The organism is Streptomyces sp. NPDC003077 (genome assembly GCF_040611095.1).
Classification (GTDB): Bacteria; Actinomycetota; Actinomycetes; order Streptomycetales; family Streptomycetaceae; genus Streptomyces.
Map to the genome: position 1 here is coordinate 57,364 of NZ_JBEXNM010000007.1, position 57,671 is coordinate 115,034.

48 protein-coding genes, 1 pseudogene and 1 riboswitch (2 of these 50 only partly in view) are annotated in these 57,671 nt (G+C 73.0%); of the genes and pseudogenes, 18 read left to right on the top strand and 31 right to left on the bottom strand.

The features are described 5' to 3' along the window. The 6 genes and pseudogenes from mraY to rsmH all read right to left on the bottom strand — a co-directional run. On the bottom strand, positions 1–1,013 hold the 5' portion of the coding sequence (gene mraY / locus ABZX96_RS07285) for a phospho-N-acetylmuramoyl-pentapeptide-transferase (RefSeq protein WP_355539282.1). Its footprint begins 52 nt before the window's first position; the window shows 1,013 of its 1,065 coding nt (coding positions 1–1,013); its start codon is at positions 1,011–1,013; the stop codon falls past the left edge of the window. A gap of 5 nt (positions 1,014–1,018) precedes the next feature. Continuing rightward, positions 1,019–2,461, bottom strand: coding sequence for a UDP-N-acetylmuramoyl-tripeptide--D-alanyl-D-alanine ligase (gene murF, locus ABZX96_RS07290; protein ID WP_355539285.1), 1,443 nt, complete (start codon positions 2,459–2,461; stop codon positions 1,019–1,021). Between the two features lie 62 nt (positions 2,462–2,523). Beyond that, entirely contained in the window at positions 2,524–4,227 is a 1,704-nt protein-coding gene (locus ABZX96_RS07295; protein ID WP_355539288.1) for a UDP-N-acetylmuramoyl-L-alanyl-D-glutamate--2,6-diaminopimelate ligase, read from the bottom strand. A gap of 18 nt (positions 4,228–4,245) precedes the next feature. Further along, a pseudogene (locus ABZX96_RS07300) lies at positions 4,246–6,180 on the bottom strand (penicillin-binding protein 2); the annotation flags it as partial. 914 nt (positions 6,181–7,094) lie between these two features. Continuing rightward, a complete protein-coding gene (locus tag ABZX96_RS07305; protein ID WP_355539291.1) occupies positions 7,095–7,565 on the bottom strand; it encodes a septum formation initiator family protein in 471 nt (156 codons plus the stop codon). Further along, positions 7,562–8,521, bottom strand: coding sequence for a 16S rRNA (cytosine(1402)-N(4))-methyltransferase RsmH (gene rsmH / locus ABZX96_RS07310; RefSeq protein WP_355539294.1), 960 nt, complete (start codon positions 8,519–8,521; stop codon positions 7,562–7,564). The genes ABZX96_RS07305 and rsmH overlap by 4 nt, the downstream gene beginning before the upstream one ends. A 500-nt stretch (positions 8,522–9,021) precedes the next feature. Here rsmH and ABZX96_RS07315 point away from each other — a divergent pair, with 500 nt between their 5' ends. The 4 genes from ABZX96_RS07315 to ABZX96_RS07330 all read left to right on the top strand — a co-directional run bounded on the left by ABZX96_RS07315 (position 9,022) and on the right by ABZX96_RS07330 (position 15,142). Continuing rightward, on the top strand, positions 9,022–9,576 hold the full coding sequence (locus tag ABZX96_RS07315) for a carbonic anhydrase (protein ID WP_355539297.1): 555 nt from the start codon (positions 9,022–9,024) through the stop codon (positions 9,574–9,576). Positions 9,577–9,919: 343 nt separating this feature from the next. After that, on the top strand, positions 9,920–10,942 hold the full coding sequence (locus ABZX96_RS07320; protein ID WP_355539300.1) for a MoxR family ATPase: 1,023 nt from the start codon (positions 9,920–9,922) through the stop codon (positions 10,940–10,942). Further along, positions 10,942–12,594, top strand: a complete 1,653-nt coding sequence (locus ABZX96_RS07325) for a DUF58 domain-containing protein (RefSeq protein ID WP_355539303.1) — start codon at positions 10,942–10,944, stop codon at positions 12,592–12,594. Before ABZX96_RS07320 ends, ABZX96_RS07325 begins: the two co-directional genes overlap by 1 nt. 103 nt (positions 12,595–12,697) lie before the next feature. Continuing rightward, positions 12,698–15,142 (top strand): DUF3488 and transglutaminase-like domain-containing protein, encoded by a 2,445-nt coding sequence (locus ABZX96_RS07330; RefSeq protein ID WP_355539571.1) that lies wholly within the window; start codon positions 12,698–12,700, stop codon positions 15,140–15,142. Between the two features lie 444 nt (positions 15,143–15,586). On the opposite strand, the gene ABZX96_RS07335 is transcribed toward ABZX96_RS07330, so the two are convergent. From ABZX96_RS07335 to ABZX96_RS07345, 3 genes are all read right to left on the bottom strand, one after another. Next, on the bottom strand, positions 15,587–16,009 hold the full coding sequence (locus ABZX96_RS07335) for a DUF3040 domain-containing protein (protein ID WP_355539306.1): 423 nt from the start codon (positions 16,007–16,009) through the stop codon (positions 15,587–15,589). A gap of 257 nt (positions 16,010–16,266) precedes the next feature. Then, positions 16,267–17,022, bottom strand: a complete 756-nt coding sequence (locus tag ABZX96_RS07340; protein WP_355539309.1) for a methyltransferase — start codon at positions 17,020–17,022, stop codon at positions 16,267–16,269. Between the two features lie 562 nt (positions 17,023–17,584). After that, complete coding sequence (locus ABZX96_RS07345) at positions 17,585–18,070, bottom strand: SAV_6107 family HEPN domain-containing protein (RefSeq protein ID WP_355539312.1); 486 nt, start codon at positions 18,068–18,070, stop codon at positions 17,585–17,587. A 394-nt stretch (positions 18,071–18,464) separates the two neighbouring features. On the opposite strand from ABZX96_RS07345, the gene ABZX96_RS07350 reads away from it, so the two are divergent. Together ABZX96_RS07350 and ABZX96_RS07355 are read left to right on the top strand one after the other, a co-directional pair. After that, on the top strand, positions 18,465–19,079 hold the full coding sequence (locus ABZX96_RS07350) for a TetR/AcrR family transcriptional regulator (protein WP_355539315.1): 615 nt from the start codon (positions 18,465–18,467) through the stop codon (positions 19,077–19,079). An 849-nt stretch (positions 19,080–19,928) separates the two neighbouring features. Beyond that, positions 19,929–21,461, top strand: coding sequence for an NAD(P)/FAD-dependent oxidoreductase (locus tag ABZX96_RS07355; protein WP_355539318.1), 1,533 nt, complete (start codon positions 19,929–19,931; stop codon positions 21,459–21,461). A gap of 84 nt (positions 21,462–21,545) precedes the next feature. Here ABZX96_RS07355 and ABZX96_RS07360 read toward each other — a convergent pair whose 3' ends face one another. The 6 genes from ABZX96_RS07360 to ABZX96_RS07385 all read right to left on the bottom strand — a co-directional run bounded on the left by ABZX96_RS07360 (position 21,546) and on the right by ABZX96_RS07385 (position 28,235). Next, positions 21,546–22,697 (bottom strand): hypothetical protein, encoded by a 1,152-nt coding sequence (locus tag ABZX96_RS07360; RefSeq protein WP_355539321.1) that lies wholly within the window; start codon positions 22,695–22,697, stop codon positions 21,546–21,548. Between the two features lie 422 nt (positions 22,698–23,119). Beyond that, complete coding sequence (locus ABZX96_RS07365; RefSeq protein WP_355539324.1) at positions 23,120–24,112, bottom strand: hypothetical protein; 993 nt, start codon at positions 24,110–24,112, stop codon at positions 23,120–23,122. A gap of 60 nt (positions 24,113–24,172) precedes the next feature. Continuing rightward, a complete protein-coding gene (gene metF / locus ABZX96_RS07370; RefSeq protein ID WP_355539326.1) occupies positions 24,173–25,090 on the bottom strand; it encodes a methylenetetrahydrofolate reductase [NAD(P)H] in 918 nt (305 codons plus the stop codon). 284 nt (positions 25,091–25,374) lie between these two features. Continuing rightward, positions 25,375–26,025 (bottom strand): thiamine phosphate synthase, encoded by a 651-nt coding sequence (thiE, locus tag ABZX96_RS07375; protein WP_355539329.1) that lies wholly within the window; start codon positions 26,023–26,025, stop codon positions 25,375–25,377. Between the two features lie 448 nt (positions 26,026–26,473). After that, positions 26,474–26,839, bottom strand: coding sequence for an Rv2175c family DNA-binding protein (locus ABZX96_RS07380; protein WP_355539332.1), 366 nt, complete (start codon positions 26,837–26,839; stop codon positions 26,474–26,476). Positions 26,840–27,062: 223 nt separating this feature from the next. Next, positions 27,063–28,235 (bottom strand): FAD-dependent oxidoreductase, encoded by a 1,173-nt coding sequence (locus tag ABZX96_RS07385; RefSeq protein WP_355539574.1) that lies wholly within the window; start codon positions 28,233–28,235, stop codon positions 27,063–27,065. A gap of 295 nt (positions 28,236–28,530) precedes the next feature. Then, positions 28,531–28,644, top strand: a riboswitch (TPP riboswitch). Between ABZX96_RS07385 and thiO the strand changes: the two genes are divergently transcribed. The 3 genes from thiO (at position 28,642) to ABZX96_RS07400 (ending at position 31,128) form a co-directional block, all read left to right on the top strand. Continuing rightward, on the top strand, positions 28,642–29,922 hold the full coding sequence (thiO, locus tag ABZX96_RS07390; RefSeq protein WP_355539334.1) for a glycine oxidase ThiO: 1,281 nt from the start codon (positions 28,642–28,644) through the stop codon (positions 29,920–29,922). It overlaps the preceding riboswitch by 3 nt. A 188-nt stretch (positions 29,923–30,110) precedes the next feature. After that, positions 30,111–30,326: a sulfur carrier protein ThiS gene (thiS, locus tag ABZX96_RS07395; protein WP_355539337.1), complete on the top strand. Its 216-nt coding sequence runs from the start codon at positions 30,111–30,113 to the stop codon at positions 30,324–30,326. Positions 30,327–30,333: 7 nt separating this feature from the next. After that, on the top strand, positions 30,334–31,128 hold the full coding sequence (locus ABZX96_RS07400) for a thiazole synthase (protein WP_355539339.1): 795 nt from the start codon (positions 30,334–30,336) through the stop codon (positions 31,126–31,128). A 249-nt stretch (positions 31,129–31,377) separates the two neighbouring features. Here ABZX96_RS07400 and ABZX96_RS07405 read toward each other — a convergent pair whose 3' ends face one another. Next, the gene (locus tag ABZX96_RS07405) at positions 31,378–31,755 is read right to left on the bottom strand and encodes a MerR family transcriptional regulator (RefSeq protein WP_355539577.1); all 378 of its coding nucleotides are present in this window, start codon (positions 31,753–31,755) and stop codon (positions 31,378–31,380) included. Positions 31,756–32,185: 430 nt separating this feature from the next. Here ABZX96_RS07405 and pknB point away from each other — a divergent pair, with 430 nt between their 5' ends. The 3 genes from pknB to ABZX96_RS07420 all read left to right on the top strand — a co-directional run bounded on the left by pknB (position 32,186) and on the right by ABZX96_RS07420 (position 36,030). After that, on the top strand, positions 32,186–34,201 hold the full coding sequence (pknB, locus tag ABZX96_RS07410) for a Stk1 family PASTA domain-containing Ser/Thr kinase (RefSeq protein WP_355539341.1): 2,016 nt from the start codon (positions 32,186–32,188) through the stop codon (positions 34,199–34,201). 106 nt (positions 34,202–34,307) lie between these two features. Further along, complete coding sequence (locus tag ABZX96_RS07415; protein WP_355539343.1) at positions 34,308–35,198, top strand: deoxyribonuclease IV; 891 nt, start codon at positions 34,308–34,310, stop codon at positions 35,196–35,198. Between the two features lie 226 nt (positions 35,199–35,424). After that, on the top strand, positions 35,425–36,030 hold the full coding sequence (locus tag ABZX96_RS07420; RefSeq protein WP_355539345.1) for a DUF4396 domain-containing protein: 606 nt from the start codon (positions 35,425–35,427) through the stop codon (positions 36,028–36,030). 146 nt (positions 36,031–36,176) lie between these two features. Here ABZX96_RS07420 and ABZX96_RS07425 read toward each other — a convergent pair whose 3' ends face one another. Next, positions 36,177–36,800: a sulfite oxidase-like oxidoreductase gene (locus ABZX96_RS07425; RefSeq protein ID WP_355539347.1), complete on the bottom strand. Its 624-nt coding sequence runs from the start codon at positions 36,798–36,800 to the stop codon at positions 36,177–36,179. A gap of 154 nt (positions 36,801–36,954) precedes the next feature. Between ABZX96_RS07425 and bfr the strand changes: the two genes are divergently transcribed. After that, a complete protein-coding gene (bfr, locus tag ABZX96_RS07430; protein ID WP_355539350.1) occupies positions 36,955–37,470 on the top strand; it encodes a bacterioferritin in 516 nt (171 codons plus the stop codon). A 71-nt stretch (positions 37,471–37,541) separates the two neighbouring features. Here the strand turns inward: bfr and ABZX96_RS07435 are convergent, their stop codons facing one another. From ABZX96_RS07435 to ABZX96_RS07445, 3 genes are all read right to left on the bottom strand, one after another. Beyond that, positions 37,542–37,889 (bottom strand): (2Fe-2S)-binding protein, encoded by a 348-nt coding sequence (locus ABZX96_RS07435; protein ID WP_355539353.1) that lies wholly within the window; start codon positions 37,887–37,889, stop codon positions 37,542–37,544. Positions 37,890–38,044: 155 nt separating this feature from the next. Beyond that, complete coding sequence (locus ABZX96_RS07440) at positions 38,045–39,388, bottom strand: class II 3-deoxy-7-phosphoheptulonate synthase (RefSeq protein ID WP_355539580.1); 1,344 nt, start codon at positions 39,386–39,388, stop codon at positions 38,045–38,047. A gap of 124 nt (positions 39,389–39,512) precedes the next feature. Continuing rightward, on the bottom strand, positions 39,513–41,045 hold the full coding sequence (locus tag ABZX96_RS07445; protein WP_355539356.1) for a PLP-dependent aminotransferase family protein: 1,533 nt from the start codon (positions 41,043–41,045) through the stop codon (positions 39,513–39,515). Between the two features lie 224 nt (positions 41,046–41,269). Between ABZX96_RS07445 and ABZX96_RS07450 the strand changes: the two genes are divergently transcribed. The 3 genes from ABZX96_RS07450 (at position 41,270) to ABZX96_RS07460 (ending at position 44,576) form a co-directional block, all read left to right on the top strand. Further along, positions 41,270–42,271, top strand: a complete 1,002-nt coding sequence (locus ABZX96_RS07450; protein WP_355539583.1) for an alpha/beta fold hydrolase — start codon at positions 41,270–41,272, stop codon at positions 42,269–42,271. Positions 42,272–42,314: 43 nt separating this feature from the next. Continuing rightward, positions 42,315–42,371 (top strand): trp operon leader peptide, encoded by a 57-nt coding sequence (locus ABZX96_RS07455; RefSeq protein WP_355539586.1) that lies wholly within the window; start codon positions 42,315–42,317, stop codon positions 42,369–42,371. Positions 42,372–42,473: 102 nt separating this feature from the next. Next, positions 42,474–44,576, top strand: a complete 2,103-nt coding sequence (locus ABZX96_RS07460) for an anthranilate synthase family protein (protein ID WP_355539359.1) — start codon at positions 42,474–42,476, stop codon at positions 44,574–44,576. A 160-nt stretch (positions 44,577–44,736) separates the two neighbouring features. Here ABZX96_RS07460 and ABZX96_RS07465 read toward each other — a convergent pair whose 3' ends face one another. From ABZX96_RS07465 to ABZX96_RS07485, 5 genes are all read right to left on the bottom strand, one after another. Beyond that, on the bottom strand, positions 44,737–45,753 hold the full coding sequence (locus ABZX96_RS07465; RefSeq protein WP_355539362.1) for a 2-hydroxyacid dehydrogenase: 1,017 nt from the start codon (positions 45,751–45,753) through the stop codon (positions 44,737–44,739). Between the two features lie 114 nt (positions 45,754–45,867). Then, positions 45,868–46,896, bottom strand: coding sequence for a 6-phosphofructokinase (locus ABZX96_RS07470; RefSeq protein ID WP_355539365.1), 1,029 nt, complete (start codon positions 46,894–46,896; stop codon positions 45,868–45,870). A gap of 243 nt (positions 46,897–47,139) precedes the next feature. Next, a complete protein-coding gene (locus tag ABZX96_RS07475) occupies positions 47,140–47,811 on the bottom strand; it encodes a response regulator transcription factor (protein ID WP_355539368.1) in 672 nt (223 codons plus the stop codon). Then, complete coding sequence (locus tag ABZX96_RS07480) at positions 47,808–49,058, bottom strand: DUF5931 domain-containing protein (protein WP_355539589.1); 1,251 nt, start codon at positions 49,056–49,058, stop codon at positions 47,808–47,810. The genes ABZX96_RS07475 and ABZX96_RS07480 overlap by 4 nt, the downstream gene beginning before the upstream one ends. Positions 49,059–49,221: 163 nt before the next feature. After that, entirely contained in the window at positions 49,222–50,028 is an 807-nt protein-coding gene (locus tag ABZX96_RS07485; RefSeq protein ID WP_355539371.1) for a lysophospholipid acyltransferase family protein, read from the bottom strand. A gap of 412 nt (positions 50,029–50,440) precedes the next feature. On the opposite strand from ABZX96_RS07485, the gene ABZX96_RS07490 reads away from it, so the two are divergent. Both ABZX96_RS07490 and ABZX96_RS07495 read left to right on the top strand, forming a co-directional pair. Next, complete coding sequence (locus ABZX96_RS07490) at positions 50,441–51,238, top strand: alpha/beta fold hydrolase (RefSeq protein WP_355539374.1); 798 nt, start codon at positions 50,441–50,443, stop codon at positions 51,236–51,238. Beyond that, positions 51,225–51,866 carry a hypothetical protein gene (locus tag ABZX96_RS07495; RefSeq protein WP_355539377.1) on the top strand — a complete coding sequence of 214 codons (642 nt, stop codon included), beginning with the start codon at positions 51,225–51,227 and terminating at the stop codon, positions 51,864–51,866. Before ABZX96_RS07490 ends, ABZX96_RS07495 begins: the two co-directional genes overlap by 14 nt. Positions 51,867–52,351: 485 nt before the next feature. Here the strand turns inward: ABZX96_RS07495 and ABZX96_RS07500 are convergent, their stop codons facing one another. From ABZX96_RS07500 to ABZX96_RS07525, 6 genes are all read right to left on the bottom strand, one after another. Beyond that, positions 52,352–53,128: an endonuclease/exonuclease/phosphatase family protein gene (locus ABZX96_RS07500; protein ID WP_355539380.1), complete on the bottom strand. Its 777-nt coding sequence runs from the start codon at positions 53,126–53,128 to the stop codon at positions 52,352–52,354. A 6-nt stretch (positions 53,129–53,134) separates the two neighbouring features. Beyond that, positions 53,135–54,076: an ROK family glucokinase gene (locus ABZX96_RS07505; protein ID WP_355539383.1), complete on the bottom strand. Its 942-nt coding sequence runs from the start codon at positions 54,074–54,076 to the stop codon at positions 53,135–53,137. A 189-nt stretch (positions 54,077–54,265) separates the two neighbouring features. Continuing rightward, complete coding sequence (locus tag ABZX96_RS07510; RefSeq protein WP_355539386.1) at positions 54,266–54,817, bottom strand: DUF5304 domain-containing protein; 552 nt, start codon at positions 54,815–54,817, stop codon at positions 54,266–54,268. A gap of 593 nt (positions 54,818–55,410) precedes the next feature. Further along, positions 55,411–56,697 (bottom strand): ArsA-related P-loop ATPase, encoded by a 1,287-nt coding sequence (locus tag ABZX96_RS07515; RefSeq protein WP_355539389.1) that lies wholly within the window; start codon positions 56,695–56,697, stop codon positions 55,411–55,413. 2 nt (positions 56,698–56,699) lie between these two features. Then, positions 56,700–57,173 carry an SRPBCC family protein gene (locus tag ABZX96_RS07520; protein ID WP_355539392.1) on the bottom strand — a complete coding sequence of 158 codons (474 nt, stop codon included), beginning with the start codon at positions 57,171–57,173 and terminating at the stop codon, positions 56,700–56,702. A gap of 341 nt (positions 57,174–57,514) precedes the next feature. Next, positions 57,515–57,671, bottom strand: partial view of a metallophosphoesterase gene (locus tag ABZX96_RS07525; protein WP_355539592.1) — the 3' end only. 608 nt of this gene lie beyond the right edge of the window; the window shows 157 of its 765 coding nt (coding positions 609–765); its start codon lies off the right edge, out of view; its stop codon occupies positions 57,515–57,517.

Genomic DNA, 57,671 nt, shown 5'->3' on the forward strand with positions numbered 1-57,671 from the left:
CACATGCCCTGGATGATCCAGAATCTGACCACCACCAGGACTTCGCTCCAGCCTTTCAGTTCGAAGTGATGCTGGAGTGGCGCCATCCGGAAGACCCGCTTGCCGGTGAGCCGGAACGATCCGACCTGGATCACCACGGACATGGTGATGAGGACGAACAGACCGCCCAGGACGGCCAGCAGGAGCTCGGTGCGGGAGCAGATCGCCAGGCCGGCGAGCGCGCCGCCCAGGGCCAGCGAGCCGGTGTCGCCCATGAAGATCTTGGCGGGCGAGGTGTTCCACCACAGGAAGCCGAAGCAGGCGCCCATCAGGGCGGAGGCCACCACCGCGAGGTCGAGCGGGTCGCGGACCTCGTAGCAGCCGGGCCCGGCGGTGAGCGCGTTGCCGCAGGACTCCTGGTGCTGCCAGATGCCGATGAAGGTGTACGCGCCGAAGACCATCACCGAGGCGCCGGTGGCCAGGCCGTCGAGGCCGTCGGTGAGGTTCACGCCGTTGGACATCGCCAGGATCATGAACAGCGCCCAGATCACGAAGATCACGGGGCCGATCTGCCAGCCGAAGTCCTGGGTGAAGGACAGCCGGTCGGAGGCCGGGGTCTGCCCACGCTGGTCGGCGAACTGGAGCGAGAGCACCGCGAAGGCGATGCCGACGATGAGCTGGCCGGCCATCTTCGCCTTGGCCCGCAGACCGAGCGAACGCTGCTTGACGATCTTGATGTAGTCGTCGAGGAAGCCCACCAGGCCCATGCCCGCCATCAGGAACAGCACCAGCACACCCGAGAAGGTGGGGTCGCTGCTCGTGATGACCTTGGTCAGCGCGTACGCGATGATCGTGGCCAGGATGAAGGCGATGCCACCCATGGTGGGCGTACCGCGCTTGCTGTGGTGGTCGCGCGGGCCGTCGTCACGGATGTACTGGCCGTAGCCCTTGCGGGCCAGCAGCTTGATCAGCACCGGGGTACCGATCAGGGTCAGGAAGAGCCCGATCATTCCGGAGAAGAGGATCTGCTTCATCGAGTTCATCGGGTGGCGGCCCCGCCCTCGGCACTCATGGCACCCTCGCCGTCCAGCAATGCCGCGGCGACCCGTTCCAGGCCGGCCGACCTGGACGCCTTGACCAGCACGACGTCACCCGGCCGCAATTCGTTGCGCAGCAGGTCGATCGCCGCCCGCGTGTCGGACACGTGCACCGACTCCTCACCCCACGAACCCTCGTTCTTGGCACCCATGTCGAGCCACGCCGCTTCCGCGCCGCCGACCGCCACGAGCTTGCTGACGTTGAGCCGGACGACCAGGCGTCCGACCGCGTCGTGTTCGGCGAGTGACTCCCCGCCCAGCTCGGCCATCTCGCCGAGCACCGCCCACGTACGACCCCCGCGTGCCTGGGAGGCCCGGCCCATGGCGGCCAGCGCGCGCAGCGCGGCTCGCATGGATTCGGGGTTCGCGTTGTAGGCGTCGTTGACGACCGTCACGCCGTCCGCGCGCTCGGTGACCTCCATCCGCCACCGCGAGAGCGTGCCGGCTTCGGAGAGCGCGGTGGCGATCTCGTCTGCGGGCATGCCGAGCACATGGGCGACGGCGGACGCGGCGAGCGCGTTCGACACGTGGTGCTCACCGTACAGCCGCATGGTCACCTCGCCGCACCCGGAGGGTGTGTGCAGCGTGAACGCCGGCTGTCCCTGGTCGGTGAGGCGGACGTTCTCGGCGCGCACCTCGGCGTCCGGGGACTCGCCGAAGAAGATCGTACGGGCCCGCGTGCGGGGCGCCATCGCGCGGACGTACGGGTCGTCGGCGTTGAGGATCGCCACGCCACCCTGATCGGCCGCGGGCAGCGCCTCGACCAGCTCGCCCTTGGCCTGGGCGATCTGCTCCCGGCCGCCGAACTCGCCGATGTGCGCGCTGCCGACGTTCAGGACCAGGCCGATGCGCGGCGGCGTCAGTTCGGCGAGGTAGCGGATGTGGCCGACGCCGCGGGCACCCATCTCCAGGACGAGGTGCTCGGTCGTGCTGTCGGCGCGCAGCGCGGTGACGGGCAGGCCGATCTCGTTGTTGAGGTTCCCGGCCGGGCACACGGTGGGGCCCAGGCGGGACAGGAGCTGGCCGATCAGGTCCTTGGTGCTGGTCTTTCCGGCCGAGCCGGTGAGCCCGACGACGGTGGTGCCCAGCCGCTCGACGACGGCGCGGGCCAGCGCGCCGAGCGCGGCCACGACGTCGTCCACGACGATCGCGGGCACGCCGACGGGGCGGGTGGCCAGGACGGCCGCGGCGCCGCTCTCCACGGCGCGGCGGGCGAAGTCGTGGCCGTCCACGCGCTCGCCGGCGAAGGCGGCGAAGAGGCTGCCGGGGGTCACCTCACGGGAGTCGATGACGACCGGGCCGGTGACCCGGGCGTCGGGGTCCGGTATGTCGTGCTGCTGCCCGCCGACGATGCCCGCGATCTCGGAGAGGGACAGGGAGATCACAGGTCACCCCCGGCCGTGGGCGTCAGGAACCGGTGGAAGGGTTGTGCGCGCATGGCGGTGTGTCATCCCTGGTGGTTCGGCTGTTTCTGCGGCGCCACCGAAGCCTCGACGGCCTCGCGCAGCACCTGACGGTCGTCGAAGGGGCGGACCACTCCGGCGATGTCCTGGCCCTGCTCGTGGCCCTTTCCGGCGACGAGCACGGTGTCACCGGGCTCGGCGCGGGCGACGGCGGCGGCGATCGCGGCGGCCCGGTCCTCCAGGACCAGGACGGTGCCGCGTTCGTGGGCGGGCACCTCCGCGGCGCCCGCGAGCATGGTGGCGAGGATCGCGAGGGGGTCCTCGGAACGGGGGTTGTCGGAGGTCAGGACGGCCGTGTCGGCGAGGCGGGCCACCGCGGCCCCCATGGGGGCGCGCTTTTGCGCGTCGCGGTCGCCACCGCAGCCGAGCACGGCGTGCAGCCGTCCCTCGGTGACCTTGCGCAGGGCGCGCAGGACCGATTCGACGGCGTCGGTCTTGTGGGCGTAGTCCACCACGGCCAGGTACGGCTGGCCGGCGTCCACCCGCTCCAGGCGGCCGGGCACGCCCGGGACGGCCGCGACGCCGTCGGCGGCGGTCTGCGGGTCGATCCCGGCGACGACCAGCGCCGTGATGGCGGCGAGCGCGTTCGCGACGTTGAACGGCCCGGGGATGGGCGCGGCGGCCCGCACGGACCGCCCCTGGGGCCCCAGGACGGTGAACGTCGAGCCGAGCGCGCCCACCTGGACGTCCACGGCGCGCCAGTCGGCGTCCGGGTGGCCCTCGGCGGAGAACGTGGTGACCGGCACCTCGGACTCCCCCGCGGCCAGCCGCCTGCCGTACTCGTCGTCGAGGTTGACCACGCCGGCGCGGCTGCGGGCCTTGGTGAACAGCTGGGCCTTGGCCTGGAAGTAGTCCTCCATCCCGGAGTGGAACTCCATGTGCTCCGGGCTGAGGTTGTTGAAGACGGCGACATCGAAGACGCAGCCGTCCACCCGGCCCAGGACCAGCGCGTGGCTGGAGACCTCCATGGCCAGCGAGGTGACGCCGCGCTCGCGCATGACGGCGAACAGCGCCTGCAGGTCCGTGGCTTCGGGGGTGGTGCGCTCCGACTTCAGGCGCTCGTCGCCGATCCGGGTCTCGACGGTGCCGATGAGGCCCGTGAGGCCGCCGGTGGCACCGGCCGCCGCGCGCAGCCCGCCCTCCATCAGGTAGGCGGTGGTGGTCTTGCCGGACGTGCCGGTGATCCCGATCCGCAGCAGGCCCTCGCCGGGCTCTCCGTAGATGCCCGCCGCGAGCGCGCCCATCCTGGCGCGCGGGTCGTCCACGACCAGGACGGGCAGCCCGGTCGCCGCCGCCCGGTCGTGCCCGGCGGCGTCGGTCAGGACCGCGGCGGCGCCCAGGCGGGCGGCCTGGGCTGCGAAGTCGGCGCCGTGGAAGCGGGCGCCGGGCAGCGCCGCGTACAGGTCGCCCGGACGCACCGCCCGCGAGTCGTGGGTGATGCCGGTGACCGGGACGTCGGCGTCCGCCGGGGCCGGGGTGCCCAGCCGCCGCGCGAGGTCCGCCAGGGGGGTGGCGGTGACCTGCTCGGGGCGGGGCGCTCCCGGGTACGTACCGGGGGCGTCCTTCTGGGCGTGGGGAGAGGGATCAGCTTGTGACACGGCCGTGAGCGTACCGGGCGGAACGGGCCCGGGGCGAAGCGAGGCCCGCCCTCGGGCGCGGTCGCCGGTGCCGGAAGTGATCGTGGTCACGGGGAAACTGCCTCGTCCTCAGGTGCCCGGCCGGAAGGTGACCGGCAGCCGCGGGGGCTGGGTGCCGCTCGGCGGAACCTGGAGGGTCTTCAGCGCGAACTCCATGACCCGCTTGTAGATCGGGCCGCACACCTGGCCGCCGAAGTAGCTGCCCCGGGTGGGGTTCTGCACGGCGCAGTAGACGGTGACGCGCGGCTGGTCGGCGGGCGCGAAGCCGGCGAAGGAGGCGGTGTAGCCCCGGTAGCGGCCCGTTTTGGGGTCCACCCGGTTGGACGTGCCGGTCTTGCCGCCGACCCGGTAGCCCTCGATCTTCGCCTTCTCGCCGGTGCCCTCCTCGTCGTCGACCACGGATTCGAGCATCTGTGCCAGTGTCCGGGCGGTCTTCTCGCTGATCACCCGGGTCCGCTCGGGCTTGGGCGCGGGGGTGTACCGGCCGTCCGGGCCGGTGGTGCCGCGCGTGAGGGTGGGGGTGATCCGCTCGCCGCCGTTGGCGATCGTGGAGTACACGGACGCGGCCTGGACGGCGTTCAGGGACAGGCCCTGCCCGAAGGGGATCGTGTACTGCTGCGAGGTGCTCCACGTCTGCGGCGGGGCCAGGATGCCCGCCGTCTCGCCGGGGAAGTGCAGCCCGGTGGGCCGCCCGATCCCGAACTTGCTCAGGTAGGAATACAGCACCTTGTTGGCTTCCGCGCGGGTCTTGCCCAGCTGTTCGGTCGCCAGGATGGTGCCGATGTTGCTCGATTTGGCCAGGACACCGTTGAGGGTCAGGTGCCAGGTGGGGTGATCGATGTCGTCCGAAAACAGCCGGTCGCCCCGGTGCAGCCGGTTGGGGACGGTCACCCTGGTGGCGGGCGTCGCGGCGCCCTCCTCCAGGACCGCCGCCATCGACATGACCTTGCTGGTGGAGCCGGGTTCGTACGCGTCCGAGAGCGCGGCGTTGCCCAGCGCCTCCGGGTCCGCCTTCGAGATGTCGTTGGGGTCGAAACCAGGCGAATTGGCCAGGGCCAGGATTTCGCCACTCCGGGCGTCCTGGACGACGACGTAACCGCGGTCCGCGCCCGATTCGGCCACCTGGCGGCTGATGGCCTGCTGGGCCATCCACTGGATGTCGCGGTCCAGCGTCAGCTCGACGTTGGTGCCGGGCACCGCCGGCTGCTCCTGGTTGTCGGCGGTGGGCACCCGGCGGCCCCCGGACTGCGCGTACAGGAGCGTGCCGTCCTTGCCGGCGAGCTGCCGGTCCAGCCGCGCCTCCAGGCCGCCCGCGCCCCGGCCCTCGCTGTTGACGAAGCCGAGCACGCCGGAGGCCAGGTCGTGGTTCGGGTAGACGCGCTTGCTGTGCTTGTCCGCGAAGACGCCCACCAGGACGTTGGGCCGCAGCTTGGCCGGGTCGAGCGCGGGCGCCTTGGCGTCGTCCTCGTCCTTCTTCTCCTTGGCGGCCTGGGCGGCGGCGCGCCGGGCCTCCCGCTCGGCCCGCGCGGCCTTGCCCTCCAGCTCGTTGCGCAGGTCCTTGATCCGCTTCCAGACCTGCGGGCTCTGCTGCTTGGAGAGCAGGACGTAGCGCGCGGAGGACTTGGAGAGCTTCTTGGCCAGCGTCGCCTCGTCCTCGTGGAGGATCGGCGCGAGCAGGGCGGCGGCCCGCTGCGGCGCGTCCGTGATCCTGATCTTGTCGGGCGCGAGCAGGCTGGGATCGGCGGTGATGTCGTACGCGTCCACGGTGGCGGCCAGGTGCACGCCGTTCCGGTCGGTGATCGCGCCGCGTTCGGCCGCCAGCTTGACCGGTACGTACCGGTTCTCGTTGGCCTTGGCCGCGTAGGCGCCGGCGTCCACCACCTGCACCTGGATCAGCCGGACGACGAAGACCAGCAGCACCAGCGTGAGCGCCAGCGAGACCAGCCGCAGCCGCGGACGCGGACTGGCCAGCCGCAACGCCGTCGCACCGGGGCGGGCCGGAGGGCGCTTGGCGGGCGGGCGCTGGGCCGGGGGGCGTTTGGAGGAGGACGCCGATCCGGACGGGGATGCTTGCGCGGCTTTGTTCCCCTTGGCCGTGTTAGCCGCGTTGGCCGCTTTGGTTGCGCCTGCCGCCTTCGCTGCGCCTGCCGCTTTGGCCGTGCTTGCCGCGGAAGCGTTTGTGCGCGACGGGGCCGAGGCGGGACGGCGTGCGCCTGATGCCTGGGCAGGGGGCTCACCCACGGGCAGCCGCTTGGTGGCGGGGGGCTTAGCGGGCGGTGTTCCGGACGCCGATGCCTTGGTGGAGGGGCGGGAGGCTTGGGGAGGGCGTGCGGGCTGGGTACGGGAGGTGCCCTGCGCGCGGCTTCGGGAGGTGCCCTGCGCGCGGGAGGAGGGCTGGGAGCGGGACCCGGCCTGGCCCTTCGCGCCCTGGCTCTGGGAGGTGCTCTGACTCTGGGGCCTGCCCTGTGTACGCGGGGTGCCCTGCGAGCGAGAGGCGCTCGTCGAACGGGGGCCGCTCTGGAGCCGGGAGGCGTCCTGCGCCCGTGGGGTGCGCGCGTCCCGCTGGGTGCCTTGGGAGCGCTCGGCGCCGCTCTGAGGGCGGCGGGGGCGCTGGCCGTTTTGTTGCGGTCGCGGGTCGCCCTGCTGGGGCCGCTGGCTGCTTTGTTGCGGTCGATGGCCGTCTTGCTGCGAGCGCTGGCTGTTTTGTTGCGGTCGCGGGTCGCCCTGCTGGGGGCGCTGGCCGTTTCGTTGCGGTCGCTGGCTGCCATCTTGCGGGCGCTGGCCGCTTTGTTGCGGGCGCCGGCCGCCGTCCTGGCGGTTCCGGCCGGGTTGGGCCGGCCGGGGTACGCGGCGGTCGCCGTCCTGAGGACGGCCGTCCGAGGAACGCGGGTCCCGGGAGCGCGGGTTCTTGGGGTCGGTCATGGGGACGCCGCCTTGTCGGGCCGGCCCGGAGGAGCGGACGGGGCGAAGGGGTCGGACGGGCTCAGGTACGACGGAACGGGAGCGATCAGGACGGACGCCCCGCCGGTGGCCTCGTTCGGCTTGCCGCGGACCGTCCCGTCCGGCTCCAGGAAGGCCGGGTTGCCGCCGGGCACCATGCCCAGCTCACGGGCGCGCCGTTCCAGCGCCCCGGGAGCGGAGTAGGAGTCCACTTCCTGCTGGAGCGCCTGCCGCTCGTCCGTCAGCTCCTCGGTCTTCTTCTGGAGCTTGCTCAGTTCGAACGAGCCCTGGTTGAGGGCCGAATTGAGCAGCAGCAAGGAGATCAGCCCGGAGCCGAGCAGGACGACGACCAGGAAGACGAAGGGCGTACGCGCGGGGGAGCCCGTACGGGACGGGAACAGCCCGGCGAGGCGTGGCGCCCCGCCGCGTGACCGCCCCGCCCCGCTCACGCGATGTCCTCGCGAACGCGCTGCGCGCCGCGCAGCCGGGCGGGGGCGGCCCGCCGGTTCTCGGCGATCTCCTGCTCCGTGGGCAGTTCGGCGCCGCGGGTCAGCAGCTTCAGGCGCGGCTGGTACTGCTCCGGTACGACCGGCAGGCCGGGCGGCGCGGTGTTGGCCGCGCCGGCCGCGAAGACCTGCTTGACGATCCGGTCCTCCAGCGAGTGGTAGGCGAGGACGGCGATCCGGCCGCCCACCGCGAGCGCCTTGACGGCGGCCGGAACGGCGTTCTCGACGGCGGCCAGCTCGGCGTTCACCTCGATGCGCAGGGCCTGGAAGGTGCGCTTGGCGGGGTTGCCGCCGGTGCGCTTGGCGGCCTGCGGCAGCGCGTCGCGGATCAGCTCGACCAGCCGGGCGCTGTTGGTGAACGGCTCCTTGGCGCGCTCACGCACCACCGCCTCCACGATGCGCTTGGCCTGCTTCTCCTCCCCGTAGGCGCGCAGGATCCGCACCAGCTCGCCGGGCGGGTAGGTGTTGAGCACCTCGGCCGCGCTGATGCCGGTCGACTGGTCCATGCGCATGTCCAGCGGCGCGTCCTGCGCGTAGGCGAACCCGCGGTCGGCCTCGTCGAGCTGCATGGAGGACACCCCGAGGTCGAACAGGACGCCCTGCACCCGGGGCACGCCCAGGCGGTCCAGGACCTCGGGCAGCTCGTCGTAGACGGCGTGCACGAGCGTGGCGCGGTCGCCGAACGGCGCCAGGCGCTCCCCGGCCAGCTTGAGTGCCGCCGGGTCGCGGTCCAGGGCGATCAGGCGGACCGCCGGGAAGGTGGTCAGCAGCGCCTCGCTGTGCCCTCCCAGGCCGAGCGTGCAGTCGACGACGACCGCTCCTGGCTCGGCGAGCGCCGGGGCGAGCATGTCCAGGCAACGCTGGAGCATGACGGGTACGTGGCGAGTGTTGCTGCTCATGCGCCTTCCGATGGGTGGGCGGCAGGGGGTCCCCCGGCCGTTGGCTGGGGGTCGCCGCACGTACCGCTTGGTCCCCGCCCGCTCTGAAGGGGAGGTGGTCGTCCGGCGACGGGGAAGTGACGTCGGAAGACCGGTGGAGCGGGAGGAGGCCGAGCCGTACGTGCAGGTCGCGCACGCTAGGGATTCGGGATCCGAGGAGAGCGTCACGCCTCCCACTTCGCGCCACTTTAGTCCACTGCTCCGCACGGTCAATCAACCGGTTCCGCGCGTCCTGGGGCGTCTTCCGGACGAATCTCGATCATTGCGCGGACGATATTGATCGCGGTCCGGGGGAGGCGGCGGGCGAGGGGAGGGACGGGCGATCCGGCCGGCCGTCCGGCGCCGTCACCCGGATGGCGGCGGCCGGTGAGACCTGTGGGTTACCTCACAGAGGGTGATGCCGCCCCCTATGCCCGTCCCCACGTGCGGTCATTCGGACCGATGACGCTTACCGTATTTGTATGCCGATACCTGCGTCGCAACCGCTGCCCCCATCCGCCGACAGCGTCGGTCACCCGGCCGCAACGGTCACCGACCGTCTCGTCGAGGCCAACCGACAGTACGCCGCCGACTTCACCGACCCGGGCATGGACGCCCGGCCCGTCCTCAAGGTCGCCGTGGTGGCCTGCATGGACGCGCGTCTGGACCTCCACGACGCGCTGGGCCTCCAGCTCGGCGACTGCCACACGATCCGCAACGCGGGCGGGGTGGTCACCGACGACATCATCCGTTCCCTGACCATCAGCCAGCGGGCGCTGGGCACCCGTTCGGTCGTCCTCATCCACCACACGGGCTGCGGCCTGCTCAACCTGACCGAGGACTTCCGCCAGGAACTGGCGGCGGAGGTCGGCCAGCGGCCCAACTGGGCGGTCGAGGCGTTCAAGGACCTCGACGAGGACGTCCGGCAGTCGATGGAACGCGTGCGCACCTCGCCGTTCCTCCTGCACACGGACGACGTGCGGGGGTTCGTCTTCGACGTGACGACCGGTCTGCTGCGGGAGATCGACCCCCAGTGACCTCGTTTCCGCGCCGGACGGGCAGCCAGGAGGCTCCCGTCCGGAGCGGGCCGTTTCCGGCCCGGCCGGCGGCCCGGTAGCACCGTGCCCCCGGCACCGTTCGGCCGGTCCGACCGGTGCCGAGGGCCGTGCGCGCGTCCTCCGGCAGCGGGTCCGCGCGGGCTCCACGCCTCCGCCGGTGCGGAACGGCCGGAGTTATCCACAGGCCATGACGCGGGGGTGCGGGGGCGGCAAGAATGCCTATGAGACATCGCGCCGGCCTGGCCGGGCGTGACACGCATTTCGGGGTGGGCCGGGCGGCGCGCGAGGGCGCCGGACCGGAGGACGGGCCGAGGAGGGCCGGGTGACGACCTATGACGAGCGAGCGAGCCTCAGCGATCTGACCACGACGGCGGAGCGGGTGCGCCGGTCGGTGGAGGGTGTGATCGAGGGCAAGCCGGAGGTCGTACGGCTCTCGCTGACGGTCCTGCTCGCCGAGGGCCACCTGCTCATCGAAGACGTGCCGGGCGTGGGCAAGACGATGCTGGCCAAGGCGCTGGCCCGGTCCATCGACTGCTCGGTGCGGCGGATCCAGTTCACGCCCGACCTGCTGCCGTCGGACATCACGGGCGTGAGCGTCTTCGACCAGCAGCGGCGGGACTTCGAGTTCAAGCCCGGCGCCGTCTTCGCCCAGATCGTCATCGGCGACGAGATCAACCGCGCCTCCCCCAAGACCCAGTCCGCGCTGCTGGAGTCGATGGAGGAGCGGCAGGTGACGATGGACGGGCAGACGTACGAGCTGCCCAGCCCCTTCATGGTGGTCGCCACGCAGAACCCGGTCGAGATGGAGGGCACCTACCCGCTCCCCGAAGCCCAGCGCGACCGCTTCATGGCCCGGGTCTCCATCGGGTACCCGGCTCCGGAGGCGGAGCTGCGGATGCTGGACGTCCACGGCGCCACCTCGCCCCTGGAGGACCTGCAACCGGTCGCGCACGCCCACGACATCGTCAAACTCGTCGACGCGGTCCGCACGGTGCACGTCGCCGAACCGGTCCGCAGATACGCGGTGGACCTGGTGACGGCCACCCGCGGCCACCCCGAGCTGCGCCTGGGCGCCTCGCCGCGGGCGACGCTGCACCTGCTGCGGGCCGCGAAGGCCGCGGCGGCGCTCGCCGGGCGGGAGTACGCGCTGCCGGACGACGTGCAGTCGCTGGCGGTGGCCGTGCTGGCGCACCGTCTGCTGCCCACCGCCCAAGCCCAGTTGAACCGCCGGACGGCCGAGCAGGTCGTCCTGGAAATCCTGCGGCAGGTCCCAGTGCCGGACCCGTCCGCCCAGCAGTGGCGACCGCCCCACGGCGGCCGGCCGCCCGGCAGGCAGGGGTTCTGATGTCCGACGGGGGAAGCCGGAGCGCTCCGGAGCGGAGCGGGCTGCGGGCCGCGCTCAGCGGGCTGACCACCCGCGGACGGTCCTTCCTCGCGGCGGGGCTCGCCGCGGCCGTGTGCTCCTACGCCCTGGGGCAGGCGGACCTGCTGCGGGTCGGCCTGCTGCTGGCCTCGCTGCCCCTGGTCTGCGTGGTGGTGCTGTACCGCACCCGCTACCGGGTCTCGGGCAGCCGGACGCTCTCCCCGGCCCGGGTGCCGGCCGCGGCCGAGTCCCAGGTCCGGCTGCGGCTGGAGAACGTCTCCCGCCTGCCCACGGGCGTGCTGATGCTCCAGGACCGGGTGCCCTACGTGCTGGGCCCCCGGCCGCGCTTCGTCCTGGACCGGGTCGAGGCGGGCGGGCGCCGCGAGGTGTCCTACCGGGTGCGCTCGGACCTGCGCGGGCGCTTCCCCCTGGGCCCGCTGCAACTGCGGCTCTCCGATCCCTTCGGGATGTGCGAGCTGTCCCGCTCCTTCCACGCGTACGACACCTTGATGGTCGTCCCCCGGGTCGAGCCGCTGCCTCCCGTGCGCCTGGTGGGCGACGCCTCCGGGTACGGCGACGGACGGCAGCGCTCGCTGGCGCTGGCCGGTGAGGACGACGTCATCCCGCGCGGCTACCGCCACGGCGACGACCTGCGCCGGGTGCACTGGCGGTCCACCGCCCGCTACGGCGAGCTGATGGTCCGCCGCGAGGAGCAGCCCCAGAAGGCCCGCTGCACGGTGCTGCTGGACACCCGCCGGACGGCCCACTTCGGCGCCGGGCCCGACTCCGCCTTCGAGTGGGCGGTCTCCGCCGCGGCCTCGACGGCGACGCACCTGCTGGAGCGCGGCTTCTCGGTGCGCCTGCTGACCGACGCGGGCACCTCCGTGCCCGGCCCCGACGGGGTGGGGGGCTACGGCGGCGGCACCGATTCCGCCGACGCGGCGGGGCTGCTGCTGGACACCCTCGCCGTCGTCGAGCACTCCGAGGAGCCGGGCCTCTCCCGGGCGTACGACGTGCTGCGCGGCGGCAACGAAGGGCTGCTGATCGCCTTCTTCGGCGATCTGGACGAGGAGCAGGCGGCGGTGGCCGGGCGGATGCGGCAGCGCACCGGGGCGGCCGTGGCCTTCGTGCTGGACGGTGACGCCTGGGCGAGCGGGCCGGGCGGCATCCGCCTCACCGGCGGGCAGACGCCGCTGGCGGAGCGGCTGCGCCTGCTCCACGAGGCGGGGTGGAAGGCCCTTCCCGTCTCCCCCGGCGACGCGCTGGCGGACCTGTGGCGGCAGGCCGACCGCGCCGCGGTGCCCGCCCAGCGGGCGCCTTCGGCATCCGGGGGAGGAGCCGCCCGATCGGCGGTTCCCGGTACGCCGGACGGGACCGCGGGCCATGCGGCGGCCGGGCGTCCGGGACCGCGGGCCCCGGCCGGGTCCGCGTACGGCGGCCCCGACGCGGGCAGACGCTCCCCGGTCGGCATGCCACCCGGGGCGGCGGCTCCAGGGGACGGGAAGCCCGGCGGCCCTCCCACCGGCGCCGCGCCCACCGGGAACGGTTCCCGGGCCGGACGGGCCGGGGTCCCCCGGGACCCGTGGCCCACCGGCGGCGACTCGGACGGCACGGCCGCAGGGGGCACGTCATGAGCGGGCGGACGACCACGGGCCGATGGACGGGGCGGGCCCACCCGTGCGGATCCCGGGTGAGCAGATCCCCGGCAAGCGAGTCCTCGGCGAGCGGGAGGGGCGCATGAGCGGGCGGGCGCGGTTGACGGTCTGCGCGGCGGTGGCGACGCTCGGCACGGCCTGCGCCCTGTTGCCGCTGGTGGAACCCATGGGCTGGATCTTCCAGGCGGCCATCCTGCTCGCCGTCGTGTCCGGTGTCGGCGCGCTGGCCCGCCGGGTGCCGCTGCCGCGTCCGCTGACGGTGGCCGCACAGGCGCTGGTGGGGCTGCTGCTGCTCACCGTGCTCTTCGCCCACCGGCAGGCCGTCATCGGCGTGCTGCCCGGCCCGGACGTCTTCCGGGAGTTCGGCCAGCTCGTCCAGGAAGGCGTCGCCGACGTCGGGCGCTACGCCATACCGGCCCCGGTCACCGAGGGCATCCGCCTGCTCCTGGTCGGCGGGGTGCTGGTGATCGGCCTGGCGGTGGACACCCTGGCGGTCACCTACCGCAGCGCCGCGCCCGCCGGGCTGCCGCTGCTCGCGCTGTACTCGGTGGCGGCGGGGCTGTCCCAGGGCGGGGCGGGCTGGCTGTGGTTCCTGGTGGCCGCGGCCGGCTACCTCCTGCTCCTCCTGGCCGAGGGCCGGGACCGGCTCTCCCAGTGGGGACGCGTCTTCGGCGGCGCCGCGCCGGGCGGCGACCGGCCCGCCGTGACCGGCGGGCAGAGTTTCGCCACCGCGTCCGGCGGTGGGCCCGCGCTGGCGCCGGTCCGCACGGGCCGCCGCATCGGAGCCCTCGTGCTGGGCATCGCGCTGGTCGTCCCCGCCGCGCTACCCGCGTTCGGAGGCGGCCTCCTCCTCCCCCGCGGCGAAGGGCTGGGCACCGGCGCCAACGGCACGATCTCCGCGGTGAACCCCCTGGTCTCCCTCCAGGACAGCCTCCGGCAGCCGGAGGACCGCGAGGTCCTGAACTACCGCACCACCAGCGCCGACACCCGGGACCTGTACCTGCGCATCGTCGCCCTGGACCAATTCGACGGGCGGGCCTGGAAGCCCTCCGAGCGCACGGTCCGGGACGTCCCGGACCGGCTGCCCACCCCGCCCGGCCTGGGCCCGGACGTGGACATCACGAAGATCAACACGTCGATATCGACCGCCGAGTGGTACGCCCAGAGCTGGCTGCCGCTCCCCTACCCCGCGTCCAAGGTCGAGATCTCCGGACGTTGGCGCTTCGAACCGATGGGCCGCACTCTGGTGGGCGACCGCGGCCAGAGCACCCGCGGCGTCCAGTACCAGGTGGAGAGCCTGCTCGTGCGGCCCACCGCCCGGCAGCTCGCCGCCGCCGCGACGCCGCCCGAGGACTTCCTGCGGGAGTACACGAAGGTCCCGGACTCGCTCCCCGGCGTGGTGCACCGCACGGCACTCCAGGTGACGCGCGGCGCGCGTTCCGCGTACGAGAAGGCCGTACGGCTCCAGGACTGGTTCGCCCTCGAAGGCGGCTTCAGCTACAACACCGAGGTGGAGGCGGGCAGCGGCACCCAGGCGATCGCCCGGTTCCTGGCGCAGAAGGAGGGCTTCTGCGTCCACTTCGCCTTCAGCATGGCGGCGATGGCACGGACGCTGGGGCTCCCGGCGCGGGTCGCCGTCGGCTTCACGCCCGGCATCAAGCAGCCCGACGGCACCACCTCGGTCGGCCTCCGGGACGCGCACGCCTGGCCGGAGCTGTACTTCGAGGGCATCGGCTGGACCCGCTTCGAGCCGACCCCCAGCCGGGGCACGCCGCCGGACTACACCCTCACCGACACCCCCTCCGGAACCGCCGGCCGCGGCGCCGATCCGCTGCCGTCCTCCAGCGCCGCACCTCCGGCGGGCGCCGCACCCTCCCCGAGCTGCGCCCCCGATCAGCGCCGGGTGGCCGGCTGCGGGGCGTCGCCCGCCCAGTCGGGCGCCCACCCGCAGGACGACGACGCCTGGTGGTGGTCCCCGGCAACCCTGCTGGCCGGTTCCCTCCTCCTTCTGATCCTCGCGCTCGCCTCCGCGCCGATGCTGTGGCGGACCAGCGCCAGGACCCGGCGGCTGTCCCCCGGCCGGCACGGCGGGGACGGCTGCGCACACATCCTCGCGGGCTGGCGGGAGCTGGTCGACTCCGCCTGGGACTTCGGCATCCCGCCGGACGACACGCTGAGCCCCCGCAAGGCGGCGGCCCGCATCGTCGAGGCCGGCGGCCTGCCCGCTCCCGCCGCGGAGGCGGCGCACCGGGTCGCCACCTCCGTGGAGCACGTGCTCTACGCGCCCCGGCCCCAGCCCGCGCCCACCCTCGTCCAGGACGTCGCGACCGTCCGGGCGGCCCTGCGCCTGCGGGCGTCGGGGGTACGGCGGCTGCGCGCCGAGGTCATGCCCCGCTCCTCGATACGCGCCCTGTGGGCACTGTCCGCCTACGCCTCGTCCCTCCTGGAGCGGTGGCGCACCAGCCGGACGGCCGCCCGCACCCGCCGAGCGGCCGACACCCTCCGGCCGTCACGGCGGCAGGTGTAGGGCACCGCACCGCCCGGATCGTGACCGTTTGGTGCCCTTCTCCGTCGGTCGGTGGCGGTCCGCTCGTCCGACGGGGGCGTGTGGTGCGGCCCGCGTCACACTGGGACGAGGCGGGCCCTCTGCTGCCCCCGTCGGCGTCCGGGGACTCAGACGGGCGGAAACAGGCCAGGCCCGGAAGGCAGCTCCTCCCCCGCCGCCGACCTACGAGGGCCGCCGGTATGAGAACGGCGCCAGCGCCCATCGGCCCACCGCAACACGTGCTGGGGCAGCCCATCCGCAGGTCCTTCCCACCCCGTCGAGAACACCGAGACCTGTTACTCGCCCCGCACACACGACAAAGCGGTCCGGCCCGGGAATCCCCGGGCCGGACCGCTCAGCAGGCCAAGACAGAAGGAAGGAGATCGGCGCGGCGCGAGGAACCTCACGCCCGCACGAAGCTACGGATCAATGGCCCTGCTCGTCGCGGCGCCGCTGCCACCGGTTCTCGATGCGGTCCATCATCGAACGGCGCTGTCGCGTCTGACGCCTGGTCGCCGCTCCCCCCGGGCCCCGAGGGCCGCCCTGGCGCCCGCCGCCGGTCGCTTGCTCACCCGGCTTGGGGGCCTTGCGCCAGCCCGTCACCGCGAGCACCGCACAGCCGAGCATGACGAGGAAGCCCACCACGCTGACCCAGATCTGCTGTGCGACCATCCCGGCCATCAGGAGAGCGATACCCACAAGGAAGCCCGCCAGCGCCTGGTAGACCCGTCGCCGGGTGTACGTACGCAGCCCGCTTCCCTCAAGCGCTGTCGCGAACTTGGGATCTTCGGCGTACAGCGCTCGCTCCATTTGCTCGAGCATGCGCTGCTCGTGCTCCGAGAGCGGCACGGAGTCCTCCTACTCGTCGGTCGCGGGGGGCGACCGGGTGCGACCCTTTCAGGATAGGCAGGGAATCGCCCCCGTGAAACCCGCCCCTCTACGCCAATTCACTGTCCGGGCCGCCACGGCGGTCGGTGGTGCTGCAGCCTGCATTCCCCACCCGCCCATCCGTCATGCCGGACGCCGTACCTCCGATCATACGGGGAGGAACGGCTGATCGGGTGGCCCGAGCCCAACAGCGTCCGGAAAACGCGCAGGCCAGCGGGTCAGCCTCGGTCGGCCAGTACGTGCAGTTGGGTGGCTACGGCATGGAAGGCGGGCTGCTCGGCGGCGGCGGCCTCCAGCTTCAGCAGTGCCTCCATCGCCCCGGGCTCGGTGTCCACCAGCACCCCCGGCACCAGGTCGGCGAAGACCCGCACGCCGTGCACGGCGCCGATCTCCAGGCCGGTGGCCGAGACCAGCTCGGAGAGCTGCTCCGCGGTGAACCGGCGGGGCACCGGGTCGCCCTCGCCCCAGCGGCCGGCCGGGTCCGTCAGGGCGTGCCGCGCCTCCGTGAAGTGACCCGAAAGCGCGCGCGCCAGCACCGCACCGCCCAGGCCCGCGGCGAGCAGGCTCAGGGTGCCGGAGGGACGCAGCGCGTCGACGGCGTTGCGCACGCCCTCGGCCGGGTCGTCCACGTACTCCAGCACGCCGTGGCACAGCACCACGTCGTAGCCGCCCCGCTCGACCACGTCGAACAGGCCGTGGGCGTCCCCCTGGACAGCGCGCACCCTGTCGGCGACGCCCTCTTCGGCCACCCGTCGCTCCAGCGCGAACAGCGCGTTGGGGCTGGGGTCGACCACGGTGACGCGGTGGCCCAGGCGCGCCACCGGCACCGCGAAGTTGCCGGTGCCGCCGCCGGTGTCCAGGACGTCCAGGGCGTCACGCCCGGCGGCCTTGGCCCGGCGCTCCAGGGCGCCCCGGAGGACCTCCCACACCACGGCGGTACGAAGGGATGCGCGCGGGCGCAGCGGGTCAGACACGGCGGGTGGCTCCTCGGCGGGGCATGAACGGATAGCCCCTCCACCCTAATGCGACGCGCACCCACCGCCGGGCACGCCTCTCGACCCGTTCGCCGGGGCCGTTCCCCGGGCTCGCTCACCCGCCCATAGGCAGCTCCTCCTTCCGGTCCGGGCCCCGGTCGCGCTCCGGGACCGAGCTGGTCATGCGGATCGTCGCGTTCTCGCGGATCGTTCCGTTTCCCACGGCGACCGGGCCGTGAGGCCGACGTCCCTCTCGGCCTCCGGCTCGTTCGCCCCTGGGCCTCGTGGTGTCCGGCGCGGTACGAGTGCCTTGTGGCGCCGGGACCAAACACGCGGGGCCGCGCCGACGCACGGCGGTCCGAGGCGGGGCGGGGAGCGGGCACCGGGCCCCGGCTCCCGCCGCGGCGACCGTCCGCGGGGTCAGCCGCCGGTGCGGCGCACCGGCTCACCTCGTCCGGTCCGGCTCATCCGGCCTGGCTGATCCCGCCTATCTCGTCCGGCTCGGCGCACCCGGCCCGGCTGATCCCGCCTACCTCATCCGGCTCGGCTCGCCCGGCCCCGCTCATCCGGCCTGCCGGGGCGGCAGCGCGGGCTGGAGGAGCAGCATCCGCTCGACCAGGCGCAGGAACATCGCCGCGTCCCGCAGGAGGTCGTCCGCGTCACGTCGGCCGGCCGCGCCGGCTATGCCCGCCTCGGCCCGGGCCCGGCGGGGTGCGCCGGAGGCGAACAGAGCGCTCCACTCGGACAGTTCGGGAGCCACCTCGGGCAGCACCTCCCAGGCACTGCGTATGCGCTGTCGTCGGCGGGGCGTCGTCTCCGGGCGCGCGCGGACGGCCAGCACGGCGGCGGCGGTGCGCAGGGCCGCGAGGTGGGCGGTGGCGTAGCGCTCATTGGGGTTTTCGAGGCTCGCGGCTTCTTCGAGGCCGCGCTGGGCCTGGTTGAGCAGGTCGAGGGCGGCGGCCGGGGCGGCTGCCCTGCGGAGGACGGGGTGGACATCACTCGGGGGACCGTACGCAGCGGGCTGGCCCACGGCGGGACTGGCTGCCATGACGAACCTCCTGTCGTCGCATGACGGTTCGGAACCGCGTGACCCCATCGTGACGTGCACCACTGACAATCGGCTCTGACCTGCCGTTTTCCGGGGGAGGTAGGCAAAATCCGGATGCGTTCCGCGTCGGCTGGGGCGGCGGAGCGCGATGTGTTTCCCGGGAGCGGGGCGGCGGAGTCCGACGCGTTTGCCGAGCACGGAGCGGCAGGCCCCGGACGTGTTCGCCGGGGACGGGTCGGCGGAAGCCGGACGTGCCTGCTGGGAAGAGGGACGCGGAACGCGAACGCCGCGGGGCGTTCCCTGGCGGAGCCCCGGCCGCCCCGGTCGCGCGCTCCCCGCGCCCGGGACCGGGCCCGTGAGCACGGTGACCACGCGGAGCGGGAGAATCGGCTTCATGGAAAGCTCCCACACCCGCCGCCAGGCCACTCGGCGCAAGCTCTTCGAGGCCGCGGTCACGCTCATCGCCGAACAAGGCTTCTCGTCCACCACCGTGGACGAGATCGCCGAGCGGGCGGGCGTCGCGAAGGGCACGGTCTACTACAACTTCACGAGCAAGAACGTGCTCTTCGAGGAGCTGCTGCGACACGGCATCGAGATGCTGGCCACCTCTCTGCAGGAGGCCGCCGACGCGGTGGCGGAGCGGGGTGGCTCGCGGGTGGACGCGCTGGACGCCATGATCCGGTCCGGTCTGGACTTCATCGCCCGCTACCCGGCGCTGACCCAGCTCTACGTGGCCGAGCTGTGGCGGACCAACCGGACCTGGCAGTCCACCTTGATGGGGGTGCGGGAGCGGGCGATCACCGTGGTGGAGGGGGTGATCCGGGAGGCGGTGGAGTCCGAGGAGCTGAGCGAGGAGATCGACATCCCGCTGACGGCGTCCGCACTGTTCGGCATGGTGCTGGTGGCCGCGCTGGACTGGCAGTCCTACCAGCCGCACCGCTCGATCGACGACGTCCACGCGGCACTGTCGCGGCTGCTCCAGGGACGGGTGACCGGTCACCGCGCGTAGCCCGTCCCCGCGAGGCCTCGGAGATCGCCCCGCCCGCCCCGAGGCGCGGAGATCCCGCAGGCCTCGGATTTCAGGTTTCAGGGATCACGCGTGGTCGGGAAAGACCGAAGCCGGCCACAAAGGCCAAAAGAGCGCGTGTCCTCGTATGAGACACAGCGCTCCGTAGGCACCGACGGGGCCCCAGCGTCTCCGGTGCGGCGCCGGGTGGGCGGAAAGCGCGCTGTCCTGGCGCGGATCGTTCCCCCGACCGGCCCGACCAGGACAGCGCTTCCCCCGTGACTCCCCCGTACTTCCCCCGTGAGAGCTCCGCTTCCCCCGTGGAGCTCCCCACTTCCCCCGTAAGGGCTCCGCTTCCCCCGTGGAGCCCCCGGTCTTCCCCCGTCACGTCAGGGATGCCGCGCCGTTCCGCCGCCCCGTGCCGGCGGTGCCGGCGCCGCGTCCCTTCCGTGGTCACCACTCTTCCGTCCGGCCCGGTGACCGCCCATCCGCGTACCTACTCATCTCGGCGGCTAGGTACGGATACTCAAGCCTGAGCACGCACCCTCAAGAACGGTTGGGTGCGTCCACTCGCCGGAAACATACCCAGGCGGGTATGTGAGTACCGGATGCGACGGCCCTGAGACGGCGTCCACGACTTCCCAACGACGCATACCCCGACTGGTATCGCCGGCCCGGCACCTTGCCCGTACACGGAGCGGCGCACCGTCGAGCTCAGCGCCCCGTCCCTTTCCCCCGGCCCGCCAGGCGCCGGGAAACAGCCGCAGGACGCGACGCCGCCCCACCGCACCGGAGGACCCCGCGCCACCGGCGGTGCGGGCGTTGTCAGTGGCCCCGGATAAAGTCGCGGGCATGGCACGGATTGCGGTGATCGGCGCCGGGATGGGCGCCATGGCGGCGGCTGCCCGGCTGGCCGTCGCGGGCCACGAGGTGGCGGTGTACGAGCGCGGGCGGACGCACGGCGGTGTGGTGCGCCGTCTGGAGCGGGCGGGCTTCGGCTTCGACACGGGGCCGGGTCTGCTGCACCTGCCGGCGGTCTACCGGGATCTGTTCCTCAAGACCGGCCGTGAATCCCTGGAGAGCCGCATCGAGCTGACGCAGGTCGATCCCGCCTCCCGCCATGTGTTCGCGGACGGTACGGACGTCTCATTGCCGAACGCCTCCCGGGCCGGGGTGCTGGAGGCGCTGGACGCCGCCCTGGGCGCCGGTGCGGGCGAGCGCTGGAGCGCGCTGATCCAGCGGGCCCGCGAGGCGTGGGACGCGACGCGACGCCCGCTCCTGGAGGAGCCCCTGTGGCGGGACTGGCAGGTGCTGGGCCGCGATCCCTACCCGGCGGTGCGCGGGCGCGGGCTCGCCGGGCGCAGGCTGTTCGGGCGCGGCAGGTCCACCGCGCCGGGCCTGGCCGAGGTGGCCCGGCGGGAGCTGGCCGACGCGCGGCTGATCGCCCTGCTGGAGAGCCACGCGCTGGCGTACGGCTTCGATCCGCGGACGGCGCCCGCGAGCGCCGCCGTGCTGCCGTACATGGAGCAGACCTTCGGGAGCTGGTATCCGAAGGGCGGCGTCCGCGCGCTGGCGGACGCGCTGTACGAACGGTGCGTCGAGCGGAAGGTGCGGTTCGCCTTCGAGGCCGAGGTGGCGCGGATCGTCGGCAAGGACGGGCGGACGGCGGGCGTCGAGCTGCGCGACGGCCGGGTCGTCGACGCGGACTTCGTCGTCGCCGGTGTCGCGCCGGCCGCGGTGCGCGCGCTCGTCGACGGCGGGGATCCCTGGCCGGAGGGAGAGGTGCGTCCGGAGTCCGGGCCGCACGACCGGGCCCCGGCGCGGCTCACCGTCTGCCTCGCGCTGCGCGGCGCCCGTCCGGCCGGCGCCGCGCACCGCACGGTCGTGCACGCGGCGGACCGCGAGGCCGAGTTGGCGAGCGTGTTCGGCGGCGGTTCGGGGACGCCGGGCGCGGTGTGCCCGCGGCCGACGGTCACCGCCCTGCGCCCGGACGACCCGACGTCCCGGCCGGACGAGGAGCACGAAGCCGTGACCCTGTCCGCCACAGTGGCCCCCGCCGGCCCGGTCGACTGGTCGGACGACGCGGTGGCACAGGCCGCCGCGGACCGGCTGGTCGAGGCCGCCGAGGCGGCCGTACCGGACCTGCGCGAGCGCCTGCTGTGGCGCGAGATCGTCCCGCCCGCCGCGGACGAACGGGTCACGGGCCCGTCGCTGGCCGGCGCCGACGCGCGCTTCCTGCACCCGTCCAACCGCACACACATACCCGGCCTCTACACGGTCGGCGGCTGGTCGCACCCGGGAGGCGGGCTGGCCCACGCCGGGATGTCCGGGGCCATCGTCGCCGGGCTCATCGTCAATGGGGACGACTGGCGCGGCTCCCAGTGAGGTGAGAGCGGCGCGAGGCGCGGCGTCCAGGGTCGGCACAGACCGGTGCCCGGCGCCATGTCGGACGGCCTCCGGCCAGGGGCGCTAGGCCCCTTCCACGGAACCCGGCTGTGCTGAAACGTGCGGTTCCTCGCCCCCCGGTCCGGTTCGCGCGGGGCCGGGGGTGGCGCTCAGCGCGCCCAGGATCAGGGAAGCGTCACGCCGTCTGGTGACGATGAGGACGGGCTCGTCACCGTCCCGGCACTCGATGACGACGCCCTTCAACTTGTAGGCGTGGAACCAGTCTTCGGGGTCGTCGTTCCGCAGTGCGCGGACGCGCCGCACGCTCAGCGTCTCCGGAAGCGTCTTGCGGGCGAAGCGCCCGTCGGGGTCCGGGGTGACGGCCGGACGCCCGTCCCCCACCACCAGGTGGTCGTAAGCGATCACCTCGTAGGGAACGTTTCCGCGCAAGGTCGCACGTACGCATTTCTGCCCCGTGGGCGGCACCGGGACGATATCGCTCGTGTCCGCGATGCGGATCATCCGCCGCCGCCATCCCCGCGCGCCCGCACCAACCAAGAACGCGGCCACCAGAACGGCGGCTGCCATGGTCAGGAGAGCCTCCTTCAGGCTGCTGCTCATCATGCCCGCGAGCAGGCCGACAGCACTCAGCAGGCAGGGACCGCCGACCCCGACGACGAGTCCCCAGGGGGCGACGCTCCTCGCGGAGCGGGAGCGGTAGCGCTGCCACCAGGCGAACCAGACCATGCCGAGCCCGAAGCACAGGGTCCCCAAGCCGGCAGCCGTGGGAAACCGCCAGTCGTCGGCCGGTGACGCCTTGGTCTCCGCGGCGACCGCGCCGAACCGTATGGTGCGGATCTCACCCCGCCAGTACGTCAGCGTCACCTCGTCGCCGGGCCGCACGGCTTCGTACACCGCCTGGTACCCCCACTCATCGGACATGCGCACCCGCTGCTCGGTGTCCGCACCCCGTTCGGTGAGGAGGAACGAGAAACGGTCGTTCGATCGGCCGGACCGGTGCACGTCCTTAATGGTTCCCGGGACCGTGGTCTTGCACGATTCCGAACGAGAGGCCCCCGCCGGGCAGGCGGACGCAGAGGCGTACGCGCGGTGATCCGCCAGCGCGCCCGGCAGGAAGCCGAACGAAACCGCGGAGGCCACTACGAAGATCAGGCCGAAGATGAGGGGTGGCAGCACCTTCCGCCCGCGGGGCCCTCCCAGTTTCCGCTCCGCCATCCCCACCACTCCTCCCGCGCTTCCACCGCCGCGACCGGTCGCCCTCGCCGAGGCCCGGCGTCAGGTACACGTGGCCGAGCCCGTCCTCGCATCCGGAAACGCAGGGAATCGGTGCCGGGACCGACCAGAGCCACCAGACGATGACGCGCCGCCCCCGGACCGTCGCCGTAGCCGAGCCGTCGCGCCGCAACCGTCGCGAGGGCATGGTGGCACCACCCGCGCCCCCGGTTCACTGCCGTGATCAGGCAATCTTCACGGGACGGAGCTTGCCGTGTTCCCGTTGTCCCGGCTTCGTGGACGGAAGCGAAACGGGCGCTCCCCCGCCACCCCGGCAACCGCCGTCAGCGCGCCGGCCAAGAACGAAGCGGCACCGCAACAGCAGCACCGCAAGAGCCGTCAGGAATGGCCGAATACGTGAACGCTCAATACCGCTGCCCGTCGTAACCCTGCCGGGAGTCGTACGGGGGCTGGGGCGGGAAATCGCCGTGGCGTTGCGGAGGCACCCAGATGCCTCCGGGCGGGGTGTCGGCGAACTCGTCCCGGCCACCCGGCGCGGCGCCGTGCGAAGTGCCCGTGGGATGCCCGGCGCCGAACACGTCGCCGTAGACCTGGCCCTGCTCGCCGCCGTACTGCTGCGGCGGGAAGGGGGAAGGGGACGGCTGCCCGTAGGCGTCGAACTGCTCGTACGGCGCATAGGGCGCACCCTGCTGCGGAGCGGCGGGAGTGGGGGAGGCGGAGAGCGGGTCCTGCTGCGCCGGAGGCGCGGCGTCGGCGCCGTAGTAACCGGCGTACGGGGCCTGGCCCGCGGCCGGCTGGTCGGGGCCGCCGTAACCGTCGAAGGCGGCGGCGTAGTCGGCGACCCGGGTCGCGTCGTCCATCGCCCCGGGGCCACCGTGCCCGGCCGCGCCCTCGGGAACGGGCGGGGCGTATGGCGGCGCGGCGTCCGGGGCGTCGGACACCGCCGGGAACGCGGCGGTGGCCTCCAAGTCGGAAGCGGGGGCACCGGCCGGGCCGGAGGCGGGAACCCCGGTCGGCCCGCCGACGGGGGCCGGAGCGCCCGCGGCCTGCGACGGATCCGGTCCGGTGGGCGCCGTGACGCGGCGGGCGGACCGGCCGGGGGCTCCGCCCCGGCCCCCCTTCCGCCGCCGGCTCTCCCCCGGTTTGCCGCCCAGCGCCCAGCCCACCGCGACGCCGCGCCGGACCGAGAGCGTCACGTACGTCTGCCCGACGGCGAACACGAGGGCGCCGGCCACGATGACGGCGACCAGGGACGATGCCACCCCGGCGACCACCGTGAGGAATCCGGCGAACGCCAGCAGCCGCCAGTGCAGTGGTGCCTTGTACTGGAGCAGGACCTCGCCCAGGAGCCAGAGCGCGACAAATCCGAACGCGATGTAGAGGACCGTCAAGCCCATGTACGCCCCATCTTCTGCCGCTCTCCGGCCGCCGCGGTCAGGGACCGCCGTCGCGGTCCCTCACGGCCGCTGGTGCAGGCCCAGGTTCTCGTAGATTTCCAGCGTCGCCGTGGAGTGGTTCAGGGTAATGAAGTGCAGCCCCGGAATCTCCTCGGCCATCAGACGCGAACACAGTTCCGTCGCGTACTCGATACCAATGGAGCGTACAGCGGCCGGGTCGTCCTGGACCGCGAGGATCCGGTCGGCCAGCTCGGGCGGGAAGGTGGCGTTGCTGAGCTGGGCGAACCGCTCGATCTGCCGCACATTGGTCACCGGCATGATCTCGGGGATGATCGGCGTCTCGCAGCCCGCGGCGGCCACCCGGTCGCGCAGCCGGAAGTAGTCCTCGGGGTAGAAGAACATCTGCGTGATGGCGAAGTCCGCGCCCGCCTTGCACTTGTCGACGAAGTGCCGGACGTCGGTGTCCCAGTCCACCGAGCGGGGGTGCATCTCGGGGAAGGCCGCCACGCCCACACAGAAGTCGCCCGACTCCTTGATGAGCCGGACCAGATCGACGGCGTACCGCACGCCTTCGGGGTGGCGCACCCACTCGCCCATCGGGTCGCCGGGCGGGTCGCCCCGGACGGCGAGCATGTTGCGGATGCCGGCGTCCGCGTACTGGCCGATGACGTTGCGCAGCTCGGCGGTGGAGTGGTTGACCGCGGTCAGGTGCGCGACCGGGGTGAGCGTGGTCTCGGTGGCGATCCGCTCGGTCGCCCGCACCGTTCCCTCACGGGACGAGCCGCCGGCGCCGTACGTCACGGAGACGAAGGTCGGCGCGACGGCCTCGATCCGGCGAATGGCGTTCCACAGGGTCCGCTCGCCCTTCTCCGTCTTCGGGGCCGCGAACTCGAACGAATACGACCGCTTGCCGGAAGCAAGCAGTTCGCGCACGGTTCGTGCGCGATCAGTCCTGGTGGAAGCTGTGCCTAGGGCCATACCGGCAGGTTAACCACCGGCCCGGCGCTCACCAACCAGTGGCAGCGATACGCCCCTTTTGCCGCTTTGCGGTCCACGTATCGGACACCGCCCGGCCACCCCGCGTCCGCACGCGGCGGCAGCACACCGCCACCGTCGGCTCGGCGATCCGGCCGAGGCACCTATGGGCGCGCGGCCCCCGGGCACCTATGGACGCGCGGCCCCGGCCACTTCCCGTACACCCGACCCCCGGTCACTTCCCGTACACCCGGCCCCCGGCCACTTCCCGCTACACGCGGACCCGGTCACTTCCCGTACGCGCAGACCCGCTTCGCCAGCTCCGCGGCGGCGGCGCCCGGGTCGTCGGCCTCCGTGATGGCGCGGACGACCACCACCCGGCGGGCCCCGGCCGCCAGGACCTCGTCCAGGTTGCCGGCGTCGATGCCGCCGATCGCGAACCAGGGACGCGCCGGCTCGGCCGCCGCCGCGTACCGGACCAGGTCCAGCCCGGGGGCGTGGCGGCCCGGCTTGGTGGGGGTCGGCCAGCAGGGGCCGGTGCAGAAGTAGTCCACGCCCGGCTCGGTGAGCGCCGCGTCCACCTCCGCCTCCGCGTGGGTGGAGCGGCCGACGAGCACGTCCTCACCGAGGATGGCGCGCGCCGCCGGGACGGGCAGGTCGCCCTGTCCCAGGTGCAGCACGTCCGAACCGGCCGCGTGGGCCACGTCGGCGCGGTCGTTGACCGCCAGCAGCTTGCCGTGGCGGCGGCAGGCGTCGGCGAAGACCTCCAGGTGGGCGAGTTCCTCCCCGGCCTCCATGCCCTTGTCCCGCAACTGCACGATGTCGACGCCCGACGTGAGCACCGCGTCCAGGAACTGCGGGAGGTCGCCCTGCTTCTTGCGGGCGTCCGTGCACAGGTAGAGACGGGCGTCGGCCAGGGCCTGTCGTGCGGTGGTCATCGGGCGGCTTCCCCCTGGTCATGGGCGTACGGGCCGGTTTCTTCCGGCCGCGCGCGCGTCGGCGTGCGTGGGTCGGCGTCCGGCAGGTCGGCGTCCAGTACGTCGGCGCCGTACACGTCGGCGTCACCACGCGTCGGAACGCGGACCACATTACGCAGGTGCGTACGGGCGGAGGCTCCGGGTGGGCGGAAAGCGCGCTCGCAGGTCGGCGGAGGGCGCGCGAGCCGGGGCCGGGAGACCCCGCGGACAGGGTGGCGCAAGCGCCGCGAAGGGGGCCCCGGAAGCGGGGGCGAAAGGGAAGATCCGCGCCCCTGGCCCGGGGCGGTGGGGCCGGTCTCGGCCGGCCCCACCGCGTGGTTCGCCGTCCGGCTGGGACGAAAGCGTCAGGCGAACACATCAGGTGAACACGTCAGACGAACACGTCGGACGAACACGTCGGACGGCCGCTTCAGACGGCGAGAGCCTGGGCCCGGCGCTTCACCTCCGTACCGCGGTTCTCCCGCAGCGCCTGCGCCGGCGTGCCGGGCAGGGTCTCATCGGCGGTGAAGAGCCATTCCAGCATCTCCTCGTCGGCGAAGCCGTCGTCCCGCAGGAGCGTGAGCGTCCCGGAAAGGCCCTTGACGACCTTGCCGTCCTTGATGAAATCGGCCGGCACGTGCAGTGCCCTGTTCTCGCCGCGGCGCACCGCGATCAGCTGGCCCTCCTTCACCAGCTGTCGCACGCGGGTCACCTCGACGCCGATCTGTTCGGCGATGTCGGGGAGGGTGAGCCAGGCGGGGACGAGTCCATCGATCTTTGCGTCAATCTCGGTCACGGGACAAGCCTGCCACCTCCCACTGACAGTCGGTAGCGGGGCATCGCCTTCGGGGTGCCGGGCGGGCGCCGCCCGATACCCGGCGCATCGCCCCGCAGGGCCGTGAACCCACGGCTTTTCGGAGGCCCGGGTCCTTCCAGGGCCGGGTCTCCGCTCGTCCCGTACCTGACGGAGCGTCGCCTTCAGCGCCTCACAGCACCGCCGACTTCAGGGGCTCAGCGCCTCACAGCACCGCCGACTTCAGGGGCACCGAGGCGTCCGCCGCGAGCCTGCGGTCCAGGGCGGCGCCGCGCTCGATGAGCTTGCGCCCCTGCGCCAGGTCGCGCGGGCGCCCGACGGCGAGGAGGGCGACGAGGCGGCCGTCCCGCAGCCAGATCACGGACCAGGCGGCGTTGTCCGGGTCGCCGCGCCAGATCAGTTCGTCCGCCTCCGCGTGGTGCCCCGCGTACTGGACGAAGCGGCCGAACTGCTCGGACCAGAAGTACGGGACCGGGTCGTAGACCTGGCCCTCCGCCTCGCCGCGGGCGATGTTGGCGGCGACGGTGCGGGGGCCCTGGAGCGCGTTGTCCCAGTGGTGGACGAGCAGCCGGCTGCCGTACCGGGCGGACGGGAAGGAGGCGCAGTCGCCCACCGCGTACACGTCGGGGACGGAGGTGCGCAGCCGCTCGTCGGCCAGGACGGAGCGGTCGTGGGGGGACAGTTCGACGCCCGAACCGGCCAGCCAGCCGGTCGCGGGCCGGGCGCCGATGCCCACCACGACGGCGTCGGCGGGCAGCGTCGTGCCGTCGGCGAGGGCGACCGCGCCCTTCTCGATGGCGGCGACCCGCGTCCCTGTGTGCAGCCGCGCGCCGCAGTCCGCGTACCAGCCCGTCATATGGGCGGCGACCTCGGCGGGCAGCGCGCCGGCCAGCGGGCGGTCGGCGGCCTCGACGACGGTGACCTGGCACCCGGCCTCGCGGGCCGCGGTGGCGAACTCCGCGCCGATCCATCCGGCGCCGACGACGACCACGTCGCACTGGTCCGCCAGTATGGGGCGCAGCCGCGTGGCGTCGTCCAGGGTGCGGAGCATGTGGACCCCGTCCACGCCTTCGCTGCCGGGCAGTGTGACCGGTTCGGCGCCGGTGGCGATCACGAGGTGGTCGTACGGGATCGGACCGGTGTCCGTCTCGACCACCTTGGCCCCGGCCGCCAGCCCCGTGACGTAACGACCGAGGTCCAGATCGATGCCGAGCGCCTGGAAGTCCACGTCGAAGGCCGAGCCCTCGGCCTTGCCGAGCAGGACCGCCTTCGACAGCGGCGGCCGGTCGTACGGCGGGTGCGGCTCGGCGCCGACGAGCGTGATCACTCCGCGCCAGCCTTGCTCGCGCAGCGCGACCGCCGTCTGGACGCCGGCCATCCCGGCGCCGACGATCACAACGCGTCGCGTGCGGTCAGGTGTGGTCTCGAAGGCCTTGCTCTGCTCGCTCACCCGATCACTGTAAAACGGCATCTTTCGGCGTTCGCAGCACCGCGCGACGAGATGTGCGACACAGCGTGACCACCGGTGACACGGGGCACGAGAGAAGCCCGGACGCCGGTCGCGCACCATCTCAGGGCGCCCGATCCGCCCCTCCGCGCCCTCAGGCGCCCCGCCGGTGCCCGAGGGGGCGCTCCCTTACGACCCGTCGGCGGCCCGTACTAGGGTGACGGGAACACGCACTCGCGGGAGCCCTGACGCATCGGGCTGAGAGGGAGGCTGCTGCGGCCTCCGACCGTACGAACCTGATCCGGGTCATGCCGGCGAAGGGAGGGGCTGGACACCCATGCACGCACCTGCTGCGACAACCGCACCGCACCCCGATGTCCTGGTCGTCGGAGGCGGCGTCATCGGCCTGGTCACGGCCTGGCGGACGGCCCTGCGGGGCCTGCGCGCCGCCGTCGTGGACCCGGCGCCCGGGGGCGGGGCGGCGCACGTGGCGGCCGGGATGCTGGCCGCCGTCAGCGAACTGCACTACGGCGAGGAGACCCTCCTGGGACTCAACCTCGCCTCGGCACGCCGTTATCCGCGATTCGTCGCCGAACTGGAGGAGGCCACCGGACAGGACGTCGGCTACCGGCGGTGCGGCACGCTCGCCGTCGCCCTCGACGCCGACGACCGCGCCCACCTGCGCGAACTCCACGCCCTCCAGCACCGAACGGGCCTGGAATCCGAGTGGCTGAACGGGCGCGAGTGCCGCCGCCTGGAGCCGATGCTCGCGCCCGGCGTGCGCGGGGGCCTGCGGGTGGACGGCGATCACCAGGTGGACCCGCGGCGGCTGACCGCCGCGCTGCTCACCGCCTGCGAGCGCGCCGGGGTCGCCTTCCACCGTGCTCAGGCCGAACGGCTGATCGTCGCCGCGGGGCGGGCCAAGGGGGTGGAGCTGGCCGACGGGACGGTCCTGACGGCCGGTCAGGTCGTGCTGGCGGCGGGCAGCCTCAGCGGGCGGCTGGCCGGGGTGCCGGACGCCGTGCTGCCGCCGGTCCGCCCCGTCAAGGGCCAGGTCCTGCGGCTGCGGATGCCGGCCGGACCGGCCGGGGCCCCGCCGTTCCTGTCCCGGACCGTCCGGGCCGTGGTGCGCGGCGGCCCCGTCTACCTGGTGCCTCGGGAGAACGGCGAGCTGGTGCTCGGCGCCACGAGCGAGGAGATGGGCTGGGACACCACCGTCACGGCCGGCGGCGTCTACGAACTCCTGCGGGACGCGCACGAACTCCTGCCCGGCATCACCGAGCTGCCCCTGGTGGAGACCCGCGCCGGACTGCGGCCCGGCTCCCCCGACAACGCGCCGCTCCTGGGGCCGACCACGCTGCCGGGCCTCCTTCTGGCGACCGGTCACTACCGCAACGGCGTGCTGCTCACCCCCATCACGGGCGAGGTGATGGCCGAGGTGCTGGTCTCGGGGCGGCTCCCGGAGGAGGCCCGTCCGTTCACGCCCGACCGCTTCCCGCCGATGACGGGTGCAGGGACGGGGACGGGCGGCACGGCGACCGGGGAACGTGCCCTTTCCGGCGAGCACGGCCTCAATGCGGGGGCGCGGGAAGGCGCGCTTCAGGAGCAGTCGGCGTAACGGTGCCCCCATAAGGCCCGCCGCTCCTCCTGTATGCCTCGTGCCCCGCCACCCATGGGGCCGCCGCCATGCCTGTGGCCCCCTCACCCAACGCCCTCCCACCCCCTCCCCCTCCCCCTCAGCGAACGCGGCTTTCTCATGAACACCCATCTGTCTTCACACCCGCCCGCACAAGGAAGGCCCCGCCAGTGACCGCCACCACCGTGTCCGTCTCCGTCAACGGCGAGTCCCGGGAGATCCCGGGCGGACTCACCCTCGACCGGCTCGTCGCCACCCTCACCCAGGCCCCCAGTGGCGTGGCCGCCGCGCTCAACGAAGCCGTCGTGCCGCGCAGCCTGTGGCCCGCCACGCCGCTCGGCGACGGCGACCGGGTCGAGGTCCTCACCGCCGTGCAGGGAGGCTGATCCCACCATGGCCGACGATCTGCTCACCCTCGCCGACACCACCTTCCACTCCCGTCTGATCATGGGGACGGGAGGAGCGCCCAGCCTGGACGTTCTGGAGCGCTCGCTGATCGCCTCCGGTACGGAGCTGACCACGGTTGCCATGCGGCGACTGGACCCGACCGTGCAGGGCTCGGTCCTGTCCGTACTCGAACGGCACGGGATCCGCGTCCTGCCCAATACGGCGGGGTGCTTCACGGCGGGCGAGGCGGTGCTCACCGCCCGGCTGGCCCGCGAGGCACTGGGCACCAACTGGATCAAGCTCGAAGTGGTCGCCGACGAGCGCACGCTGCTCCCCGACCCGGTGGAGCTGCTGGACGCCGCGGAGACCCTGGTGGACGACGGTTTCGTCGTCCTGCCCTACACGAACGACGATCCCGTGCTGGCCCGCAAGCTGGAGGACGCGGGCTGCGCCGCGATCATGCCGCTGGGCTCGCCGATCGGCTCCGGCCTCGGCATCCGCAACCCGCACAACTTCCAGCTGATCACCGAGCGCGCGGGCGTCCCGGTCATCCTCGACGCGGGCGCCGGCACCGCGTCGGACGCCGCGCTCGCCATGGAGCTGGGGTGCGCGGCCGTGATGCTGGCCTCGGCGGTGACCCGCGCGCAGGAACCCGTCCTGATGGCGGAGGCCATGCGGCACGCGGTCGAGGCGGGACGGCTGGCGCACCGCGCGGGCCGCATCCCGCGGCGCCACTTCGCCGAGGCGTCCTCGCCGACGACCGGGCTGGCGGCCCTGGACCCGGAGCGGCCCGCTTTCTGATCGCGATCGGTGGTGCCGACAGGCCGTCCGGCCGTCCGTGGGACTCCTCGGAGTTCCCCACGGACGGCCGGACGGCTTTGTGGGCCGCGACGCCCTACGACCGGACGGACCTGCGGCTGGGCGGGACTGCGAGTGGGCAGACGGCCCTGCGGCCGGACGGCCCTACGGGCGGGCAGCTCCGCCGCCGGACAGCCCGCCCGAGCGAAAAGCCCTGTAGCCGAAAGGCAGCCCGCCCCCCGGACGGCCGTCTCAGCGCGCCGCCGCCAGTTGCGACTCCGGCGGCGCGGCCGTGATCACCTCGTCCAGCATGTCCCGGGAGGCCATCAGCGCCTCGATCGTCCCGGTGAGGCGTTCCCGTTCCCGCTGGAGTTCGGCCACCAGGTCGGCGCAGGTCGGCACCAGCCTGCCGTCGTCCTCCCGGAGGCAGGGCAGCACGTGGGCGATGGTGGTGGTGTTCAGGCCGGACGTCAGGAGGGAGCGGATGCGGCGCACCGTCGTGACGTCCGCCTCGCTGTAGTCGCGGTAGCCGCTGGGCAGCCGGGCGGGCTGGAGCAGACCCTGCTCCTCGTAGTAGCGCAGCAGCCGCTCGGACGTGCCCGTACGGTGGGCCAGCTCGCCGATTCTCATGCTCTCCCCTGTGGTGCCGTTCATCCGTTCCGTCCGCGTCCCGCCCCGCGCGCCGGGGCCGTACGGGACGCCGGGCGCGGGCCCGAGCCGCGTCGCCAGCGGACGCCTGACGTGAATCCGCCTGACGTGGATCCCGGACGCGCTCAAGATCCATCCCCGGCACGTACGCGAACCCGGACGAGTCCGAGGCCCGAATCCGTACGCGCCCGTCGATCTCAGACTTCGCCGCCCCCGTGATTATTCCGATGCCGTTCGCGCTCGTTCCACGGCCGTACCGGTCCGCGGACGCACATTCCTGGCCGCGATCCTGCGGTTTTCATGCCATTCCGGTCCGCGCGCGTCATCGTTCCTGTCACTGTTCGGCTGCGATACGGCGGTGACGGCTGCGCCGGGGACCGGCTGTCGGTGCCTGCTCGTAAACTCGTTTGCCGTGGACAGGACCCTTCAGGACCCACTCGTCGGGCAGCTGCTCGACGGCCGCTACCGCGTCGAGGCGCGGGTGGCCGCCGGCGGTATGGCCACGGTCTACCGCGCCGTGGACCTGCGCCTGGACCGCGTGCTGGCCCTGAAGGTCATGCATCCGTCGCTGGCCGAGGACGCCGCCTTCGTGGACCGCTTCATCCGCGAGGCCAAGTCCGTCGCCCGCCTCTCGCACCCGAACGTGGTGGGCGTCTTCGACCAGGGCGCGGACGGCGCCTACGTCTACCTGGCGATGGAGTACGTCGCCGGCTGCACGCTGCGCGACATACTGCGCGAACGCGGCGCCCTGACCCCGCGCGCCGCGCTGGACGTCCTGGAGCCGATCCTCGCGGCCCTGGGCGCCGCCCACCGGGCCGGCCTGGTGCACCGCGACATGAAGCCGGAGAACGTCCTGATCGGCGACGACGGCCGGGTCAAGGTCGCCGACTTCGGCCTGGTGCGCGCGGTGGACACGCACACCACCGCGTCGACCGGGTCCGTCCTGGGCACCGTCTCCTACCTGGCGCCCGAGCAGATCGAGGACGGCAGCGCCGACCCGCGCACGGACGTCTACGCCTGCGGCGTGGTGCTCTACGAGATGCTGACGGGCGGCAAGCCGCACACCGGAGGCACCCCGGCCCAGATCCTCTACCGGCACCTGAACGAGGACGTGCCACCGCCCTCGGAGGCCGTGCCGGGCCTCGCGCCGCGACTGGACGACCTGGTGGCCGCGGCCACCGCCCGTGCGCCCCGGCTGCGCCCGCAGGACGCGGTGTCCCTGCTCTCCCTGGCCCGGGAATGCCGCGCCGACCTCACGGACGGGCAACTGGACGCGGTTCCCCCTGGGGCGAAGGAGATACCGGGTGCCGGCACGGCCCGCAGCTCCCTTCCCCGACGAACGGGAGAGACCGGAGACCCCGCGGAGTCCGTCGGCTCCGAAGACCGCACGAGCGTGCTGCCCCGCCTCGACGCCGTCCAGCTGCCCCTCCCGGACGAGGAGCCGTCCGACCGGACGACGCGGCTGGAGCCTCCGGACCCCGCGGCACGGACGGAGCGGCTGCGCCCCACGGGCACCGGGCGGCGCACGGTCCTGCCGACCGCGCGCCGCAAGGTCGTCGCGCTCGTCGTCGCCGTCCTGGCCGTGCTGGGCGTGGGCGCCGGCGTCTGGTACATCAACGCGGGCCAGTTCACGACCGTCCCCTCGGTGCTGGACATGACCCGCGGCAAGGCGGAGCGGACGCTGCGCGACGCGGGCCTGCGCGTGGAGGTCGAGCAGGCGTTCAGCCCGAACGTCCGGCGCGGCCACGTCATGGCCACGAAGCCGGAGAACGGGGAGCGGGTGCGGGGCTCCGGCCCGGTCACCATCACGCTGTCGAAGGGGCCCGAGATCGTCCGCATACCCGATCTCACCGGCACGCCAGTCGCGGACGCCCGGCGCCGGCTCCGGGATCTCGGGCTGACGGTGGGCACCGAGTCCCCGGAGTTCAGCGACGAGGTCGCCAAGGGCTCGGTGATCCGTACGGACCCGGTGGCGGGCAGCACGCGCCGTCCGGAGACCGCCGTCGCCCTGACCGTGAGCCGGGGCGCACCCATCGACGTGCCCAAGGTGACCGGCGAGGACCGGTCGGCGGCCGAGGCCGCCCTGCGGAAGGCCGGGCTGGAGGTGAAGATAGCCGGCGAGCAGGTCTTCTCCAGCGCGGACCGGGGCCACGTCGCCCGCCAGTCCCCGGGGCCCGGCGCCCGGCTGGGGAAGGGCGACACGGTCACGCTCACGCTCTCCAAGGGCCCGGAGATGATCACGGTGCCGGACGTCACCGGCAAGAACGTGGACGACGCCAAGAAGGAGCTGTCGGACGCCGGGTTCACCGTGGAGGTCGACAAACCGTTCCTGTTCCCGCGCGACACCGTCGAGAGCCAGTCGGTGGCCGGCGGGCACACGGCGCCCAAGGGCTCGTCGATCACGATCCGGCTGAAGGGCGTGTTCTGACGCACCCGCCGCCCACGGCAGGGGCCCGGGGGGTCGGCCGCCGCCCTCGGCGGGGGTGCCCGGGGATCGGTGCGGGGCCCTTCCGGCTGCCTGGCACCCTTGAAGGATGAGCACTTCCCCCTCCCAGCGGCCCGCCCGCGCGCGCAACCCGATCGGCGGCCACGTCCCGGTGGCCGGCGGTCTGGCCAAGACCGGCATCCCGTACGCCGAGGAGATCGGCGGCGAGGCCGTGCAGGTCTTCGTCGCCAACCCGCGCGGCTGGGCGACCCCGCCCGGAAACCCCGAACAGGACGAGGCCTTCCGGGCGGCCTGCGCAGCGGCGTCGATCCCCGCGTACGTCCACGCGCCCTACCTGATCAATTTCGGGTCGCACAACCAGGAGACCGTCGAGAAGTCCGTGGCCTCGCTGCGGCACTCGCTGCGCCGGGGCCGCGAGATCGGCGCGCTGGGCGTCGTCGTGCACACCGGCTCCGCGACCGGCGGGCGGGAGCGCGCGGAGGCGCTGGCCCAGGTGCGCGAGCACGTCCGCCCGCTCCTGGACGAGCTGACGCACGACGACGACCCGTGGCTGCTGCTGGAGTCGACGGCCGGCCAGGGCGCGTCCCTGTGCGCGCTGGCCGAGGACCTGGGCCCGTACTTCGACGCGCTGGACCGGCACCCCCGGCTCGGCCTGTGCCTGGACACCTGCCACGCGTTCGCGGCCGGCCACGACCTGGCGGCGCCCGGTGGCACCAAGCGGCTGCTGGACGAGCTGGTGGACGTCGCCGGCGAGGGCCGGCTCAAACTCATCCACGCCAACGACTCCAAGGACGTGGCCGGGGCGCACAAGGACCGGCACGAGAACATCGGCTCCGGCCACATCGGCGCCGAGCCGTTCCGCGAGCTGTTCACCCACCCGGCGACGGCGGGCGTCCCGCTGGTCATCGAGACGCCCGGCGGCAAGGAGGGCCACGCGGCCGACATCGCCCGCCTCAAGGAGCTGCGCGGCGGGGAGTGAGACCCCAAGGGGAGTGAACCCCCAGGGAGTGAACCCCAAGAGGGTGAGGTCCCCGCCCCCTCCTCCCAGAACACGACACGTGCGACGGCCCCGCTTCCGGGACGACACGGACACCCGTCCGTCCGGAAGCGGGGCCGTCGCACGTCCACCCCCTTGCCGCATACCCCCAGGGGGTATACCGTCATGTCGCGTCAGCAGCCCACCTTCCCGCCGGAGGAGCTTTCCCATGCGACACGAACACGACGAGCACACGCACACCCACCACCCCCATACCGACCACACCGACCACAGCCCCAGCACCCCCACCCCACACCACGACCACACCTCGGGCCACCAGAACCACGCCTCGGCCCACCAGGACCACCAAAGCCACCACGGCCACCACTCCCCCGGCCCCGCGACCTGGTCGATGGCCGCCAAGGCCACCGCCCACTGCCTCACCGGCTGCGCCATCGGAGAAATCCTCGGCATGGTGATCGGCACCGCGCTGGCCTGGCACAACGTGCCGACGATGATCCTCGCCATCGCCCTGGCCTTCGTCTTCGGCTACTCGCTGACTCTGCGCGGCATCCTGAAGGCCGGGGTCGGGTTCCGCGCCGCGATCCGCGTCGCGCTGGCCGCCGACACGCTCTCCATCGCGGTCATGGAACTGGTCGACAACGGCGTGATCGCGCTCTGGCCCGGCGCGATGGACGCGCACCTGTCGGACGGGCTCTTCTGGACGACGCTGGCGCTGTCGCTGGCCATCGCCTTCGTCCTGACGACACCGGTCAACCGCTGGCTGATCAGCCGCGGCAAGGGCCACGCGGTGGTCCACCAGTACCACCACTGATCTGGAACGACGGCCACCGAAGGCCGGACGGCGGAGGCCGGACATCCCCACGGCCGATCACTCCGGACGCCGGCCCGCCACTCGGACGACGCAGCTCCCGGGCCCCGGCCAACAGGCGACGAAGCCACGCCCCACAGACGCCAGAGCTACAGCTCCGGCCCGTCCCCCGGCTCCTCCTGGTACGAGTAGCGCTGTTCCTGCCACGGGTCACCGAGGTTGTGGTAGCCGCGCTCCTCCCAGAAGCCGCGGCGGTCCGCCGTCATGTACTCGATGCCGCGGACCCATTTGGGCCCCTTCCAGGCGTACAGCTGCGGGACGACCAGCCGCACCGGGAAACCGTGCTCGGCGGTGAGCAGCTCACCGGACCGATGGGTGGCGAAAATGCTCCGATCGGACGCGAAGTCGGCGAGCCGGAGGTTGGAACTGAAGCCGTACTCGGCCCACACCATCACGTGCGTGACATCGGGCGCGGGCGGCGCGAGCTCCAGGACCGTACGGGTCAGTACCCCACCCCATTCGGCGCTCAGCATGCTGAATTTCGTGACGCAGTGCATGTCGCCGACGACGGTGGTGTACGGGAGCGCGGTGAATTCCTCGTGGGTCCAGCAGTGCTTGCCGCCGTCCGCGGTCGCGCCGAACACCCGGAATTCCCAGCGCTCCGGGCGGAACTTCGGTACCGGCCCGTAGTGCGTGACCGGCCATCCCCGTTGCAGCCGCTGCCCCGGAGGCAGCTGAGGATGCTCCGCTTCGCGGCTTTCGGGCTGACCCATACCCCCATGGTGTCAGACCGGGAGGGGTGCCTATGACCAGGGCCGCAGCGAATCGGGCAACTCGTACTAAGCGTGCACTTACTGGACGGCTTACGCACAGCGGTGCGAGGATGCGCGGCACCTGCCAGTTCTCGCGTGGAAGGAGCCCGCTGCCATGCAGGGCGACCCCGAGGTCATCGAATTCCTCAACGAGCAGTTGACCGCCGAGCTGACCGCGATCAACCAGTACTTCCTGCACGCGAAGATGCAGGAGCACTACGGCTGGACCAGGCTCGCGAAGTACACCCGGGCCGAGTCGTTCGACGAGATGCGGCACGCCGAGGCCCTCACGGACCGCATCCTCTTCCTGGAGGGGCTGCCCAACTACCAGCGGCTGTTCCACGTCCGGATCGGCCAGACCGTCACCGAGATGTTCCGGGCGGACCGGCAACTGGAGGCGGAGGCGGTGGACCGGCTGCGGCGCGGCATCGACGTGATGCGGACGAAGGGGGACATCACGTCGGCCAACATCTTCGAGCGCATCCTCGCCGACGAGGAGCACCACATCGACTACCTCGACACCCAGCTGGAGCTGGTGGAGAAGCTCGGTGAGGCGCTGTACCTCGCGCAGCTCATCGAGCCGGGCGAAGGCGGCCCCTCGGAGGGCTCCGGCGGGGTGGGCGGCGCCTGAAAGCCGGCGAGCACCCGGCCGACCGGACAAGCCCCGAGCGGGCTCTGAACGGAACGGAGCAGTGGGGCGCCCTAAGCCGCAGCGGGGAGCTCGTCCGCCCCGTCGTCGAAGTCGTCGTCCACCATGCCCGCTCCGGACGACACGCCCGCTCCGGACGGCACGCTCTGCCCCGCGGCGGTCTGCGCGTCGGCGGATATGCCGGCCGTGTGGGCGGCAAGGGGCTCGGGCGCGCCCTGGTCGATCAGTTCGCGCCGGGGGCAGGCGCCGCGGCCGAGCAGCGCCTGGATGCGGCGTACGCAGCCGCCGCAGTCGGTGCCAGCCTTGCAGGCGGAGGCTATCTTGCGCGGGGTGCAGGCCCCGGCGTCCGCGTGTGCGCGAACCTCCTGCTCGGTGATGCCGAAGCACGAGCAGACGTACACGCGGACCACCTCCTTCTGGCTGCTTCGTGGTGAGGTTACCCTTACCTTACCCCGGCCCCAAAGGCCTCTAACAGCGCGAATGGGGCACGGATCGTGTGATCCGTGCCCCATCGCCGTGTGTGCCTCAGGACCTACCGGCCGTCCCGGGGACGGGCCTACTGGTCGCGGTACATCTCCGCCACCAGGAACGCCAGGTCCAGCGACTGGCTGCGGTTCAGCCGCGGGTCGCAGGCCGTCTCGTACCGCTGGTGCAGATCGTCGACGAAGATCTCGTCGCCGCCGCCCACGCACTCCGTGACGTCGTCGCCGGTCAGCTCCATGTGGATGCCGCCGGGGTGGGTGCCCAGGCTCTTGTGGACCTCGAAGAAGCCCTTGACCTCGTCCAGCACGTCGTCGAAGCGGCGCGTCTTGTGGCCGGAGGCGGCCTCGAAGGTGTTGCCGTGCATCGGGTCGCTGACCCAGGCGACCTGCGCGCCGGAGGCGGTGACCTTCTCCACCAGGTCGGGCAGCTTGTCGCGGATCTTGTCCGCGCCCATCCGGGTGATGAACGTCAGACGGCCCGGCTCGCGGTCCGGGTCCAGCCGTTCGATGAGGGTGAGCGCGTCCTCGGCGGTGCTCGTCGGGCCGAGCTTGACGCCGATCGGGTTGCGGATGCGGGAGGCGAACTCGATGTGCGCGCCGTCCAGTTGGCGGGTGCGCTCGCCGATCCAGACCATGTGGCCGGAGACGTCGTAGAGGTTGCCGGTCCGCGAGTCGACGCGGGTGAGCGCCGACTCGTAGTCCAGGATCAGCGCCTCGTGCGAGGAGAAGAACTCCACCGTCTTGAACTCCTCCGGGTCCACCCCGCAGGCGTTCATGAAGTTCAGCGCCCGGTCGATCTCGCGCGCCAGCGCCTCGTACCGCTGCCCGGAGGGCGAGGACTTCACGAAGTCCTGGTTCCAGGCGTGCACCTGGCGCAGGTCGGCGTAGCCGCCGGTGGTGAAGGCGCGGACGAGGTTCAGCGTCGCGGCGGACGCGTGGTACATCCGCTTGAGCCGCTGCGGGTCCGGGATGCGGGCCTCGGCGGTGAACTCGAAGCCGTTGACGGAGTCGCCGCGGTAGGTCGGCAGCGTCACGCCGTCGCGGGTCTCGGTGTTCTTGGAGCGCGGCTTGCTGTACTGGCCGGCGATCCGGCCGACCTTGACCACCGGGACGGACCCGGCGTAGGTCAGCACGGCGCCCATCTGGAGGAGCGTCTTCAGCTTGTTGCGGATGTGCTCGGCCGAGACGGCGTCGAACGCCTCCGCGCAGTCGCCGCCTTGGAGCAGGAACGCCTCGCCACGGGCCACGGCCCCCAGGCGCTCGCGCAGCTGGTCGCACTCGCCCGCGAAGACGAGCGGCGGATAGGACTCAAGCTCCGCGATCACATCGCGCAGAGCCTCTTGGTCCGGCCATTCGGGCTGCTGCGCCGCGGGCAGGTCTCGCCAGGTGTTGCCACCGGCGTGGATTTCAGCGTTCACGGTCACCCCGCCCACATTACGGGGTCCCGGTAAGGCTCCCCTTCCTCCGCCCGCAATATGAGACGCAGCCCACTCCCGCGCTGGACGTTCCCGGCCACCCGGGACGCCCGCGCACCGGGTGCCGTCAGTCGGGAACGGTGTCCTCCGGGGTGCCGCGCGCGATGCCCACCAGGGTGCGCAGGGCGTACGCGAGCACGTCGGGCGCCGGGCTCGCCAGGGCGACACGTACGGCACTCGGCGCGGGACCGCCCGGCCCGCCCGCGGCACCCCGGACCATGTCCTCGTCCCACGCGCCCCTTACCCCCTTTGCATCCCGTACGCCCCTCGGCCCCTCCAGCCCGACGGCGAACGCGGCGCCCGGCGTGACCGTGATCCCGCGGCGCGCCGCCGCCGCGAGGAAGGTCTCCGCGCGCCACGGCGCGGGCAGCTCCCACCAGGCGAAATACGCCCTCGGGTCGGCCCGCACCCGGAAGTCCCCCAGGTGCGCGCGCACCAGCTCCTGCCGCGCGGCGGCGTCCCGGCGCTTGGCCGCGACGATCCGCGCAACGGTGCCGTCGGCGAGCCAGCGGGTGACCGCGTCCAGGGCGAAGCCGGTCGCGGTCCAGCCGCCGGACCGCAGCGCCGTCGCCACCCGCTCGGTGAGCGCGGCGGGCGGCAGGAGGAGGCCGACCGTCAGCCCCGGGGCCAGCCGCTTGGAGAGGCTGTCGACGAGGATCGTGCGGTCGGGTGCCAGGGCGGCCAGGGGCGGCGGGGCGGTGGCAAGGTCGGCGTGGGGGCCGGTGTTGCCGACGGGGGTGGTGGCGGCGCCCCCGCCCGCACCCTCACCCCCGCCCCCGTCCTCGCCCGCATCGAGGAATGCCCACACCGCGTCCTCGATCGCCCACAGGCCGAGTTCGTACAGGACGTCGGCGATCTCTCCGCGCCGCCAGGCCGGGACGGTGACGCCGAGCGGGTTGTGCAGGGTCGGCTGGAGGTACAGGGCGTGCAGCGGACCGCCGCGGTGGGCCGCCCGCACCGCGTCCGGCCGCACCCCGTACTCGTCCATGGCAAGCGGTACGAGGGTGACCCCTATACGCGACGCCACCGCCTTGACCAGCGGATACGTGAAGGCTTCGACGCCCAGCCGGCCCCCGGGCGGCACCAGCGCCGCCAGCGCGCCGGCCAGCGCCTGCCGCCCGTTGCCCGCGAACAGCACCTGGTCGGGGTCCGGGCGGAAGCCGCGGCCGGTGAGCAGCGCGGCGGCCTCGGCCCGTGCGGCCCTCGTGCCCGCGGGGGCGATCGGGCGCATCGCCGCGTCCAGCGCGTCCGGACGCAGCAGTGACCGCAACCCCGCGGCGAGCAGGGCGGACTGCTCGGGAACGACCGGGTAGTTGAGCTCCAGGTTCACCTGGACGCCGGCGGACGGAGCGGCGGCGGACGGCTCGGCGAGGGCGGGACCGGGAGCGTGCTGGGCGGCGCGCACGTAGGTGCCGCGGCCGACCTCGCCGACGGTCAGGCCCCGGCGGGCGAGTTCGCGGTAGACGCGGACGGCGGTGGAGTTGGCGATCCGGTGGGTGCGGGCGAAGGCGCGTTGCGGGGCCAATCGGTCACCGGGGCGCAGCCGTCCGGCGGCGATGTCGGCCGCGACCGCGTCGGCGATGCGCTGGTAGTCGTCCATGAACGTGCCTCCGGGGGTCGTCGTCCGCGCGTGCACCGAAGCAATCCACTCGTCTCGCGTCTGCGCACCGAAGCAATTCGCCCATCACACCGACGCAATCCACCAATTGCACCGAGCGCAATGTTTTTATTGCACCGAGATTGTGGGGCACTTAGCATCGAAGCGTCAACGGCCGCGGGAACAAACCCCGCGGCCAATTCCATAGGAGCAGCGGGGACTTGACGATGCGCACTGCCGCGATCAATGGGATCACCATCGCGTACGAGGACGAGGGAGGGCTCGGCGCATCACAGTCGATTGCACCGAGCACGAGCGCCGTCCCCCGCGCGCCCCTCGTTCTCGTCCACGGGCACCCCTTCGACCGGAGCATGTGGGCGCCGCAGGCCGAGGCGTGCGCGGCGGCCGGGTACCGCGTGATCGTGCCGGACCTGCGCGGCTACGGGGAGTCCGGCGTCGTCCCGGGCATCACGTACCTGGAGACGTTCGCCCGTGACCTCGCCGCCCTGCTGGATCACCTGGGCGTGACCGAACCGGTGGTCCTGGGCGGCCTCTCGATGGGCGGGCAGATCGTCATGGAGTTCGCCCGCCTCTTCCCCGAGCGGCTGCGCGGCCTCGTCCTCGCGGACACCTCCGCCCAGGGTGAGACCGACGAGGGCAAGCAGTGGCGCAACTACCTGGCGGACCGGTTGCTGCGCGAGGGCATGAGCGGCTACGCGAACGAGGTCCTGGACAAGATGATCACCCCGCGTTCCGTCGCCGCCCTGCCGGACGTGGCCGCGCACGTCCGCCGCATGATGTACGGCGCCCCGCCCCAAGGCGCCGCGGCAGCGCTCCGCGGGCGGGCCGAACGCCGCGCCCACACGGAGCTGCTGCCGCGGATCGCCGTACCCACCCTGGTCTTGGTCGGCAGCGAGGACGCGTACACGCCGGTCTCCGACGCCCAGTTCCTGCACGACCGGATACCGGACGCCACCCTCGCCGTGATCGACGGCGCGGGCCACCTGCCCAACCTGGAGCGCCCGGCCGAATTCAACACCGCCCTCCTCTCCTTCCTCGCCCGAACCGACGGGACCGACGGGACCCACGGGACCCACGGGACCGATGAAACCGACCGGACCCACCCGACCGACCGGACCCACCCGACCGGCCAGGCCGCCCCGACCGATCAAGCCCACCCGAACAACCGAACCGACCGAAACGCCCCCGCCCACCCGACCGCCCATTGAGACACCCCCGACACCGCACACCCGATCGGGTAAGGTGCCCGGCATGTTCGCGCAGCAGACCATGTCCTGGTGGTGGACCGCTCATCCGGCGGCCCACTGATCGCGCGTACCCGACAGACTTCGCGAAGGCCGCCCCGAGGGGCGGCCTTCCGCGTACGACGGGCCGTTCCTCCCCCGCAACGACAGCCGGAAGGAACCCACCATGCGCCACCCCGCCCCGTCCCCCGCCGCCACACCCGACGACGGCAACGGCACCGTCACCCCAACCCTCGCCACCGAAGACGGCACCGTCTCCCCGACCTCCATCACCGACGCCCCTGACCCCACCGACGCCACCACCGCCGTCCTCCACCGCCTCCTGACCCCCGGCTGCCCGCCCTTCGCCCTCCTCCGCCGCCGCACCCCCGGCCGCCCGACCACCCCCGGCGAATCCCAAGCCACCGACAGCCGCGCCACCCCCGACACCGTGGAAATCCTCATCGGCCCCATCCAGGAAGTGCCGCACCTGGCGGACATCCCCCTGGGCGAGGGGGTTCCCGAGGGCGGCCCGGTGGCCGACGCGCTCGCGCTCGTCCCCTTCCGGCAGATCCGCGAGCGCGGCTTCGAGGCGCACGACGACGGCACGCCGCTGGCGGTCCTGCTCCCCGAGGAGCGGTACGAGCTGCCGCTGGCCGAGGTGCTCCGCGCGCTGCCCGGGCACGACGTCCGGGTGGCGGACGGGGCGTTCGACGTGGACGACGACACGTACGCGGACATCGTCCGGCGGGTGGTCCGCGACGAGATCGGGACGGGCGAGGGCGCCAACTTCGTCATCCGGCGCACCTTCCGGGGCCGGATCCCGGGGTTCGGCGCGTCCGACGCGCTGGCGCTGTTCCGCCGGCTGCTGGAGGGCGAGCGGGGCGCCTACTGGACGTACGTCGTCCACCAGCCGGGCGCGCGGACGCTGGTGGGCGCCAGCCCGGAGGTGCACGTCCGGATGAGCGGCGGCACGGTCGTGATGAACCCGATCAGCGGCACGTACCGCTATCCGGCCGGTGGGCCGACCACCGAGAGCCTGCTGGCGTTCCTGGGGGACCGCAAGGAGGTGGAGGAGCTGTCCATGGTCGTGGACGAGGAGCTGAAGATGATGTGCACCGTCGGCGACAAGGGCGGCGTGGTGGTCGGGCCGCGCCTGAAGGAGATGGCGCACCTGGCGCACACCGAGTACGAGCTGCGCGGGCGCTCCACCCTGGACGTGCGGGAGGTGCTGAGGGAGACGATGTTCGCGGCGACGGTCACCGGTTCGCCGGTGCAGAACGCCTGCCGGGTCATCCGGCGCCACGAGCCGGTCGGCGCGGACGGGGTGGCGCGCGGCTACTACGCGGGCGCGCTGGCGCTCATCGGCCGCAACGCGGGCGGCGCGCAGACCCTGGACTCGCCGATCTTCATCCGTACCGCCGACATCGCCCCGGACGGACGGCTGCGCGTGCCGGTCGGCGCCACTCTGGTGCGGGCCTCCGACCCGTACGGCGAGGTCGCCGAGACGCACGCCAAGGCCGCGGGGGTGCTGACCGCCCTGGGAGTGCGGCCCGCGCCCGTGCGTCCGGAGGCCGCGGACGGGGCCGCGCGCCCGCGCCTGGCCGACGACCCGCGGGTGCGGGCGGCGCTGGACGCGCGGCGGGGCGGGCTGGCGCCGTTCTGGCTGCGGATGCGGTCCACCGCGCCGGTGGCTTCCCTGCGCGGCCACGCCCTGGTCGTCGACGGCGAGGACACCTTCACCGCGATGCTGGCGCACCTCCTGCGGACCTCGGGGCTGGAGGTCACCGTCCGCCGGTTCGACGAGCCGGGGCTCGCGGAGGCGGCCCGCGCGCACCGGGGGCCGATCGTGCTCGGACCCGGCCCGGGGAACCCGTCCGACACCGCCGACCCCAAGATGCGCCTGCTGCGCGGGCTGGCCGCCGAGCTGCTGCGCGACCACCGGTACGGCCTGCTCGGCGTCTGCCTGGGGCACGAGCTGCTGGCCGCGGAGCTGGGGCTGGGGATCGTCCGCAAGGACGTGCCGTTCCAGGGGGCGCAGGAGCGGATCGACTTCTTCGGCCACCCGGAGACCGTCGGCTTCTACAACACCTTCACGGCCCGTTGCGACGAGGCCACCGAGGCCGAACTCGCGCTGCACCGCGTGGAGCTGAGCCGGGACCCGGCCACCGGTGACGTGCACGCGCTGCGCGGACCGGGGTTCGCCGGGGTGCAGTTCCACCCCGAGTCCGTGCTGACCCTGGACGGGGCCTCGATCACCGCGCGCCTCCTGGCCGGCGTCCTCGTCTGATCGCCTGGCCACCTGATCACCTGATCACCCCTGACCGCCCGATGACCGACCACCCGCCGACCGGTGTCATCGCCTGATCAGCAGGCGACCACCGACCGGCCCCCTCGTCCGCCCACCTGGCGAACCAACCACCCGCACACCAGGCGAACCAACCACCCGCTCACCGCGCCACCGCCGGCCGACGCCCCGGCGCGACGAGCATGTTCTCGTTGTCGCGCCCGGCCAGATAGTCCTCCACATTCGCGACCGTCGTATCGACGATCTGGCCGACCGCGTCTTCCGTGAAGTACGCCTGGTGGGAGGTGACGAGCACGTTCCCGAAGGTCATCAGGCGGGCGAGGGTGTCGTCGTGGACGACCTCCAGGGACTTGTCGAAGAAGAACAGCCCGGCCTCCTCCTCGTACACGTCCAGGGCGACGCCCGACAGACGGCCCTCCTTGAGCGTGGCGACGAGTGCGGCGGTGTCCACCAGGCCGCCGCGGCTGGAGTTGACGAGGATGGCGTCGTCCTTCATCAGGGCCAGCGCGCGGGCGTCGATCAGGTGCCGGGTGGCCTCCACCAGCGGGACGTGCAGGCTGATCAGGTCGGACTCGGCGAACAGCCGGTCCTGGTCGGCGTAGGTCATGCCGAGGTCGAGGCAGGCCGGGTTCTCGGCGAGGTCCCAGCCGAGCAGCCGCATGCCGAAGCCGTGGGCGATCCGGGTGAACGCCTCGCCGATCTTGCCGGTGCCGAGCACGCCGACGGTGCGTCCGCGCAGGTCGCGGCCCATGAGGCCGTCGAGCCGGAAGTCGAAGTTGCGGGTCCGGTTGGCGGCCCGTACGACGCGGCGGTTGACGGCCATCGCCAGCGCCCAGGCGAACTCGGCGACCGAGTACGGCGAGTAGTACGAGACCCGGCCGACGGTCAGGCCGAGGTCGGCGGCGGCGTCCAGATCGATGTTGTTGAACCCGGTGGCGCGCTGGGCGATCATCCGGGTGCCGCCGGACGCGAGCTGCTGGAGCACTCCGGCGTTGAGGTCGGCGTTGACGCTGACGCTGACGACCTCGTGCCCCGCCGCGATGGGAGCGGTGTCGTCGTTGAGGAAGACGTCGAGGCAGCGGATCTGGTGCCGTCCGGCGAAGGCCCGCTCCAGCAGCGGCTTCTCGTCGGCCTGCACCCCGAATGCGACGATCTCCACGGCGTCTCCCGTTTCATTCGTTTCGCCCCGGCATGAGCGATAGGCCGAATATACGGCCCATCGCTCGGGAACGCCGTCCGGGAGAAACCCAGGCCACCCCGGACGCGACCGGTCTCAGCCGAAGAAGACCCCCACCTCCGCGTACAGCTTCGGATCCACCGTCTTGATCTTCGCGGTCGCCTCCGCCAGCGGCACCCGGACGATGTCCGTGCCGCGCAGCGCGACCATCTTGCCGAAGTCGCCGTCCCGCACGGCGTCGATGGCGTGCAGCCCGAAACGGGTGGCCAGCCAGCGGTCGAAGGGGCTGGGCGTGCCGCCGCGCTGGGTGTGCCCGAGCACGGTGGTCCGGGCCTCCTTGCCCGTACGGCTCTCGATCTCCTTGGCCAGCCACTCCCCCACACCCGACAGCCGGACGTGCCCGAAGGAGTCGCGGCTCTCGTCCTTGAGCACCATCTGCCCGTCCTTGGGCATGGCCCCCTCGGCGACGACCACGATGGGCGCGTACCGGACCTTGAAGCGGGACTCGATCCACGAGCAGACCTGCTCGATGTCGAACCGCTGCTCCGGGATGAGGATGACGTTGGCGCCGCCGGCCAGCCCCGAATGCAGCGCGATCCAGCCCGCGTGCCGCCCCATGACCTCGACCACCAGGACGCGCATGTGGGACTCGGCGGTGGTGTGCAGCCGGTCGATGGCCTCGGTCGCGACGCCGACGGCGGTGTCGAAGCCGAAGGTGTAGTCGGTGGCGGAGAGGTCGTTGTCGATGGTCTTGGGGACGCCGACGCAGGGCACGCCGTACTCCCCGGAGAGCCGGGCCGCGACGCCGAGGGTGTCCTCGCCGCCGATCGTGATCAGCGCCTCGACCTCCTGTTTGGCCAGGGTGTCCTTGATCCGGCGGACCCCGTCCTCCGCCTTGAGCGGATTGGTCCGCGAGGAGCCCAAAATGGTGCCGCCGCGTGGCAGGATGCCCCGGACCGCGGGGATGTCCAGCGGCACCACGTCGCCCTCCAGCGGTCCGCGCCAGCCGTCCCGGAAGCCGACGAACTCGTATCCGTACTCCTGGGTGCCCTTCCGGACCACGCCACGGATGACCGCGTTCAGACCGGGGCAGTCGCCGCCACCGGTCAGTACTCCGACCCGCATCGCTTCTTCCCTTCCTCATCCCACACATGGCCGCGAACGGCCGTGAACGAGCAGACCCTGGCCACGCTAATGGTGATCCAGGTCACTCAGGGATGGCGTGAGAGCGCGATTCCGGGCGTTCTCGGGGAATTCCCAGGGAGTTGGCGTGCGACGTTCACCCGTACGAGAAAGGGCCGCGGGCAACGGTAAAAGACGCCCACCGGAACGCCTCCCGGACGCCCGCCGCCCCACCCGGAAAAGCCCCTACCCTCCGTCGAGCCCGCGCTCGATCGCGTACCGCACCAGCTCCACGCGATTGTGCAGCTGGAGCTTGCCGAGGGTGTTCTGCACGTGGTTCTGCACCGTGCGGTGCGAGATGACCAGGCGCTCGGCGATCTGCTTGTAGGACAGGCCCTTGGCGACCAGGCGCAGCACCTCGGTCTCCCGGTCGGTCAGCCGCGGGGCGTCCGGCGCGTCCTCCGCGGCCGGTGCGGGCTCGGTGGCCAGCCGTCTGTACTCGCCCAGCACCAGGCCGGCCAGTCCGGGCGTGAACACCGGGTCGCCGGCCGCCGTACTGCGCACCGCGTCCAACAGCTCCTGGGTGCTGGCCGACTTGAGCAGGTAGCCCGTCGCGCCGGACTTCACCGCTTCCAGCACGTCGGCGTGCTCGCCGCTGGCGGACAGGACGAGCACCCGCAGCGCCGGGTCCGCGGCGACCAGTTCCCGGCACACCTCGACGCCGGGCAGGCCGGGGAGGTTGAGGTCCAGGACGAGGACGTCGGGCCCGGCCGCCTGGGCGCGCCGCACCGCCTGCGGCCCGTCCCCGGCCGTCGCCACGATCTCGAAACCGGCCTCGGCCAGGTCCCGGGCGACCGCGTCCCGCCACATCGGGTGGTCGTCGACCACCATCACCTTCACGGCCCGCTCCTCGCTCACGCTCTCGCCTTTCCTCGCTTCCCGCCTTCGGGCCCGGAGCCCTTGGGTACCGTCAACTCCACTTCGGTGCCCTGGCCGGGAACCGAGATCCACTCCGCGCTGCCGCCGAGCTCCCGCAGCCGGCCGCGGATGGACAGCGCCACCCCCAGCCGGCCCTCGCGCTCGGCGTCCGCCAGCCGCCCCGGGGGGATGCCGGGGCCGTCGTCCCGCACGGTGACGATCACCGACTCCGGCTCGTCCTCGACCAGGATCCACGCGTGCGCCGCCTCGCCCGCGTGCGTGCGCACATTGTCCAGCGCGGCGCCGACCGCCGCCGCCAGCTCCGCCGCCGCGGCGGGCGGCAGCGGCACGGGCGCGCCCGGCTCCGAGAACGTCACCCGGCCGCTCGCGTACGGGGCGAGCAGCGACCGGACGTCCACCGGCCCGGCGTCCGCCGCCGCGCCCCGGGCGGCCGTGGGGAGGACGACGCCCGTGCCGCCGAGCCCGGACTCCGCGAGTCCCTTACGGCCCATACGGGCAGGACGGCCCTCGTCGTCGGCGGCGGGGACCAGTCCACTGGAAACCAGGGTGCGCAGCGCGATCTCCTGCTCCCCCGCCATCCGGCCCAGCTCGGCCGCCTCGCCGCCGATCGCCGCGCCCCGCCGCTGCACCATGGCCAGCACCTGGAGGACGCTGTCGTGGATGTCGCGGGCGAGTCGTTCGCGCTCGCGGGTGGCGGCCTCGATCTGGAACGCGCGGGCGAGCGTGCGCTCACTGGCCCGGGCGACCTCCACCACGTAGCCGATCGCGATGCTGGCCACCCCGACGAGGATGACGTTGTGCACCGTGTCCCGCGCGAACTCCTGGCGCTCGACGAGGTTGGCCACCGCCACCACGGCCGAGGCCCCCGCCGCCCAGCGCCAGCCGCCCTTGATGGCGAAGCCGAGGACCGCGCCGGCCGTCCAGATGGAGGGCAGGGTGGGTCCGCCGCCCATGATGCGGGCGTGGCTGTCCGCCAGAAGGGTGAGCAGGATGCCGCCGACCGCGAAGGACAGGTCGGCCACCAGGAAGCGCAGCGAACAGCGCTCCGCCGACATCGTGCGGCGCCAGGTGACGGCCATCCAGCCGGTGAGGGCGGTCATGTAGGCGATGGCCACCGTGGGGTGCGCGTACTTGTGGTACGAGACGCCGAACAGGACCAGGACGTAGCACAGCGTCGAGATGCGGTACCCGGTGAGCGCCCGCCACAGGGGCAGCTCCACGGACATCCGCACCACGCGGGGCCGCTTGCCCGCCCGGTCCTCGATCCCGTGGTCCGGCCCGTGGTCCGCGGCCTCGTGGTGCGGCCCGCCGCCTTCGGTGACGTCGCCGCCGGTCGCCGTCCGTATGTCGGCGTCCGTCATCTCGGTCCCACCCCCTCGCCGGACGCGGTTACGCGCCGGCTCCGCCGTTGTGGCCCCTGCCGCCGTCGCGCTCCGCCGCCTTGCGGGCGCGGCGGGCCTTCCAGCCGCCGCCGGTCTCGCCGCGCGCGGCCTTCTCCGCCTTCTCCGCCTCGGCCTGCTTCTTCGCCTCGTCGGCGATCTTGCGCTTGGCGGCGGTGGCGTAGATGTCGACGTACTCCTGACCGGACAGCTTCATGATCTCGTACATGACCTCGTCGGTCACCGAGCGCAGGATGAAACGGTCGTGCTCCATGCCGTGGTAGCGGCTGAAGTCCAGCGGCTTGCCGATGCGGATGCCCGGCCGGATCATCTTCGGCATGACCTTGCCCGGGGGCTGCACCTTCTCCGTGTCGATCATGGCCACGGGGATGACGGGCGCGCCGGTGGCCAGCGCCACACGGGCCAGCCCGCCCTGCTTGCCGCGGTAGAGGCGGCCGTCGGGCGAGCGGGTGCCCTCGGGGTAGATGCCGAACAGCTCGCCGCGCTCCAGCACCTCGATGCCGCTCTTGATGGCCGCCTCACCGGCGCCGCGCGCCCCGGAACGGTCCACGGGGAGCTGCCCCACGCCCTTGAAGAACGCGGCCGTCAGCTTGCCCTTGACGCCCGGCGTGGTGAAGTACTCGGCCTTGGCGATGAAGGTGACCTTCCGGTCCAGGACGGCCGGCAGGAAGAAGGAGTCCGAGAAGGACAAGTGGTTGCTCGCGAGAATGGCCGGCCCCTCCGCCGGAACGTTCTCCAGCCCCTCGACCCACGGCCGGAAAGCGAGCTTGAGCGACCCGCCGAGGGAAAACTTCATTGCGCCGTAGATCAACCCACTGCCTCCTGTGTCTAACGCAAAGACCTTAACCTGCCCCACAGCCGGGGTTCGCCGCGAGTGGCGCGGGGGTGGGAGGCGGGGCTCGACGGGCCCCGCGCGCGACCCCGGAGTGGTAGGGGCGGCGGGGATGGGGGCCGCGGGCCCCGGCGAGGGCGGGGCCACCGGAGCCGACCTCCGCTCAGACCGGATCCGTCCACGATCCCGGCCGGGACAAACCATGATCCCCGCCGAAGCCGACCACGATCCCGGCCGAAGCGGACCATGATCCCCACCAAATCGACCATGGTCCCGACCCCCGCTCTCCGAAGGGCCGTTCGACCTACCCGGTGGGCGGTGCTCCGCGTACTCTTCAGTTAACCCTCCAGGCCCCCTCATCGATCGGAGTCCCCCGGTGCCGCTCCTACCCGGTGCCGAGCCGTTCCGCCGTGACGGCGGAGAGGTCGGCGTTCTCGTATGCCACGGCTTCACCGGCTCCCCCCAGTCCGTCCGGCCGTGGGCCGAGTCCCTGGCCGACCGGGGGCTGACCGTCTCGCTCCCGCTGCTGCCCGGCCACGGCACCCGCTGGCAGGACATGCAGCTCACCACCTGGCAGGACTGGTACGCGGAGGTCGACCGGGAGCTGCGGGTGCTCACCGAGCAGTGCTCCCAGGTCTTCGTCTGCGGGCTGTCGATGGGCGGGGCGCTGGCCCTGCGACTGGCCGCCCGACACGGCGACGCGATCCGCGGGGTGATCGTCGTCAACCCCGCCAACAAGCTGCGCGACGCCGCCGCCCCGCTGCTGCCGGTGCTGCGGCACGTCATCCGTACGACCAAGGGCGTGGCCGACGACATCGCCAAGCCGGGCTCCCACGAGATCGGCTACTCACGGGTCCCGCTGCACGCCGCGCACTCGCTGCGGCGCTTCCTCCGGCTCGTCGACGACGAACTGCCGCATGTCACACAGCCGTTGCTCGTCATGACGAGCCCACAGGACCACGTGGTCTCACCCGCCGACTCGGAACGCATCCTGAGCCGGGTCTCCTCCACCGACATCCGGCAGCGGCTGCTGGAGCACAGCTACCACGTCGCGACCCTGGACCACGACGCCGAACTGATCTTCAAGGAAAGCCACGACTTCATCGCCCGTCTCGCGCCCGGCGCGCAGGGAGCGACGAACCGGGAGGGACAGACCGCCAGTGGTGGAGCGTAGCCCCCGCGATCCCCGCGATCCGCTGGACGAGGAAGCAGCCTGGGCCGAGATCGTGGCCGGCTACGGCGAACAACCGGACTTCCCCACCCCGGACGACGGACCGGTCGCCAACCTGAAGAAGGACGACGGATCGTCCACCGGCCCGAAGAACGTGAAGGACATCAAGGACTTCACGAAGCCACCGGCCGTCGAACGGACCACCGACACCCCCGCCACCGAGGACACCCGCCCCGCCACCGGCACCCCCGTGGACGGCCCGCCCAAGAGCGACCCGTCCACGGGCCGCCCGGTGGGCAGCTTCATCGTGTTCGCCCCCGGTGTCGGGCCGCGCGACTGGGAAGCGGCCGAGGCATCCGACGACGACTTCGACGAAACGGACGAGGGCCACTTCGTCCAGCCCGACCCACCACTCCCCCAGGCCGACGTGACCTCCAAATTCGCCTGGCTCGCGGTGCTCGGCGGCCCGCTGCTGCTCGTCCTGATGGTTCTCTTCCGCCAGCCGATCACCTGGTGGGTCACCGTCCTAGGCATCGGCGGATTCCTGGGCGGCTTCGCCACCCTGATCGCCCGGATGAAGAGCGACGACGAGGACGACGAAGATCTGCCGGGCGGCGGCGCGGTGGTCTGATCTTCCCCACACGCGACGAGACCGTCCACGACTGGGGGACGGTCTCGTCGCATGCGGGAACGGGGCGCCTCATGTGTCGTGCTGTACGGGCCGGGGGCCCGTCCTCCCCACAGATGCCCGCCCCCACCGACGATCAGCCGCCAACCGACGGAAGGGGACGTCCCGGGGTGCCCCCGCAGCGGACTGGGGCGCGGCGGCCGGTGACCTACATCGCGTCGGGGAGGCGCAACTGCCGCGAGGAGGTACCCCGGGGCGGCCCCGACCCCGTAAGAAACAGCAGGCGCACCGACCACCGGGGCGCACCCGCGGACAGGCCCCGACCCCGGACGAAACACAAGGCGTACGACCCACCGGGCAGCACCCGCGACAGGACCCGACCACGCGAAAGAGAAGGCGCACGACCCACCGCCCCGCACCCGCTTCAGGCCCCGCCCCCGCACGAAAACAAAAGGCGCACCGCCCACCGGCCCGCCCCTAAGCCGCCCCTACACCCCCACCGGCACCCGCAACGCCGCCAGCACCGGCAGATGATCGGTGGCCGCGCGCAGATCCTCCGATCGGACGCCCGGCAGATCGTAAGGAACCCCGCAGCCCAGAACCCGCACGCCAGGCGTCGTAAAGAGCGCGTCGATGCGCTGGTGCGGATCGGTGGGGGTCGAGGTGTACTCACCACCCCACGGCGCGGCGGCCCAGGCATCGGTGAGCGAGCCCGCCAACCGCCGGAAGGCCCGCCCGTCCGGCCGGTCGTTGAGATCACCGCCGACGACGGCGTGCGGAACGACCGGGCGCCCGCCCCGCCCGTCCCACCGCGCCAGCCGCTCCAGCAGCAGCTCCGCCTGCCGGTCGCGCTCCCCCGCGTTCAGACTCAGGTGGCAGCTGACCACGCCGAGCCGCGCGCCCCCGATCCGCACCACGGCGGTCGCCAGACCCCGCTGGTGCAGGCCGGGGGTGCGCGGCAGCAGCACGTCCTCCGCGTGCTCCACGTGGGCGCGCAGGGACGAGAGGATCGCCGGCCCGGCGGCCGTGGCGCCGCCCGTGACGTGCACCAGATCGCACGCCCGGGCCAGCGCCGTCACGGCCTTGCGCCAGCGGAAGAACCGCGGCGCCTCTTGGACGAGCACGAGATCGGGCGCACAGGCCCGGATGACCCGGGCCAGCGCCGCCCGGTCGTCGCGCATCGACCGGATGTTGTAGCTGAGAACGCGGACGACCGCGGCGTCCGGCTCGGTCGCGGACGCGGGCAGGGGCGCGCTCTCAGCCATGGCGGATCAGCCCTGCCGGGCCAGGTCCGCGGCCCCGACGAGCCCGGCCTTGCCGCCGAGCTGCGCGGCCAGCACCTGCGCGTGCGGGCGCCACTGGTTGCCGACCAGCCAGCGCCGGAAGGACTTGCGGATCGGGTCGAGCACCAGCTCGCCCTCGTCCGAGACGCCGCCGCCGACGATGAAGGCGGACGGGTCGAACAGCGACGCCAGGTCGGCGAGCCCGGCGCCCGCCCAGCGGGCCAGCTCGCGGAAGGAGTCGATGGCGACCGGGTCGCCCTTGCGGGCGGCCTCGCTGATGTGCCGGCCCTCGATGCCCTCGGAGGTGCCGTCGCCCATGGACAGCAGTATCTCGGCGTTCTCGGGGGTGGCGAAGGCGCGCTGCCGCGCGTAGCGCACCAGCGCCCGGCCGGACGCGTACTGCTCCCAGCAGCCCTGGCTGCCGCAGCCGCACAGCAGGCCGTCCGGGACGACCCGGATGTGCCCGAACTCGGCGGCGACGCCGAACCGGCCGCGGCGCAGCTTGTTGCCGATGATGATGCCGCCGCCCAGGCCGGTGCCGAGCGTGATGCAGATGACGTCGCTGTGGCCCTGGCCGGCGCCGAAGCGGTACTCGCCCCAGGCCGCGGCGTTGGCGTCGTTCTCGACCACGACGGGCAGGCCGACGCGCTGCTCGACCTTGTCCTTGAGCGGCTCGTGGCGCCAGTCGATGTTCGGGGCGAAGAGGACCGTGGCCCGCTTCTCGTCCACGTAACCGGCGGCACCGATGCCGACGGCCTCGATCTCCTGGCCCCTTCCGACCGCCTTGATCGCGGCGGCGATCGCCTCGGTCAGCTCGTCCGTGGCCCGCGGGGTCGGCACCTTGCACGTCTCCAGGATCGTGCCCTCTTCGTCGACCACACCGGCCGCGATCTTGGTACCGCCGATGTCGACGCCGATGGTGAGTCCCATGTGTCCCTCAGTTATTCGCTCGAACCCCGCCGCATGCAACCGTACCGGAGCCGCGGAACGGTCGAGACAGCCGAGATCGGCGCGCTGGCCGCACGCCGCCGACCAGGGCGGGCGCGCGGGCCGACGCGTACGCGGGCGTGCCCGGCGCGGACGGGATCACGCCGTCCGCCGTCCGTCGCCGGCCGGTCGTCAGTCCAGGTCGATGCGCTCGCTGCCCGCGGGACCGCCCTCGTCCCGAGGACGGCGGTCTTCGTCGGGATCACGCGCTTCGCGGGGCTCGTCCGCCCCAGCCGTGGCACCGGACGTCCCGGCATCCCGCGTGGGGCCGTCCCCCGTGGCCCCGTCGTCCGCGGCGCCCCGCGTCCACCGCCGCTCGCTGCTCTCCACGACGGAGCGGTAGGCGGCCAGCAGCTCCGAGCCGGCCGCGGCGAGGTGGTCGAAGACGTCCGGGTTGCGCTCGATGACGGGTTCCACGGCGGCCTTGGCCTGCCGCAGGACACGGTGGACGGCGCCCTGCGCGGCCATTCCGGCGAGCGCACCGGGGAGCTGGATGCCGCTGAGCTTTTCGGTGACCGCCTCGGCGAGGCGGCGCAGCTCCTCGGCCGCGCTGCCCGGCGGCGGCCCGTACTGGGCCCGACGGCGCGCCTTCTCGGCCGCGAGGTCCTCGGCGCAGGCCGTCGCCCAGGCGTCGGCGTCGGGTTCCGGCGCGCGGTCGGCGGGGCGCTCGGTGGCTTCGCTCATGGGGGCTCCTGGCGGCGAGGCGGCACTGCCCGCGGGCAGTCGTTCGGCTGGACCTTCCTTTGACGTTACCTGAACGGCGGTACGCGGCGACCGCTCCCCGAACAGCCACGCTCAGCGACCGACGGCCAGCGACCGAGCCGAAACAGCCACACCCAACGACCGACAGCCAACGACCGGACCAAAACAGCCATCCCAACCACCGACGGCCAACGACCGGACCAAAACAGCCACACTCACGACCGACAGCCAACGACCAGGCCAAAACAGCCACACCGCAACCGCCCACCGACACGACCGGGCCGATACAGCCACACCCAGCAGCCCACCGGCACGACCGGGCCGAAACAGCCACACCCAGCAGCCCACCGACAACGACCAGGCCGAAACAGCCACACACCCAGCGACCGACGGCCAACAACCGGGCCGAAACAGCCACACCCAACGACCGACAGCCAACAACCAGGCCAAAACAGCCACACCCAGCCACCCGCCCCGCCGCAACAACGGCGCCGGCAACCGCCCGACAACGAGGACAACCGAACGGCCACCCCGCGGCACCAGCGCTCAGCGGTCTCAGCGCATGTCGGAACGGCTCACCGACCGGCAGGCCACAGCGCCGGGTCCGGAGCGAAGCGGACGTGCAGCGCACCGTCACGCAGCCCCGCACCCGACACGGTGCAGCGGCGCAGTGCGGAAGGAAGCGTGCGGATGCGCCGGAACCGGCCGACGGTCACGATGAGTTCGTCGCCCCGGCGGACCAGTCCCAGCCCGTCCCGGTCGGCCCCGGGCAACGGGATCTTCCAGAGGAGGAGACCGTCCGCGGCGAGGCGGTCTTCAACGATCCACGGGTCGTCGTCCACGTGGCGGTACGAGGCTGAGTCACCGGCGGCCGACGGAGGTGTGCCGTACTCACCGTGGCCCGCCAGCGCGCCGCCGCCGTCATCCGGCGCAGACCCGTCCGCCGCGCCCACCTCGCCCGTCGTCCCGTCGATCAACTCCGCCAGCTCGTCCGGCCCCTGCGGATCGAATCCCAGGTGCGGCACCTCGCGCACCGGGACGGGTCCGAACTCCTCGCGGAGTGCCTTGAGGGCGGTCTGCTGGCGGCCGGAGAGCCCGGCGAGGAAGGGTTCGGCCGAGTTGGTGGGCAGCAGGCGATTGACGAGTACGGCGTCGGTCCGGTGGCCGTACAGCGCCAGTCCGGCGCGTATCGCGCGCAGGCCCGCGACCGCGACCGGTCCCGCCTCGGTGACGATCCGCACGGTCGTGCCGGGGTCGTCGATCATCCGCTGGACGGCGGCGAGTTCGCGCTCCCAGCGCTCGGCCGCCTCGTAGAGCTTCTGGGCGGGCATGGCGGCACCCGCGAGCTGGGCGAGCACCGGGCGCAGGGCCCGGGCGGCCTGGCGTTCGGGGGGCAGCAGGCGGCGCAGGTAGCGGCGGGCCTGTTCGGGCAGCCCCAGCAGCAGGACCGTTTCCGCAGCGGGCGGCATGTCCGCCACCACCAGGTCCCACGCCTGCGCCTCGTGCGCCGCGCGCAGTGCGTACAGCAGGGCGAACTCGGGGGAGCCCGGGAGTTCGGTGAGCTCGTCCTCGTCCAGGGGCGTGGCGCCGAAGAAGTCCAGCGCGGCGCCCGCGCGCTCCTGGAACGCCAGGAACTCGCGGCGGAACCGGTCCCCGGAGTCCACCCGCGCCACCCACAGCCCCTCGGCCACCGCCACCGGGGCGCCGGCCTCCGGGCGGACGCCCAGCACGGCGTCCGCGGCGCCGCCCCCGGCCGTCAGCAGCAGCACCCGCCGCCCGCGCCGGGCCTCGGCCAGCGCGGTCGCGGCGGCGAGGGTGGTGCGGCCCGCGCCGCCCAGACCGGTGACCAGTACCGTGCGCACCCTCAGAGCCGCTTCGCCTCGTCGGCGGGGCCCGCCGCGCCGCTCTCGACGCGGGCCTTCAGCCCGGCGAGCGCGCGGTCGATGATGACCTTCTCCGCCTTGCGCTTGATCATCCCGAGCATCGGGATCTTCACGTCGACGGTGAGCTGGTACGTCACCTCGGTCTGCCGCCCGCCGTCCAGCGGGGCGAGCCGGTAGGAGCCGTCCAGCGACCGCAGCATCTGGGACTTCACCAGGGACCAGGCGACCTCGTGGGCGCCGGTCCAGGTGTACGCGAGGGTGTGGTCGTCCTTGATGGCGCCGGCGTCCAGCACCAGCCGCACCTGCTCGGCGCGGCCCTCGGTGTCCTTGGAGAGCACCTCGGCCTCTTTGACCTCGCCGGTCCACTCGGGGTAGCGCTCGAAGTCGGCGATCACTCCCATCACGTCGGCGGGCGTCGCCTTGATCGTGATGCTAGAGCTGGTGTGTTCGGCCATCGCCGTGACTCCTCCATGCCGATTTCGTGCCGTTCGGCCAGACGCTATCCCTGCTGCTGAAGGCTACCGCGCGGCGGAAGAGGGCCTGACCCGCCCTGCCCCACGCCCCGCGGGCCGCCACGGCGGACGGGCACGGGGCCGCCCGGCGCCGGACGGCCGGGGGCACCCGTAACCGTCACCGTCCGCGTACGAGTCCCACCGCCCGCGCCGCCCAACCTTCCCCGGCCCCCGAGGACCGGAGAGCGGAGCTCGAAGATCAAAGACCGGACAGCAGGCACCGAAGATCAAAGACCGGACAGCAGAAACCGAAGACCGGCACCGGATACCAGACCCCAGACAACTCACCACTCCAAGACGAACGGCCGCCCCGTAGCGTTGAAGTGCCCCACATTGACGCACTCCGTCGCTCCGATCCGCATCCGCCGGGCCAGTGGCTGATGGACGTGCCCGAAGAGGGAGTACCGGGGACGGGTGGCGCGGATGGCCTTCAGGAGGGCG

Excerpts from the sequence above, each read along its gene's own strand:
- ABZX96_RS07460 (WP_355539359.1), top strand. The coding sequence starts at position 42,474 with ATGCGCCACCCCGCCCCGTCCCCCGCCGCCACACCCGACGACGGCAAC.
- ABZX96_RS07485 (WP_355539371.1), bottom strand. The coding sequence starts at position 50,028 with ATGAAGTTTTCCCTCGGCGGGTCGCTCAAGCTCGCTTTCCGGCCGTGG.
- ABZX96_RS07480 (WP_355539589.1), bottom strand. The coding sequence starts at position 49,058 with ATGTCCGTGGAGCTGCCCCTGTGGCGGGCGCTCACCGGGTACCGCATC.
- ABZX96_RS07360 (WP_355539321.1), bottom strand. The coding sequence starts at position 22,697 with ATGGCGGAGCGGAAACTGGGAGGGCCCCGCGGGCGGAAGGTGCTGCCA.
- ABZX96_RS07510 (WP_355539386.1), bottom strand. The coding sequence starts at position 54,817 with ATGAGCGAAGCCACCGAGCGCCCCGCCGACCGCGCGCCGGAACCCGAC.
- ABZX96_RS07325 (WP_355539303.1), top strand. The coding sequence starts at position 10,942 with ATGTCCGACGGGGGAAGCCGGAGCGCTCCGGAGCGGAGCGGGCTGCGG.
- ABZX96_RS07415 (WP_355539343.1), top strand. The coding sequence starts at position 34,308 with ATGAGCACTTCCCCCTCCCAGCGGCCCGCCCGCGCGCGCAACCCGATC.
- ABZX96_RS07355 (WP_355539318.1), top strand. The coding sequence starts at position 19,929 with ATGGCACGGATTGCGGTGATCGGCGCCGGGATGGGCGCCATGGCGGCG.
- ABZX96_RS07330 (WP_355539571.1), top strand. The coding sequence starts at position 12,698 with ATGAGCGGGCGGGCGCGGTTGACGGTCTGCGCGGCGGTGGCGACGCTC.
- thiE (WP_355539329.1), bottom strand. The coding sequence starts at position 26,025 with ATGACCACCGCACGACAGGCCCTGGCCGACGCCCGTCTCTACCTGTGC.
- ABZX96_RS07385 (WP_355539574.1), bottom strand. The coding sequence starts at position 28,235 with ATGGCCGGCGTCCAGACGGCGGTCGCGCTGCGCGAGCAAGGCTGGCGC.
- metF (WP_355539326.1), bottom strand. The coding sequence starts at position 25,090 with ATGGCCCTAGGCACAGCTTCCACCAGGACTGATCGCGCACGAACCGTG.
- ABZX96_RS07345 (WP_355539312.1), bottom strand. The coding sequence starts at position 18,070 with ATGGCAGCCAGTCCCGCCGTGGGCCAGCCCGCTGCGTACGGTCCCCCG.
- ABZX96_RS07450 (WP_355539583.1), top strand. The coding sequence starts at position 41,270 with ATGCGCACTGCCGCGATCAATGGGATCACCATCGCGTACGAGGACGAG.
- ABZX96_RS07520 (WP_355539392.1), bottom strand. The coding sequence starts at position 57,173 with ATGGCCGAACACACCAGCTCTAGCATCACGATCAAGGCGACGCCCGCC.
- ABZX96_RS07400 (WP_355539339.1), top strand. The coding sequence starts at position 30,334 with ATGGCCGACGATCTGCTCACCCTCGCCGACACCACCTTCCACTCCCGT.
- ABZX96_RS07350 (WP_355539315.1), top strand. The coding sequence starts at position 18,465 with ATGGAAAGCTCCCACACCCGCCGCCAGGCCACTCGGCGCAAGCTCTTC.
- ABZX96_RS07420 (WP_355539345.1), top strand. The coding sequence starts at position 35,425 with ATGCGACACGAACACGACGAGCACACGCACACCCACCACCCCCATACC.
- ABZX96_RS07315 (WP_355539297.1), top strand. The coding sequence starts at position 9,022 with ATGCCGATACCTGCGTCGCAACCGCTGCCCCCATCCGCCGACAGCGTC.
- ABZX96_RS07470 (WP_355539365.1), bottom strand. The coding sequence starts at position 46,896 with ATGCGGGTCGGAGTACTGACCGGTGGCGGCGACTGCCCCGGTCTGAAC.
- ABZX96_RS07425 (WP_355539347.1), bottom strand. The coding sequence starts at position 36,800 with ATGGGTCAGCCCGAAAGCCGCGAAGCGGAGCATCCTCAGCTGCCTCCG.
- ABZX96_RS07365 (WP_355539324.1), bottom strand. The coding sequence starts at position 24,112 with ATGGGCTTGACGGTCCTCTACATCGCGTTCGGATTTGTCGCGCTCTGG.
- ABZX96_RS07505 (WP_355539383.1), bottom strand. The coding sequence starts at position 54,076 with ATGGGACTCACCATCGGCGTCGACATCGGCGGTACCAAGATCGCGGCC.
- ABZX96_RS07500 (WP_355539380.1), bottom strand. The coding sequence starts at position 53,128 with ATGGCTGAGAGCGCGCCCCTGCCCGCGTCCGCGACCGAGCCGGACGCC.
- rsmH (WP_355539294.1), bottom strand. The coding sequence starts at position 8,521 with ATGAGCAGCAACACTCGCCACGTACCCGTCATGCTCCAGCGTTGCCTG.
- thiO (WP_355539334.1), top strand. The coding sequence starts at position 28,642 with ATGCACGCACCTGCTGCGACAACCGCACCGCACCCCGATGTCCTGGTC.
- ABZX96_RS07445 (WP_355539356.1), bottom strand. The coding sequence starts at position 41,045 with ATGGACGACTACCAGCGCATCGCCGACGCGGTCGCGGCCGACATCGCC.
- bfr (WP_355539350.1), top strand. The coding sequence starts at position 36,955 with ATGCAGGGCGACCCCGAGGTCATCGAATTCCTCAACGAGCAGTTGACC.
- ABZX96_RS07405 (WP_355539577.1), bottom strand. The coding sequence starts at position 31,755 with ATGAGAATCGGCGAGCTGGCCCACCGTACGGGCACGTCCGAGCGGCTG.